The sequence below is a fragment of the Nocardioides sp. Leaf374 genome (assembly GCF_916862475.1).
GTDB classification, from domain to species: Bacteria; Actinomycetota; Actinomycetes; order Propionibacteriales; family Nocardioidaceae; genus Nocardioides; species Nocardioides kribbensis.
The window spans coordinates 1-55,514 of sequence record NZ_CAKASO010000016.1; the positions used below are offsets into that span (position 1 = coordinate 1).

General features: G+C 75.0%; 54 protein-coding genes, 2 tRNA genes and 3 riboswitches (1 of these 59 running past the window's edge). Of the genes, 24 read left to right on the forward strand and 32 right to left on the reverse strand.

The genetic code is table 11. The features are described 5' to 3' along the window. The coding region (locus LPA27_RS09400) for a CobD/CbiB family cobalamin biosynthesis protein (RefSeq protein WP_228942260.1) at positions 1–718 on the reverse strand (718 nt) is incomplete at its 3' end. Between the two features lie 14 nt (positions 719–732). Here LPA27_RS09400 and LPA27_RS09405 point away from each other — a divergent pair. Continuing rightward, complete coding sequence (locus LPA27_RS09405) at positions 733–1,257, forward strand: bifunctional adenosylcobinamide kinase/adenosylcobinamide-phosphate guanylyltransferase (RefSeq protein ID WP_228942261.1); 525 nt, start codon at positions 733–735, stop codon at positions 1,255–1,257. A gap of 5 nt (positions 1,258–1,262) precedes the next feature. On the opposite strand, the gene LPA27_RS09410 is transcribed toward LPA27_RS09405, so the two are convergent. The 4 genes from LPA27_RS09410 to LPA27_RS09425 form a co-directional block, all read right to left on the reverse strand. Further along, positions 1,263–2,018, reverse strand: a complete 756-nt coding sequence (locus tag LPA27_RS09410; protein WP_228942262.1) for an adenosylcobinamide-GDP ribazoletransferase — start codon at positions 2,016–2,018, stop codon at positions 1,263–1,265. Then, positions 2,011–3,084, reverse strand: a complete 1,074-nt coding sequence (gene cobT, locus LPA27_RS09415) for a nicotinate-nucleotide--dimethylbenzimidazole phosphoribosyltransferase (protein ID WP_228942263.1) — start codon at positions 3,082–3,084, stop codon at positions 2,011–2,013. The genes LPA27_RS09410 and cobT overlap by 8 nt, the downstream gene beginning before the upstream one ends. Then, the gene (locus LPA27_RS09420; protein ID WP_228942264.1) at positions 3,081–3,848 is read right to left on the reverse strand and encodes a CbtA family protein; all 768 of its coding nucleotides are present in this window, start codon (positions 3,846–3,848) and stop codon (positions 3,081–3,083) included. Before LPA27_RS09420 ends, cobT begins: the two co-directional genes overlap by 4 nt. Before the next feature lie 126 nt (positions 3,849–3,974). Continuing rightward, positions 3,975–4,211 carry a CbtB domain-containing protein gene (locus tag LPA27_RS09425; RefSeq protein WP_228942265.1) on the reverse strand — a complete coding sequence of 79 codons (237 nt, stop codon included), beginning with the start codon at positions 4,209–4,211 and terminating at the stop codon, positions 3,975–3,977. A gap of 58 nt (positions 4,212–4,269) precedes the next feature. Continuing rightward, a riboswitch (cobalamin riboswitch) is annotated at positions 4,270–4,358 on the reverse strand. A gap of 88 nt (positions 4,359–4,446) precedes the next feature. Here LPA27_RS09425 and LPA27_RS09430 point away from each other — a divergent pair. Next, a complete protein-coding gene (locus tag LPA27_RS09430) occupies positions 4,447–4,680 on the forward strand; it encodes a hypothetical protein (RefSeq protein WP_193661407.1) in 234 nt (77 codons plus the stop codon). A 13-nt stretch (positions 4,681–4,693) separates the two neighbouring features. Here LPA27_RS09430 and LPA27_RS09435 read toward each other — a convergent pair whose 3' ends face one another. The 5 genes from LPA27_RS09435 to LPA27_RS09455 are packed head-to-tail and all read right to left on the reverse strand — an operon-like array spanning position 4,694 to position 10,430. Further along, positions 4,694–5,377, reverse strand: a complete 684-nt coding sequence (locus tag LPA27_RS09435; RefSeq protein WP_228942266.1) for a hypothetical protein — start codon at positions 5,375–5,377, stop codon at positions 4,694–4,696. Further along, complete coding sequence (cobC, locus tag LPA27_RS09440) at positions 5,374–6,420, reverse strand: Rv2231c family pyridoxal phosphate-dependent protein CobC (RefSeq protein WP_228942267.1); 1,047 nt, start codon at positions 6,418–6,420, stop codon at positions 5,374–5,376. Before cobC ends, LPA27_RS09435 begins: the two co-directional genes overlap by 4 nt. Continuing rightward, positions 6,413–7,792: a cobyrinate a,c-diamide synthase gene (locus LPA27_RS09445; protein WP_228942268.1), complete on the reverse strand. Its 1,380-nt coding sequence runs from the start codon at positions 7,790–7,792 to the stop codon at positions 6,413–6,415. The genes cobC and LPA27_RS09445 overlap by 8 nt, the downstream gene beginning before the upstream one ends. Continuing rightward, positions 7,789–8,406 carry a cob(I)yrinic acid a,c-diamide adenosyltransferase gene (gene cobO, locus LPA27_RS09450; protein ID WP_228942269.1) on the reverse strand — a complete coding sequence of 206 codons (618 nt, stop codon included), beginning with the start codon at positions 8,404–8,406 and terminating at the stop codon, positions 7,789–7,791. The genes LPA27_RS09445 and cobO overlap by 4 nt, the downstream gene beginning before the upstream one ends. Continuing rightward, the gene (locus tag LPA27_RS09455; RefSeq protein WP_228942270.1) at positions 8,406–10,430 is read right to left on the reverse strand and encodes a magnesium chelatase subunit D family protein; all 2,025 of its coding nucleotides are present in this window, start codon (positions 10,428–10,430) and stop codon (positions 8,406–8,408) included. The genes cobO and LPA27_RS09455 overlap by 1 nt, the downstream gene beginning before the upstream one ends. Positions 10,431–10,452: 22 nt before the next feature. Then, positions 10,453–10,609, reverse strand: a riboswitch (cobalamin riboswitch). 17 nt (positions 10,610–10,626) lie between these two features. On the opposite strand from LPA27_RS09455, the gene cbiE reads away from it, so the two are divergent. Then, on the forward strand, positions 10,627–11,958 hold the full coding sequence (gene cbiE / locus LPA27_RS09460; RefSeq protein WP_228942271.1) for a precorrin-6y C5,15-methyltransferase (decarboxylating) subunit CbiE: 1,332 nt from the start codon (positions 10,627–10,629) through the stop codon (positions 11,956–11,958). Positions 11,959–11,996: 38 nt separating this feature from the next. Next, a complete protein-coding gene (cobM, locus tag LPA27_RS09465; protein WP_228942298.1) occupies positions 11,997–12,767 on the forward strand; it encodes a precorrin-4 C(11)-methyltransferase in 771 nt (256 codons plus the stop codon). A gap of 12 nt (positions 12,768–12,779) precedes the next feature. On the opposite strand, the gene LPA27_RS09470 is transcribed toward cobM, so the two are convergent. The 3 genes from LPA27_RS09470 to LPA27_RS09480 form a co-directional block, all read right to left on the reverse strand. Further along, on the reverse strand, positions 12,780–14,369 hold the full coding sequence (locus LPA27_RS09470; RefSeq protein ID WP_228942272.1) for a precorrin-2 C(20)-methyltransferase: 1,590 nt from the start codon (positions 14,367–14,369) through the stop codon (positions 12,780–12,782). A 68-nt stretch (positions 14,370–14,437) separates the two neighbouring features. After that, positions 14,438–15,106, reverse strand: coding sequence for a precorrin-8X methylmutase (locus tag LPA27_RS09475; protein ID WP_228942273.1), 669 nt, complete (start codon positions 15,104–15,106; stop codon positions 14,438–14,440). Then, positions 15,103–16,011, reverse strand: a complete 909-nt coding sequence (locus LPA27_RS09480) for a nitrite reductase (protein WP_228942274.1) — start codon at positions 16,009–16,011, stop codon at positions 15,103–15,105. The genes LPA27_RS09475 and LPA27_RS09480 overlap by 4 nt, the downstream gene beginning before the upstream one ends. 74 nt (positions 16,012–16,085) lie before the next feature. Then, positions 16,086–16,218: riboswitch (cobalamin riboswitch) on the reverse strand. A gap of 115 nt (positions 16,219–16,333) precedes the next feature. On the opposite strand from LPA27_RS09480, the gene LPA27_RS09485 reads away from it, so the two are divergent. Next, positions 16,334–16,951 carry a hypothetical protein gene (locus LPA27_RS09485; RefSeq protein WP_228942275.1) on the forward strand — a complete coding sequence of 206 codons (618 nt, stop codon included), beginning with the start codon at positions 16,334–16,336 and terminating at the stop codon, positions 16,949–16,951. 4 nt (positions 16,952–16,955) lie between these two features. Here the strand turns inward: LPA27_RS09485 and LPA27_RS09490 are convergent, their stop codons facing one another. From LPA27_RS09490 to orn, 4 genes are all read right to left on the reverse strand, one after another. Further along, on the reverse strand, positions 16,956–17,729 hold the full coding sequence (locus LPA27_RS09490) for a hypothetical protein (RefSeq protein WP_228942276.1): 774 nt from the start codon (positions 17,727–17,729) through the stop codon (positions 16,956–16,958). Positions 17,730–17,760: 31 nt separating this feature from the next. Continuing rightward, positions 17,761–18,432: a Type 1 glutamine amidotransferase-like domain-containing protein gene (locus tag LPA27_RS09495; protein WP_228942277.1), complete on the reverse strand. Its 672-nt coding sequence runs from the start codon at positions 18,430–18,432 to the stop codon at positions 17,761–17,763. Positions 18,433–18,556: 124 nt separating this feature from the next. Then, positions 18,557–18,629 (reverse strand) — tRNA-His (locus LPA27_RS09500). Between the two features lie 49 nt (positions 18,630–18,678). Beyond that, on the reverse strand, positions 18,679–19,305 hold the full coding sequence (gene orn / locus LPA27_RS09505) for an oligoribonuclease (RefSeq protein WP_056863712.1): 627 nt from the start codon (positions 19,303–19,305) through the stop codon (positions 18,679–18,681). A 108-nt stretch (positions 19,306–19,413) separates the two neighbouring features. Between orn and LPA27_RS09510 the strand changes: the two genes are divergently transcribed. After that, positions 19,414–20,139 carry a DsbA family protein gene (locus LPA27_RS09510; RefSeq protein ID WP_056903588.1) on the forward strand — a complete coding sequence of 242 codons (726 nt, stop codon included), beginning with the start codon at positions 19,414–19,416 and terminating at the stop codon, positions 20,137–20,139. After that, positions 20,136–21,209, forward strand: coding sequence for an adenosine deaminase (locus LPA27_RS09515; RefSeq protein ID WP_056903589.1), 1,074 nt, complete (start codon positions 20,136–20,138; stop codon positions 21,207–21,209). Before LPA27_RS09510 ends, LPA27_RS09515 begins: the two co-directional genes overlap by 4 nt. Here LPA27_RS09515 and LPA27_RS09520 read toward each other — a convergent pair. Next, positions 21,182–22,000 (reverse strand): PIG-L deacetylase family protein, encoded by an 819-nt coding sequence (locus tag LPA27_RS09520; RefSeq protein ID WP_228942299.1) that lies wholly within the window; start codon positions 21,998–22,000, stop codon positions 21,182–21,184. The genes LPA27_RS09515 and LPA27_RS09520 overlap by 28 nt on opposite strands. Positions 22,001–22,070: 70 nt before the next feature. Between LPA27_RS09520 and LPA27_RS09525 the strand changes: the two genes are divergently transcribed. The 3 genes from LPA27_RS09525 (at position 22,071) to LPA27_RS09535 (ending at position 25,260) form a co-directional block, all read left to right on the forward strand. Continuing rightward, entirely contained in the window at positions 22,071–22,718 is a 648-nt protein-coding gene (locus LPA27_RS09525; protein ID WP_228942278.1) for a response regulator transcription factor, read from the forward strand. Between the two features lie 71 nt (positions 22,719–22,789). Next, complete coding sequence (locus tag LPA27_RS09530) at positions 22,790–23,458, forward strand: helix-turn-helix transcriptional regulator (protein ID WP_056863717.1); 669 nt, start codon at positions 22,790–22,792, stop codon at positions 23,456–23,458. Positions 23,459–23,550: 92 nt separating this feature from the next. Then, positions 23,551–25,260, forward strand: coding sequence for a SpoIIE family protein phosphatase (locus tag LPA27_RS09535; protein WP_228942279.1), 1,710 nt, complete (start codon positions 23,551–23,553; stop codon positions 25,258–25,260). Here LPA27_RS09535 and LPA27_RS09540 read toward each other — a convergent pair. The 6 genes from LPA27_RS09540 to LPA27_RS09565 form a co-directional block, all read right to left on the reverse strand. Then, positions 25,191–25,820: a hypothetical protein gene (locus LPA27_RS09540; protein WP_228942280.1), complete on the reverse strand. Its 630-nt coding sequence runs from the start codon at positions 25,818–25,820 to the stop codon at positions 25,191–25,193. The genes LPA27_RS09535 and LPA27_RS09540 overlap by 70 nt on opposite strands. A 40-nt stretch (positions 25,821–25,860) precedes the next feature. Next, positions 25,861–25,934, reverse strand: a tRNA-Arg gene (locus LPA27_RS09545). Positions 25,935–26,001: 67 nt separating this feature from the next. Then, entirely contained in the window at positions 26,002–27,063 is a 1,062-nt protein-coding gene (locus LPA27_RS09550; RefSeq protein ID WP_228942281.1) for a zinc-binding dehydrogenase, read from the reverse strand. Between the two features lie 13 nt (positions 27,064–27,076). Beyond that, positions 27,077–28,114 carry a hemolysin family protein gene (locus LPA27_RS09555; protein WP_056863719.1) on the reverse strand — a complete coding sequence of 346 codons (1,038 nt, stop codon included), beginning with the start codon at positions 28,112–28,114 and terminating at the stop codon, positions 27,077–27,079. After that, a complete protein-coding gene (locus LPA27_RS09560) occupies positions 28,111–29,478 on the reverse strand; it encodes a hemolysin family protein (protein ID WP_082500316.1) in 1,368 nt (455 codons plus the stop codon). The genes LPA27_RS09555 and LPA27_RS09560 overlap by 4 nt, the downstream gene beginning before the upstream one ends. Positions 29,479–29,585: 107 nt before the next feature. Then, the gene (locus LPA27_RS09565) at positions 29,586–31,022 is read right to left on the reverse strand and encodes an aminopeptidase P family protein (protein WP_228942282.1); all 1,437 of its coding nucleotides are present in this window, start codon (positions 31,020–31,022) and stop codon (positions 29,586–29,588) included. Positions 31,023–31,078: 56 nt separating this feature from the next. On the opposite strand from LPA27_RS09565, the gene LPA27_RS09570 reads away from it, so the two are divergent. The 5 genes from LPA27_RS09570 to ettA all read left to right on the forward strand — a co-directional run bounded on the left by LPA27_RS09570 (position 31,079) and on the right by ettA (position 37,989). Further along, entirely contained in the window at positions 31,079–32,200 is a 1,122-nt protein-coding gene (locus tag LPA27_RS09570; RefSeq protein ID WP_056863721.1) for a PrsW family intramembrane metalloprotease, read from the forward strand. Then, complete coding sequence (locus LPA27_RS09575) at positions 32,197–33,963, forward strand: dynamin family protein (protein WP_228942283.1); 1,767 nt, start codon at positions 32,197–32,199, stop codon at positions 33,961–33,963. Before LPA27_RS09570 ends, LPA27_RS09575 begins: the two co-directional genes overlap by 4 nt. A gap of 79 nt (positions 33,964–34,042) precedes the next feature. Further along, positions 34,043–35,683 carry a GTPase gene (locus LPA27_RS09580; protein ID WP_267477200.1) on the forward strand — a complete coding sequence of 547 codons (1,641 nt, stop codon included), beginning with the start codon at positions 34,043–34,045 and terminating at the stop codon, positions 35,681–35,683. A 142-nt stretch (positions 35,684–35,825) separates the two neighbouring features. Continuing rightward, entirely contained in the window at positions 35,826–36,248 is a 423-nt protein-coding gene (locus tag LPA27_RS09585; RefSeq protein WP_228942284.1) for a single-stranded DNA-binding protein, read from the forward strand. Between the two features lie 58 nt (positions 36,249–36,306). Beyond that, complete coding sequence (gene ettA / locus LPA27_RS09590) at positions 36,307–37,989, forward strand: energy-dependent translational throttle protein EttA (protein WP_056863723.1); 1,683 nt, start codon at positions 36,307–36,309, stop codon at positions 37,987–37,989. 36 nt (positions 37,990–38,025) lie between these two features. Here ettA and LPA27_RS09595 read toward each other — a convergent pair whose 3' ends face one another. The 3 genes from LPA27_RS09595 to LPA27_RS09605 form a co-directional block, all read right to left on the reverse strand. Continuing rightward, positions 38,026–38,544, reverse strand: a complete 519-nt coding sequence (locus LPA27_RS09595; RefSeq protein WP_200919018.1) for a MarR family winged helix-turn-helix transcriptional regulator — start codon at positions 38,542–38,544, stop codon at positions 38,026–38,028. A 92-nt stretch (positions 38,545–38,636) separates the two neighbouring features. Then, positions 38,637–39,851, reverse strand: coding sequence for an acetyl-CoA C-acetyltransferase (locus LPA27_RS09600; RefSeq protein ID WP_056903595.1), 1,215 nt, complete (start codon positions 39,849–39,851; stop codon positions 38,637–38,639). A 73-nt stretch (positions 39,852–39,924) separates the two neighbouring features. Then, positions 39,925–40,515, reverse strand: coding sequence for a TetR/AcrR family transcriptional regulator (locus LPA27_RS09605; RefSeq protein ID WP_056863725.1), 591 nt, complete (start codon positions 40,513–40,515; stop codon positions 39,925–39,927). Between the two features lie 138 nt (positions 40,516–40,653). Between LPA27_RS09605 and LPA27_RS09610 the strand changes: the two genes are divergently transcribed. Both LPA27_RS09610 and LPA27_RS09615 read left to right on the forward strand, forming a co-directional pair. Beyond that, a complete protein-coding gene (locus tag LPA27_RS09610; RefSeq protein WP_056863726.1) occupies positions 40,654–40,833 on the forward strand; it encodes a hypothetical protein in 180 nt (59 codons plus the stop codon). A 25-nt stretch (positions 40,834–40,858) separates the two neighbouring features. Next, on the forward strand, positions 40,859–41,761 hold the full coding sequence (locus tag LPA27_RS09615) for an acyl-CoA thioesterase (RefSeq protein WP_056863727.1): 903 nt from the start codon (positions 40,859–40,861) through the stop codon (positions 41,759–41,761). 14 nt (positions 41,762–41,775) lie between these two features. Here the strand turns inward: LPA27_RS09615 and LPA27_RS09620 are convergent, their stop codons facing one another. From LPA27_RS09620 to LPA27_RS09635, 4 genes are all read right to left on the reverse strand, one after another. After that, on the reverse strand, positions 41,776–42,954 hold the full coding sequence (locus tag LPA27_RS09620; protein WP_193661385.1) for an NADH:flavin oxidoreductase/NADH oxidase: 1,179 nt from the start codon (positions 42,952–42,954) through the stop codon (positions 41,776–41,778). Positions 42,955–43,121: 167 nt separating this feature from the next. Then, entirely contained in the window at positions 43,122–43,676 is a 555-nt protein-coding gene (locus LPA27_RS09625; RefSeq protein WP_056903599.1) for an RNA polymerase sigma factor, read from the reverse strand. A 748-nt stretch (positions 43,677–44,424) separates the two neighbouring features. Next, on the reverse strand, positions 44,425–44,796 hold the full coding sequence (locus LPA27_RS09630; RefSeq protein WP_156697838.1) for a globin: 372 nt from the start codon (positions 44,794–44,796) through the stop codon (positions 44,425–44,427). A 34-nt stretch (positions 44,797–44,830) separates the two neighbouring features. Next, positions 44,831–45,856 (reverse strand): mechanosensitive ion channel family protein, encoded by a 1,026-nt coding sequence (locus LPA27_RS09635; protein WP_228942285.1) that lies wholly within the window; start codon positions 45,854–45,856, stop codon positions 44,831–44,833. 167 nt (positions 45,857–46,023) lie between these two features. Between LPA27_RS09635 and LPA27_RS09640 the strand changes: the two genes are divergently transcribed. Both LPA27_RS09640 and LPA27_RS09645 read left to right on the forward strand, forming a co-directional pair. Beyond that, complete coding sequence (locus tag LPA27_RS09640; RefSeq protein WP_056863732.1) at positions 46,024–46,389, forward strand: hypothetical protein; 366 nt, start codon at positions 46,024–46,026, stop codon at positions 46,387–46,389. After that, entirely contained in the window at positions 46,376–46,762 is a 387-nt protein-coding gene (locus LPA27_RS09645) for a DUF5130 family protein (RefSeq protein ID WP_056864551.1), read from the forward strand. The genes LPA27_RS09640 and LPA27_RS09645 overlap by 14 nt, the downstream gene beginning before the upstream one ends. Positions 46,763–46,852: 90 nt before the next feature. Here LPA27_RS09645 and pepN read toward each other — a convergent pair whose 3' ends face one another. Further along, positions 46,853–49,396, reverse strand: coding sequence for an aminopeptidase N (pepN, locus tag LPA27_RS09650; RefSeq protein WP_228942286.1), 2,544 nt, complete (start codon positions 49,394–49,396; stop codon positions 46,853–46,855). A gap of 170 nt (positions 49,397–49,566) precedes the next feature. Between pepN and LPA27_RS09655 the strand changes: the two genes are divergently transcribed. The 5 genes from LPA27_RS09655 to LPA27_RS09675 form a co-directional block, all read left to right on the forward strand. Continuing rightward, the gene (locus tag LPA27_RS09655; protein ID WP_228942287.1) at positions 49,567–51,180 is read left to right on the forward strand and encodes a CHAP domain-containing protein; all 1,614 of its coding nucleotides are present in this window, start codon (positions 49,567–49,569) and stop codon (positions 51,178–51,180) included. 57 nt (positions 51,181–51,237) lie between these two features. Further along, complete coding sequence (locus LPA27_RS09660) at positions 51,238–51,840, forward strand: DsbA family protein (RefSeq protein WP_228942288.1); 603 nt, start codon at positions 51,238–51,240, stop codon at positions 51,838–51,840. 67 nt (positions 51,841–51,907) lie between these two features. Further along, on the forward strand, positions 51,908–53,257 hold the full coding sequence (locus LPA27_RS09665; RefSeq protein ID WP_228942289.1) for an N-acetylmuramoyl-L-alanine amidase: 1,350 nt from the start codon (positions 51,908–51,910) through the stop codon (positions 53,255–53,257). A 37-nt stretch (positions 53,258–53,294) separates the two neighbouring features. Beyond that, positions 53,295–55,091, forward strand: a complete 1,797-nt coding sequence (gene metG / locus LPA27_RS09670) for a methionine--tRNA ligase (RefSeq protein WP_228942290.1) — start codon at positions 53,295–53,297, stop codon at positions 55,089–55,091. Between the two features lie 18 nt (positions 55,092–55,109). Next, positions 55,110–55,514, forward strand: the 5' portion of a protein-coding gene (locus tag LPA27_RS09675) for a hypothetical protein (protein WP_056863738.1). The gene runs 165 nt beyond the window's last position; 405 of the gene's 570 nt are visible here — the first part of the coding sequence; its start codon is at positions 55,110–55,112; its stop codon lies off the right edge, out of view.

The following is a 55,514-nucleotide window of genomic DNA, read 5'->3' on the forward strand; positions in this document are numbered from 1 at the left end:
GGCCGGCGTTGTGGCTGGGGTGGGCGCGCGCGTCGCGGCGCCACGTCCGCACCGCCGCGCGCGGGTCGTCGCCGAGCACCACGGCCAGCAGCGCGCACAGCCGCGCGCCGGGCAGGTTGAGCAGGTCGTCGAGGCGCGCCGCCGCCCAGCCGAAGCGCTCGTGGCGCGGGGTGCGGTGGCCGACCATCGCGTCGAGGGTGTTGGCGGCGCGGTAGCCCAGCAGCCCCGGCACCCCGGCCAGCGCGCCGAGCACGAGGGGGGCCACGACGGCGTCGGAGGTGTTCTCGGCCACCGACTCGACCGCCGCGCGGGCCACCCCGTCGGCGTCGAGCACGCGGGTGTCGCGGCCCACGAGGTGGGTCAGCCGCTGCCGGGCGTCGTCGAGGCGGCCCGCGCGCAGCAGGTCGTCGACCGCCCCGGCCTCGCGGCCCAGCGACGTGCCGCCCAGCACCACCCAGGTCGCCACCGCCGTGGCCAGCGCGTGGGCCACCGGCCGCTCCCGGGTCGCGCGCTCGACCGCGACGCCGGCGCCGGTCGTGGCGCCGACCAGCACCACGACGTACGCCGCGCCGCGGGGCCGCGCGTCGGCCCACGCCCGCCGCTCCAAGGCGCCCGCGAGGGAGCCGAAGCCGGCCACCGGGTGCCACCGGGCGGGGTCGCCCAGGGCCCGGTCGGCGGCGAAGCCGACGGCCAGGCCCACCGCGCGGCTGCACGTCATGGGAGGCTCCTGTGGTGAGGGTGCTGGTGACCGGGGGAGTGCGCTCGGGCAAGTCGCGCCACGCGGAGGGGCTGCTCGCGGGGCGCGAGGACGTCACCTACGTCGCGCCCGGCCCGGTGCTCGACGACGCCGACTGGGCCGCCCGCGTGGCCGCCCACCGGGCGCGACGGCCGGCGGCGTGGCGCACGCTGGAGACCGGCGACCTCGCCGGGGCGCTGGCCGGCGGCGGGCACGGTGCGGTGCTCGTGGACTGCCTCGGCACCTGGCTGACCCGGCTGCTCGACGACGCCGCGGCCTGGGAGGAGCCGAGCGAGGCGCTGCACGCGCTGGTCGGGGCGCGGCTCGACGAGGCGGCCGCGGCGCTGGCCGGGGCGGCGGGCGACGTGGTGCTGGTGACCAACGAGGTCGGTCTCGGCGTGGTGCCCGCGCACCGCTCGGGCCGGGTCTTCCGCGACCTGCTCGGCCTGGCCAACCAGCGCCTGGCCGCGGAGTGCGAGGCGGTGCACCTCGTGGTGGCCGGGCGCGTGCTCGTGCTCTGAGCGGCTCACGACAGCGCCACCAGCAGCGCGGCGAGCGCCAGCTCGACGGCGGCGCCGAAGACGTCGCCGGTGACCCCGCCGAGGCGCCGGGTGGTGCGCCGCACGAGCAGGACGACGACGGCCACGGCGGCGAGCGCCGCGACCGGGGCGCGCCACGCCTCGAGGCCGACCGCGGCGGCGACGGCGACGAGCGCGGCCGTGCCGAGGAGCCACGACACCGCCGCGGCGAGCGGCGCCACGGTGCCGGTGAAGCCCGACCCGAGCCCGTCGCCCCGCGCGCCGGGCACCCCGCGCAGGCAGGTCAGCACCAAGGCGCAGCGCGAGACCGCGACGGCGAGGCCGGCCAGCCACCAGCCGCCGTCGAGGCGCAGCAGCGAGGCGAGACCGGCGACCTGGGCGAGGAGCACGACGACGGTGGCCACGACGCCGGCGGGGCCCGAGGTGCCCGTGCGCATCACCGCGAGCGACCGCTCGCGGTCGTAGGAGGCGGTGAGGCCGTCGACGGTGTCGGACAGGCCGTCCCAGTGTAGGGCGCGGCTGCCCGCGGCGAGGAGTCCCACGGCGACCGCGGCCACCGCGAGCCGGTCGAGCCCGGCCCCGACGCCGGCCCAGCCGACCAGGGCCACCAGCAGCCCGAGCGGCGCCGCGGCCAGCGGCGCCAGCAGCATCGCGCGCGCGGCGGTGGCGCGGTCGACGTGCCCGGGCGGGGCGACGGGGACTGCGGTCAGCGTGCCGAGGGCCAGGCGCCAGGCGTCACGCACGGGGCATCAGGTCGGCCAGCAGTGCGACGTCGCGCAGCAGGGCCACCGCGCTGCGCAGCACCGGCACCGCCGCCACCGCGCCGCTGCCCTCGCCCAGGCGCAGCCCGAGGTCGAGCAGCGGCTCGAGACCCAGGTGGGCCAGCGCCAGCGACTGGGCCGGCTCGGGGGAGCGGTGACCGGCGACGAACCACGCGGCGGACCCCGGCGCGAGCCGCTCCGCGGTGAGCGCGCACGCCACCGACATCAGCCCGTCGAGCAGCACCGGCACGCCGCTGCGGGCGGCCTCGGTGAGCAGGCCGACGGCGGCGGCGAGGTCGGCGCTGCCGAGCGCGGTGAGGGTCTCGACGGGGTCGGCGACGCGGTCGCCGGCGCGGGCGAGCGCCTGGGCCACGACCTCGCGCTTGCGGGCCAGGCCGGCGTCGTCGACGCCGGTGCCACGGCCGGTGACCTCGTCGGCGCCCAGCCCGAGGCCGGCGGCGACCAGGCAGGCGGCGGGGGTGGTGTTGCCGATGCCCATGTCGCCGGTGAGCAGCAGGTCGGCCCCGGCCGCGACCTCCTCGCGGGCCACGGCGCGCCCGGCCTCGAGGGCGGCGCGGGTCTGCTCGGGGGTGAGCGCGTCCTCGAGGTGGAGCACCCCGCTGCCGCGGCGCACCTTGTGGGCGGTGAGCGCGGCGTGCTCCTCGGGCGCGAGGCCGTCGAGGTCGTCGTCGACACCGAGGTCGAGCACCCGCACGTGCACGCCGTGGGCGGCGGCCAGCGCCGAGACCCCCGCGCGCCCGGCGAGGAAGGTGCGGACCATGGCCCCGGTGATCGCGGGCGGGTACGCCGACACCCCGTGGCCGGCGACCCCGTGGTCGCCGGCCAGCACGACCAGCCGCACTCGCTCGAGCGGCCGCGGCGGCACGCTGTCCTGCGCCGCGGCCAGCCACACGCCGAGCTCGCCCAGGCGCCCGAGCGCACCCGCCGGCGTGGCCAGGCCGGCCAGCCGCTCGGCCGCGGCCGCGTGCGCGGCGGCCGAGGGCGCGGCGGGGCCGGTCGGGCCGGTCGGGTCGGTCGGGCCGGTCACAGGCTGGCCGCCAGCTCGCGGCGGGCCCGCAGGGCGCTCTCCTGGCGGCCCAGCCGGTCGACGGCACCGGCCAGGCCGAGGACGAGCACGCCCCACAGGGCGAGCAGCGTGAGCAGCGACCCGCGGCGGAAGCTCCACAGCAGGTCGGCCGGCACGTCGCCCGCGGAGGCCGGGCCCGGCAGCAGGACGGCCACGCCCACGACGACCAGCAGGTAGAGGGCGGTGCCGACGAGCACGGCGGCGTACCCGCCCTGGGTCGCGAGCAGGCGACGGGCCACGAGCACGGCGAGCACGGCGGCGGCCACCGAGACGGCGACGAAGGTGAAGTAGAGCGCGGTGCGCGAGCCGATGGTCTCCGCGCTGCCCACGCCCGGCGGGAGCGCGGGGTACTTCAGGAACGGCACGAGGGCCACCGACACGAAGCCGGCGCCGGCCACGAGAGCCGCGGTCGGCCCCGGTCGCAACGGGCCGAGGCGGCCCACCGCGGCGGCCGCGCCCAGGGCGAGCAGACCGCCGAGGGCCACGCCGACGGCGACCGAGCCGGTGAGCAGGCCCCAGGTGCGCTGGGTGCTGCGCGAGACGACCTCCTCCTCGGCCGGGTCGTGGGTGTGCTCCGGCGTGCCGGCGGCGTGGTCGTGGCCGCCCTCGCGGGCGATGGCGGCCTCCACCGCGGGCTCACCGGCCCAGGTGGCGACGAGGAAGGCGGCGCAGCCCGCGAGCAGGCCGACGAGCAGGCCGCTGACCAGGAAGGCGCGCGGGGTCATCCGGGTGGTGGCTGGGGTGGTTGCTGGGGACATGAGGGTTCCGTTCGGGTGCCGGCGCCGGGGCGCACCTCAGCGGGCCCCGGCACCGAGGAGGTGAGGGGTGGTGGCGAGCAGGCCCGGACGGGCTCAGTGGCAGGGGTAGCCCAGCAGGTGGCGGCCGTCGTGCACGAGCTCGTGCAGCGCGGTGCCGGAGAAGACCGAGACCGCGCCCTGGTCGGTGCTGACGAAGAACAGCACGAGGCTGCACAGCAGCCCGGAGAAGAGCGCCCAGGGGGCGAGCCGGCCGAGCGGGATCGCGGGGACCTCGACGGCCGGGGAGAGGCCCGGGGAGAGGGGAGCGGTGGGTGCAGACGACTGCGACATGTGTCCTCCTGAGGGATGGGTGCGTCCCTGACGAAGCGGATGGATGACGGACACTCGGGTCTGACTCCAGCTCGCCCGGACCGACCGTGGTCGACCGCGGAGGAGCTGTCACAGTAGCGCGACTGTGCCGGATTCCCACCGGCTTCCTCGTGCCCGCGGGCTCACCCTAGGCCATCGGGGCCCCGCGTGGGGGCCGTCCCGTCCCGGGCTCCGGGGCGGTCGCTAGCGTGGTGCCGTGGACCCCCGCGACCGCTCCCGCAGCACGCCCCGCAGCACTCCCGCCAGCACCGCCCGCCGCGACCCCACGGCCTGGCTGGTCGCGGGCATGGGCGTCGTGCTGCTGGTGCTCGCCGTGCTCCTGGCCGTGGTCGGCCCGATCGACGCCGTGCCGATCGGCACCGGCGTGATGGGGCTGCTCGGTGTCGGCGTCGGGTGGCGCCTGCACGTGCTCCAGTCGCGCCAGCGCTGAGCCCGCGGGCGGGTCAGGCCGGCTCGACCACGACGGCGCGGCCGGCGTAGTAGCGGGCGAGCACGTCGACGGCCAGCCGGGCGTGCTGGCTGTGGCCGGGCAGGCCCGAGGGGTTGGTGAGCCGCACCCCGTCGTCGTCGGCCGCCCACAGCGTCACGAGGTGGCCGCCGCGCGCGGGCGGCGGCTCGGGGGCGCGGCGGACGGCCGGGTGCACGGAGGCGATCGCGAGCGCGCCGGCGGCGACCTCGCGGGCCAGGTCGGCGGCCGGGAGGTCGACGGCCACCCGCGCCCCGATGCCCCACCGGGTGCGCAGCAGCTCGACGAGGGGTGCGTAGACCAGGCCGTGGACGCGCTCGGGGGTGAGGACGTAGCCGCCGACGTCGAGCAGGTCCTCGGCGGTCGGCACGAGCTCGAGCCGCTCGCCGCGGCGGTGCTCCACGAGCCCGGCCATGGCCGCGACGCCGCACATGCGGTGGGCCCAGAACGCGTAGCCGGCCGGGCAGCAGGCGCCCGTGGTGGCCCAGGCGGGGTCGTCCTCGGCCCGCGCGCTGCCGTCGACCAGCCGGGGGATGAGGGCGGGCGTGGCGTACTGGCTGACGTGGGGGTAGGGCTCCCCGTCCCGGCGTCGCAGCCGGGTGACGGGCTCGGGGGCCGCGGCGGGGTGGGGGCAGTCGCGGCGGCGGTGGAAGTCGATCACCGCGGCACCGCCGTGGGTGGCGTGGTGAGCGTGGCGAGCGCGGCGAGCAGCCGGTCGCTGACCGCGGGCGAGCGCACCGCGACCCGGACCCAGGCGTCGTCGAGGCCGGGGAAGGTGTCGGCCCGGCGTACGGCGATCCCGCGCTCGCGCAGCCGTCCGTGGGCGCCGTGGCCGGCGTGCACGAGCACGAAGGAGGCCGCGGAGGCGACGTGGTCGACGCCGAGGTCGGCCAGGCCGCGCTCGAGGTGCTCGCGGTGGGCGACGACCTCGCGGGCGCGCCGGGCGCCCTCGGCGACCGCGGCGGGGGTGGAGCAGGCGGTCATCGCGGCGGCGGCCGTGGTGGAGACCGACCACGGCACCTGGCCGCGGCGCAGGGCGGCCACCGAGCGGCGCGAGGCCAGCAGGTAGCCCGCGCGCACGCCGGGGACGCCCCAGTGCTTGGTGAGGCTGCGCACGACCACCAGGCCCGGGGCGCGCAGCCCGGCCACCGACGCGGTCTCGCCGGGCACGGCGTCCATGAAGGCCTCGTCGACCAGCACCACCCGCCCCGGGCGCAGCAGTTCCCGCACGGCCTCGGCCGGGTGGAGGACCCCGGTGGGGTTGGTCGGGTTGCCCAGCACCACGAGGTCGGCGTCGTCGGGCACCGCGGCCGGGTCGAGCACGAACGGCTCCGGCAGCAGCACCGGCGTGACGTCGTGACCGGCCTGCTCCAGCGCCGCGTGGGGCTCGGTGAACTGCGGGTGGACCACCACCGGGCGGCGCCACGCGCGCCAGCGTGCGACGAGGGAGAAGGCCTCGGCCGCGCCGGCGGTGGCCAGCACCTCCTCGGCCGGCCGGTTGTGGCGCCGGGCCAGCGCGGCCTCCGCCGCGGTGGGGCTGGGGTAGTCGCCCGAGGCGTCCACGGCGGCGTGGAGCGCGGAGTCGAGCCACGCCGGGCGGGGGCCGTCGTGGACGTTGACGGCCAGGTCGAGCAGCCCGCTGCCGCGCACCTCGGCGTCGCCGTGGTGGCGCAGCGGGTCGACGGGCGGGCCGGCTTCAGTCACGGGCCAGGTCACGGGCCAGGTCACGGGCCCGGGCGTGCACCGCGTCGGCGAAGCGCTGGGCGAGGTGGGGGTGACCGGCCCAGTGGGTGTGCAGGTAGGAGGCGTGCAGGCTGGCGGTGCCGAAGCCGACCGCCTCGCCGTCGACCTCCCAGGTGGCGGTCTCGCCCCTCACCGGCTCGACGTGGGTGCGGTGGAACTCGTGTCCGGTGACCTGCTCCCCGCGCCGGGTGAGCAGGCTGTCGCCGACCGCGGTCGCCACGGGGTAGCGCATGGTGAGCCGCGGCGTCATCTCCGCGGTGGCCGGCAGCGCCCCCACCATCGGCGCCCCGTCGAGGGTGTCGCAGAGGTAGAGCAGCCCCGCGCACTCCGCCACCGTCGGCACGCCGTCGAGCACGGCCGCGCGCAGGGCGGCGCGCAGCGCCTCGTTGCCGCCCAGCTCCCCGACGTGGACCTCGGGGAATCCGCCGCCGAGGTAGACCCCCGCCGTGCCGGCGGGCAGCGCGGTGTCGTGCATCGGGTCGAAGCCCACCACCTCGCAGCCGGCCGCGCGCAGCAGCTCCTCGGTCTCGGCGTAGCGGAACGTGAAGGCCCGCCCGCCCGCGACGGCGACGACCGGGCGGCCGGCCCCCTCGGGGCGGCGTACGACGGCCTCCGGCGCCCACGGGTCCTCGGCGAGGTCGGGCGCGGTGGCGGCGAGGGCGAGGACGGCCTCGAGGTCGACGTGGGCGGCGACGTGGTCCGCGAGGTGGTCCAGCGACTCCGCCGAGAGGGCGCGCTCGTCGGCAGGCACGAGGCCGAGGTGGCGCGAGGGCGCGGAGACGCCGGCGTCGCGGGGGATGGTGCCGAGCACGGGCAGGTCGATGCTGGAGCGCACCTCGGCGGCGTGGCGCGGGGAGCCGGCCTGGTTGAGCACGACACCGGCCACGGTGACGGTGGGGTCCCAGGTGGCCATGCCGTGCACGACGGCGCCGATGGAGCGCGAGGAGCGCGAGATGTCGACGACGAGCACGACCGGGGTGCGGGTGAGGGCGGCGACGTGGGCGGTGGAGGAGAAGCCGCGGGTGCCGACCCGGCCGTCGTAGAGGCCCATGACGCCCTCGACGACGGCGACGTCGGCCGGCTCCGGCGTGCGGGCGCCGTGCAGCAGCAGCGGCACGACGAGGTCCTCGCCGACCAGGTGCGGGTCGAGGTTGCGGCCCGGTCGGCCGCAGGCGAGGGCGTGGTAGCCGGGGTCGATGTAGTCGGGGCCGACCTTGTGGCCGCTGACGACGTGACCGGCGCGGCGCAGTGCGGCCATCAGCCCGGTGGAGACCGTGGTCTTGCCCTGGCCGGTGGAGGGGGCGGCGACCACGACGCGCGGGAGCCGGGTCACCACTCGATCCCCTTCTGGCCCTTCTGGCCGCGGTCCATCTGGTGCTTGACCTTGGTCATCTCGGTGACCAGGTCGGCGGCCTCGACCAGCGCCGGGTGGGCGCGGCGGCCGGTGAGCACGACGTACTGCCGACCGGGCCGCTCGCGCAGGGTGGTGACGACGTCGTCGACGTCGACCCAGCCCCACTCCATGGGGTAGGTGAACTCGTCGAGCACGTAGAGGTCGTGGCGCTCCTCGGCCAGGCGCCGCTTGACCTCGGCCCAGCCCTCGGCGGCCTCGGTGGCGTGGTCGGCCTCCGAGCCCTCCTTGCGCGACCACGACCAGCCGGCGCCCATCTTGTGCCACTCCACCGGACCGCCCTCGCCGGTCTGGTCGTGCAGCTCGCCGAGGCGCTCGAGCACGGTCTGCTCCCCGATGCGCCACTTGGCCGACTTCACGAACTGGAAGACCCCGACGTCCCAGCCCTGGTTCCAGGCCCGGATCGCGAGCCCGAAGGCCGCGGTCGACTTCCCCTTGCCGTCGCCGGTGTGCACCATCAGCAGCGGCTGGGTGCGCCGCTGGGCCGTGGTCAGGCCGTCGTCGGGCACGGCCAGCGGCTGCCCCTTCGGCGCCATCAGGCGACCCGCTCGCGCACGGTGGCGGTGAGGGCGCCGGCGCTGACCTCGGCCAGCGGCACGTGCTCGGCGCCCAGGTGGGCGGCCAGGACGCCCCCGAGGCCCAGGCGCATCGGCCCGCTCTCGCAGTCGACGACCAGGGCGGCCTGGCCGGCGGCGGCGAGCGCGGCGGCGGCGTGGCGGGAGCGGGCGACGGCGTCGGCCCCGGCGGTGGCGCGGCCGTCGGTCACCACGACGAGCAGGGAGCGGCGGCGCGGGTCGCGCAGCCGCTCGGTGGCCAGGGTCCGGGCGGCCTCCTCGAGGCCCTCGGCGAGCGGGGTGCGTCCGCCGCCGGGCAGCACCTCGAGCCGGGCGGCGGCCACGTCGACCGAGCGGGTCGGCGGCAGGGTCAGCTCGGCGCCGGCCCCGCGGAAGGTGACCAGCCCGACCTTGTCGCGGCGCCGGTAGGCGTCGAGCAGCAGGCTGAGGATCGCGGCCTTCACCTGCTCCATGCGGCGCCGCGCGGCCATGGAGCCGGAGGCGTCGACGCAGAAGAGCACGAGGTTGGACTCCTGGCCCTCCCGCACCGCCACGCGCAGGTCGTCGGCGTCGAGCAGCAGCCGTCCGCCGGCGCCCGGCGCGCGCCCGCGCAGCGCCTGGTGGGGCACGGCCGCGCGCACGGTCTCGGCGAGGTGGATCGCACCGGTGCGGCCCGGCCGCGCGCCGACGCGGCGTCCGGTGTCGGTCTCGGCCCGGCTGCGGCGTCCGCTCTCCCCGCGGCCGGTGCCGCGCACCGTGAACAGCCGCGCCCGGTACGTCGCGCCCGCCGCCACCGTCGTGCCCGCCCCCGCGGGGGACGGGGTCGGCTGCGGGGTCGGCTGCGGGGTCGGCTCCTCGGTCGCCTCCGCGGTCGGGTCGGGGCGGCCGGGGGCGTCGTCGTCCCCGGGCGCCGACTCGGGCTGCCCAGGCTGCTCGGGCTGCCCGGGCTGCTCGCCCGGTCCTCGGTCCGGCCCGTCCTCGGGTCCCTCACCCGGCCCGTCGGGGTCGTCCTCAGGCCCCTCGTCGGGCTCGGGGCCGAGCACGTCGTCGAGGAGGTCCTCGTCGAGGCCGGGGGCGTCGAAGGGGTTGCGGCGACGGCGGTGGGGGAGGGCGAGCCGGGCGGCGGCGCGCACGTCCTCGACGGTGACGCGGGTCCGGCCGTGCCAGGCGGCGTGGGCCACCGCGGTGCGGGCGGTGACGAGGTCGGCGCGCAGGCCGTCGACCTCGAAGGCCGCGCAGAGCTCGGCGACCTTGAGCAGCACGTCGTCGTCGAGCACGACGTCGGGCAGCAGGGCCTGGGCGGCCGCGACGCGGCGGGTGAGGTCGGACTCGGCGGCGGCCCACCGCCGCGCGAAGGCCTCGGGGTCGGCGTCGTGGGCCATCCGGCGTCGCACGACCTCGACGCGCAGCGCCGGGTCGCGGGGGGCGGCCACCTCCACGGTGAGCCCGAAGCGGTCGAGCAGCTGCGGGCGCAGCTCGCCCTCCTCGGGGTTCATGGTGCCCACGAGCACGAAGCGGGCGGCGTGGGTCACCGAGACCCCGTCGCGCTCCACGGTGGCGCGGCCCGTGGCGGCGGCGTCGAGCAGCACGTCGACGAGGTGGTCGTGGAGCAGGTTGACCTCGTCGACGTAGAGGATGCCGCGGTGGGCGCGGGCGAGCAGGCCCGGCTCGTACTCCGCGGCGCCGTGCGCGAGGGCCTTCTCCAGGTGCAGCGAGCCGAGCACGCGGTCCTCGGTGGCGCCGACCGGCAGCTCGACGAGCCTGACCGGCCGCTGCTCGGTCGGGGCGTCGGGCCGCTCGGCGGGGTCGGTGGAGAAGGCGTCGCCCGCGACCACCTCGATCGGCGGCAGCACGCCGACGAGACCGCGCACGATCGTGGACTTGGCCGTGCCCTTCTCGCCGCGCACGAGGACGCCGCCGATCTCGGGCGAGATCGCGCTCAGCACGAGCGCGAGCGACATGTCGGCGGAGCCGACGACGGCAGAGAAGGGGTAGTGCTGTGGCATGAGAGGCTCCCGCTCGTCCGCCATCGGAAAGGAACCCCGAGGCCGGTCTTCGGACTTCCCGGGTCGACGCTCGCGCATCGCCCGGGTCACCGCAGCGGGCCTGTGCCGGACTCTCACCGGCTTCCCAGATTCTCCCGTCGGTCTCGCGACCTCGGGGCACCTCGGAGCTGTGGCGGTCACGATAGCGTCACGCAGCGTGCCCCCCGACCTGTCCCCCCTCGACGGCCCCCCGCACGCCTCCGAGCGGGGAGCGGCACCGCGGCGCGTCGACATCGTCGGCATCGGCGCCGACGGCTGGTCCTCGCTCGCCGAGGCCTCCCGCGCGCTGGTGGGCGAGGCGTCCGTGGTGCTCGGCAGCGCCCGGCAGCTGGCCCTCCTGCCCGTCGTCGAGGGCCAGCGCCGCCGGCCGTGGGGCCGGCCCTTCGGCGACTCCCTGCTCCGCACCCTGGCCGCCCACGCCGACGACGAGGTCGTGGTGCTCGCCTCCGGCGACCCCACCGTCTCCGGCATCGCCTCCACCCTGCGCGCCCTGGTGCCGCGCGAGCGGCTCGTCGTGCACCCGGCGGTGTCCTCGCTGGCGCTGGCCCGGGCCCGGATGCACTGGTCCGCCGAGGAGTGCGAGGCGCTCACCCTGGTCGGGCGCGACACCGACCGGCTGCGCCGCCACCTCGCGCCCGGTGTGCGCCTGCTCCTGCTGACCTCCGACGCCGGCACCCCCGCGACCGTGGCGGCCCTGCTCGTCGAGGAGGGGTACGCCGCGAGCGCCCTCACCGTGCTCGGCGACCTCGGCGCGGCCCACGAGTCGCGCCTGGAGGCCGCCGCCGGCGGCTGGGCCGACGTCGCCGCCGCCGACGTGCCCGCCCTGCACGTGCTCGCCCTCGAGGTGCGCCCCACCGGCGGCGACGTGACGCCGACGGGCTCGTGGACCACCGGACTGCCCGACGACGCCTTCGAGCACGACGGCCAGCTGACCAAGCGCGACCTGCGCGCGAGCGCCCTGTCCCGCCTGGCCCCCCGGCCCCACGAGGTGCTCTGGGACGTCGGCGCCGGCGCCGGCTCGATCGGCATCGAGTGGCTGCGCGCCCACCCCTCGCTCCAGGCCTGGGCCTTCGAGGCCGACCCCGGTCGCGCCGAGCGGGTGCGGCGCAACGCCCGCCGTCTCGGCGTGCCCCACCTGCAGGTGCGCGAGGGCCGGGCGCCCGCGGTGCTGGAGCGGCAGCCCAGCCCGCACGCCGTCTTCGTCGGCGGCGGCGCCACCGCGCCGGGCCTGCTCGAGCACTGCCGCGCCGCGCTGCGACCCGGTGGCCGGCTCGTGGTGCACGGCGTCACGCTCGAGACCGAGCAGCTGCTCGCCGCCGCCTACGCCGAGCACGGGGGCGAGCTGACCCGTCACGGCGTCGAGACCGCCGCCCCGATCGGCACCTTCACCGGCTGGACCCCCGCCCGCGCCGTCACCCAGTGGGCCTGGACCGCCCCGCCCGACCACCCGACCCGCTGGCCGGGCGACCCCGACTGGAGCACCCCGTGAGCCCCGAGACCCCGCCGACGCCCCGGACCACCACCCCGATGACCACCCCGATCACCACCCCGACCGTCCGCTTCGTCGGGGCCGGCCCCGGCGCCGCCGACCTGCTGACCCTGCGTGCGGCGCGCATGCTGGCCGAGGCCGACGTGGTGCTCTACCCCGGCACCTACCTCGACGCCGAGGTGCTCGGCCACTGCCGCCCGCAGGCGCGCCTGGTCGACACCCAGGGCCTCGACCTCGACGCGATGGTCGAGGTGATGCGCGCGGCCCACGAGGCGGGGACGCAGGTCGTGCGGCTCACCAGCGGCGACCCGTCGCTCTACTCCGCCCTCGCCGAGCAGACCCGCCGGCTCGACGCCGCCGGCGTCACCTGGGACGTCACCCCCGGCGTGCCCTCCTACGCCGCCGCGGCGGCCCTGGTCGGCCGCGAGCTCACCGTGCCGCTCGTGGCGCAGTCGGTGGTGCTCACCCGCGTGCAGGCCCGCTCCACCGCGATGCCGGAGGGGGAGTCGCTGGCCGCCTACGCCGCCACCGGCGCCACCATGGCGCTGCACCTGGCCGTCACCCGCACCCGCGAGACCATGGCCGAGCTCGCCGGCCACTACGGCGCCGACTGCCCCGTGGCCGTCGTCTTCCGGGCCAGCCAGCCCGGCGAGCTGGTCCTGCGCGGCACCGTCGCCGACATCGCCGAGCAGGTCGAGGCGGCCGGGCTGCGCCAGGCCGCGGTCATCCTCGTCGGCCGCGCCCTGGCCCGCGACACCGACGCCTCGGGGGAGTCGTGGCTCTACTCCGCCACCCGCCCCCGCTCCTGACCCGGCCCCGACTCAGCCCTCGCCGCGGTCCGGCACCGAGCGGGAGGTCCACACCCGACCCGACGAGGTGACCCGGGTCTGGGCGCAGCCCACGATCAGCAGGCACTTCATGTCGATCGAGGCGGCGTCGAGCTCGGCCAGGGTCGTGACGTGCAGCGACTCCTCGGCGCGCCCCACGTCGCGCCCCACGACGACCACAGTGTCGGCGGGCAGCACCTCCAGCAGCGTCTTCTGGGCCCGCACCACCTGCTCGGTGCGCGAGCGCGACGCGGGGTTGTAGACCGCGAGCACCAGGTCGGCCTCGGCCACGGCCCGCAGCCGCCGCTCCACCACGGCCCACGGCTTGAGCCGGTCCGAGAGGCTCATCACCGCGAAGTCGCCGCCGATCGGCGCTCCGGCCCGCGCGGCCACGGCCTGCACGGCGCTGACGCCGGGCAGCACCCGCACCGGCACACCGGCCAGGTCCTCGCGCCCCTCGGCGCCCGCGGCCTCCGCGGCCTCGTGCACCGCGGTGGCCATGCCGAAGACCCCGGCGTCGCCGCCGGAGACCACCGCGACCCGCTCGCCGCGCGCGGCCAGCTCGAGGGCCAGGCGGGCCCGGTCGATCTCGACGCTGTTGCCCGAGGCGTGGCGGGTCAGCCCGGCGCGCTGCGGCACGCGGTCGACGTAGGGCGCGTAGCCCACCACGTGGTCGACCTCGGCCAGCGCCGCGCTCACCTCGGCGGTCAGCCACCGGTCGGGCCCGGGCCCCAGCCCCACCACCAGCAGCTCCGCGGCCTCGGTGGCCGCCGGGACCCGCGCTGCGGCCGACACAACCGGCAGCTCGGTGTCGCGGGTGCGGCGTCCGTGGCGGCTGTCGCCGGCCACGACGACCAGCGAGAAGTACGGCACCGTCGCGGCATCGACGTCGGCCACCGGCAGCCAGCGCTGCGCGGGCATCGAGGCGCGCTCGACGTAGACCGCGTGCTCCAGGCGCCCGGCCGCCGCCAGCGCGCGGCGCACGGCGGGGAAGGTGCGGCCCAGCTTCATGATGATCGCGCCGTCGGTGTCGGCCAGGCGACGCGCGAGCTCGGGCTCGGGCAGCGTGCCGGGCAGCACCGTGAGCACGTCGGTCTGGCGCACCAGCGGCGAGGCCACCGCCGCGGCGGCCGCGGCGAAGGCGGGCACCCCCGGCACGACCTCGGTCTCGAAGCGCTCGGCCAGCCGGTCGTGCATGTACATGTAGGACCCGTAGAACAGCGGGTCGCCCTCCGAGAGCAGCACGACGTCGCGACCGGCCTCGAGGTGCGCGGCCAGGCGCTGCGCCGACTCCTCGTAGAACACCGCGAGCGCGCCGGTGTAGCCGCCCGGGTGCTCGGTGGCGCCGGTGGTCACGGGGTAGACCAGCACCTCCTCGACGACGCCGGGCCGCAGCAGGCCCGCCGCCGTACGCCGTGCGTTCGACTCCTTGCCGGGCCCGGCGTGGTAGGCCACGACGTCGGCGTCGCCGATGAGGCGCGCGGCCTTCAGCGTGAGCAGCTCGGGGTCGCCGGGCCCGACGCCGACACCGTGGAAGCGGCCGGTCGCCGGGCTGGTCGCTGGGCTGGTCGCTGGGCTGGTCACTGGGCTGGTCACTGGGCTGGTCACTGGGCTGGTCACTGGGCTGGTCACTGGGCTGGTCACTGGGCTGGTCACTCCGCCTCCTGGGCCAGGGCGTTGACGGCGGCCGAGGCCATCGCCGAGCCGCCGCGGCGACCCCGCACGGTCGCGAAGGGCACGTCGATCCCGTGGTCGGCGGCCAGCGAGGCCAGCGCCTGCTTCGACTCCGCGGCGCCGATGAAGCCCACCGGGCAGCCCACGACCGCAGCCGGTCGCGGGGCGCCCTCGATGAGCATCTCCATCAGGTGGAAGAGCGCGGTGGGGGCGTTGCCGATCGCGACGACCGCGCCCTCGAGGTGGGGCTCCCACAGCGACACCGCGGCCGCGCTGCGGGTGGTGCCCCAGTCGTGGGCCAGGGCGGGCACCCGCTCGTCGGTGAGGAAGCAGCGGACCTCGTTGCCGGCCGGCAGCCGCCCCGCGGTGATGCCCATGGCCACCATGCGGGCGTCGGTGAGGATCGGGGCGCCGGCGGCCAGCGCCTCGCGCCCGGCCCGGCCGAGGTCGGGGTGGAGCACGAGGTCGGCGGCCAGGTCGACCTGGCCGCTGGCGTGGATCATCCGCACCGCGACCTTCTCGGCCTCCTCGGGCACGCCCGACAGGTCGGCCTCGCGGCGGATGGTGGCGAAGGAGTCGAGGTAGATCTCCGGGCCGAGGGCGACGTAGGGGTAGTGGCGGCCGGGCCGGCGCAGCAGCGTGGTCATCGCGCGGTCTCCTGGGTCGGGGCGGGGGCGAGGTCGGGCACGAGCACGCCACGCCACGGGGTGACCACGAGGTCGGTGCTCGTGCGGCACAGCGCGCGGGCCAGGGCGGGGTCGAGGCGGCCCTCGGGGGCGAGCACGTGGGTGCCGCCCGGCACGCGGCCGGCCGGCAGGGGGTCGGCGGTGACCAGCGCGGCCGGGTCGGGGTCGGTCGGGCGCGCGAGGGGGTGGGCGAGCGGCACGCCGAGACCGGCCAGCTCGTCGACGTGCCAGGGGGCGTCGGGTCCCCCGCCGCGCAGGCGCAGGAAGTCGCGGGCGAGGTCGAGCACGGCCTGCGGCGCCCGGGGCAGGTCGACCACCGCGCCCCAGCCCCGGGCGCCGACGCGCAGCTGGGCCCGGGTGGCGTCGAGGGCGACCAGGCCGAGGTCGGTGGGGGCCTCGTGCAGGTCGCCGCGACCGTCGTCGAGGGTCAGCAGGAAGCGGCCCGGGAGCGCGGTGAGCCCGTCGTCGGCGCGCAGCAGGGAGTCGAGCAGGGCGGCGACGGGCCGCAGGTCGGCGCGCCCGCCGGCCAGGCCCGACTGCGGCGAGACCATGACGTTGCGCACCAGGTCGTGGCTCGGGGCCGGCACCAGCCCGGTCGCGGCGAGGGCCTCGGCGACGGGGGGCGTGAGGCGCTCGCCGTCGTGGGGCAGCGCCCGCAGCTGCAGGTTGGCGCGGGCGGTGAGGTGCACGTCGCCGTCGCCCCAGCGCTGGGCGACCTCGCTGAGCCGCAGCAGGGCGGGCGCCGGCAGCGCACCGCCCACCAGGCGCAGGCGCACCAGGGCGCCGTCGTCGGCCAGCCACGGGCGGGTCACCCCCGGGCAGCGGTCGCGCCGCCGGCGCGCGGTGGGGAGGGTCAGGTCGGGCATGGAGGTCACTCCGGAGGCCGGGGCTCGTGCGCGAAGCCCGTCACGACCTCACGGCGGCTGCCGCAAGGGCCAGCAGGTCTTCGGACTCGGGATCACCCGGCGCGGGACACCTTCCCGGACTCTCGTCCAGTGGCCTGTCGTGAGACAGAGGTCCCGCCCGTCACCCATACCGCTGCGCGTCAGTCCCGGACTCTCACCGGGTTCCCTGACCTCCGGGCCCGCCTCGCGGCGCACCCGGGGGTCGACTGGCGTCCCGCACGTTACCAACGACCGCTCCCGCGCGCGCCCCACGTCCGCGTCGGACGGGTGGCAGGATGCGTCCGTGACCGAGTGCGAGTCCGAGCCCGCCGCCACCGACGTCGCCCGGCCCGCCGCGCGCGACCCGCGCGACCCGGGCCGGCGCGACCCGCGAGGCCTCGCACTCGCGGCCACCGCGGTCCTGCTGCTCCTCGTGGCCGTGGTGGCGTCGGCGGTGCTCGCGCTGAGCCACGCGGACGGCTACCGCTGGTCGCAGGGCGCCCTCGTGCCCGCCGACGGCCACCCCCACGTCGTGGAGCTGGCCGACGACGGCCCGGCGCTGGTGTGGACCTACGACGCCGAGGTGGTCCCGGCCTGCACGGTCCGCGACACCGGGGTCGGCACCGACGTCGGCACCGCGCTCGAGCCCGGCCCCGTCGACGGCGCCTACCGCCGTGAGGGCGGCAGCGCGGGCGACTGGGTCGCCACCTCGAGCATCCGGCCGGCGTCGCCGTCGGTCGAGGTCACCTGCGAGCGCGCCGCCTCGCCCGTCGCGGTCGAGTCGGCCCCCGCGCTGCCGCCGCCGCTCGCCGGCCTCGGTGCGTGGGTCGCCCTCCCGCTAGGCCTGGGTCTTGCCGGCCTGGCCCTCGCGGGCGGCGCGGCGCTGCTCGGCGTACGCCGCGGGCGCGGGGGCGCGCGCTGAGTCCTCAGCGCACGACCACCCGCCCGACGTCGTCGGTCGCGGTGCGCGCGAGGAAGCGGCGGGCGGCGGCCTCCTGGCCGTCGGCGACGTCGACGTCGAGGGTGGGCCCCCGGCCCGAGACGTCGGCGCCGAGCAGGTCGAAGCGCTCGGCGGCGGCCAGCACCGCGGCCTCGCGGGCGGCGACCCGCTGGGCCGACCCGTCGACGGCCTCGCGCCGGAGCACGAGGTCGCCGGAGGAGACGGTGACCGACTCGAGGTCGTCGAGGAGCAGGTAGCGGTCGGCGACCGAGACGACCTCGGCGAAGGACACCGGCGCCAGCCCGACCTGCACGAGCGGGAGGTCGGGGTAGTCCTGCAGCAGGTAGGACGTCACCACCGGGTCGGCCTGGGCGCGCACCAGGTCCTCCACCTCGCGCAGCGACACCTCCACCCCCTCGCCCGAGGCCAGCGAGGCGCCCGTGGCCCCCTCCAGGGTGACCGACACCGACACGACGTCGCCGGTGTCGACCTGGTCGTCGTAGGCGTCGAAGAGGGCCATGACCTCCTCGGCCGTGGCGTCGGCGCGCATCACCGCGCGCACGTGGTGGCTGGCTGTGGCGAGGGGCCCGGCAACGTCGTCGGCGGCGTCGGGCTCGACCACGACGTCGACCACGCTCGGGGAGCGCTCGCCGCGCGCGGCGAGGTCGTCGGCCGACGCCGCGCACCCGGTGAGCGCACCCGTCAGCAGGCCGACCAGCCCGACGACGGCGGTCGCGGTGGGTGCGGCGGAGAGCCTCATGCCCCCAGCATCCCCGGGCGCACCAGCCCGGTCAGGCCCCGAGCCGCTCCCAGCGCCCCTCGGAGACGACCCTGACCTGGCCGTCGTCGACCACGAGGGCCGAGTCGTCGTCGAGGGCGTAGGAGGGGTGGTCGAGGCCCGCGGCCCAGCTGCGGGCCGCGGCCAGGGTGTTCTCCGGCATCTGCGGGTGGTCGAGGTGGGGGAAGATCGACACGTCGACCCAGCCGAGGGTGCGGTCGTCCTCGGCGCCGGCCCACTCCACGAAGTCGGCCCCGATCCGCGGCGTCGCCACCATGCTCCCGGCGCTCGTGCCCACCCAGACCAGCGCGGGCATCGTGGCGAGCACGTCGAGCAGGCCCGAGGCCCGCAGCCAGTGCGCCAGGTACGTCGCGTCGCCGCCGTCGACCAGCAGCACGTCGGTGTCGCGCACCCACGGCTCCCAGCGCTCGGGGCCGATGCTGGGCAGCGCGGTGAGCTCGAGCAGCCCGACCGAGGCCCAGGGCAGGGACACGCCCGACTGGTCGTGCGGCGCCGCGCCCACCACGGCTCCGCGCACCGAGCCGGGCCCGCACATCGGGTGGCCCCACTGGGCGGTCGGCACCAGGAGGGCGCGGCACTCCTCGACCGGCCGGGGCAGCAGGTCGACGAGGGCGGCCCCGATCGCGGCGTTGGTGACGCCGCCGGAGGTGAGCAGGAGCTTCACGAGGTGCCTCCAGGGCGGGTGGGGGAGCCGGGCACAGGAGCAGACCGACGGTGCGACCCGGACTCATCGGTGCCGGACGTGACGAGCCCCCGACCTGGGGACCAGGTCGGGGGCTCGGTGTCGGGGTGAGTAACGGGACTTGAACCCGCGACATCTGCCACCACAAGGCAGCGCTCTACCAGCTGAGCTATACCCACCATGCGCGCGCCGGACGGAGCCGGAACCGCGCGATGAAGTGTAGGGGACTCAGCTCCCGGAGGTGGAATCGAGGCCCGTGATCGACCCGCCGTGGGTGGCGGCGATGGCGCGGGCGGCAGCGCTGTCGGGCCCGGGCTGGGGCACGAAGACCGCCTCGCGGTAGTAGCGCAGCTCCTCGATGCTCTCCTGGATGTCGGCCAGGGCGCGGTGGTTGCCGCGCTTCTCGGGGGCGGCGTAGTAGGCCCGGGGGTACCAGCGCCGGGCCAGCTCCTTGATCGAGGAGACGTCGATGATCCGGTAGTGCAGGAAGGCCTCGAGCTCGGGCATGTCGCGGGCCAGGAAGGCGCGGTCGGTGCCCACGGTGTTGCCGGCCAGCGGCGGTCGGCTGCCGTCGCCGCAGTGCTCGCGCACGTAGGCCAGGACGGCGGCCTCGGCGTCGGCCATGGTCAGCCCGGCGTCGAGCTCGGTGAGCAGCCCCGACTTCTCGTGCATGTCGCGCACGAAGTCGCCCATCTGCTCCAGCGCGGCGGCCGGCGGGCGCACGACGAGGTCGACGCCCTCGCCGAGCACGTTGAGGTCGAAGTCGGTCACGAGGGCCGCCACCTCGATCAGGGCGTCGGCGCCGAGGTCGAGCCCGGTCATCTCGCAGTCGATCCAGACCAGTCGATCATTCATGGCGCGCACCCTACGCGCCGAGGCGCTCGGCCCGACTCAGCGACGGCTCAGGTCGGGCCCCTAGAGTTCTGGACGCCAGCCGTCGACCCGCACCGCCGAGGAAACCCCATGGCCAAGAAGCCCAGTCAGCAGGAGCGCTCGCAGCGCGCCGCCGCCGCCCTCGAGGACCAGAAGCGCGCGGAGCGCCGCCGCACGATCCGCAGCATCACGCTGGTCGTGTTCGCGCTCGTCGTCGTGGTCGGGATCGCCTTCGGGGTCCAGAGCCTGCGGGGCGGGGGAGAGGTCACCGCCTCCCCGGCCGGCCAGAGCGAGTACGGCGTCACCATCGGCGAGCAGGACGCCCCTCACCAGGTCGTCATCTACGAGGACTTCCTCTGCCCCTTCTGCGGCCAGCTCGAGGCCGGCACCGGCGAGGAGCTCCAGCAGCTCGCCGACGACGGGTCGGTGCTGGTGGAGTACCGCCCCTTCAACCTGCTGAGCCGGATCGGCGACTACTCCGAGCGCGCCACCAGCGCCTTCGCCGTCGTGCTCGAGGAGAGCGGCCCGGAGACCGCCAAGGAGTTCCACGACCTGCTCTACGCCAACCAGCCCTCCGAGGAGGGCCCCTTCCCCGACAACCAGGCGCTGCTCGACCTGGCCGTCGAGGCGGGCGCCGAGGAGTCGGCGGTCAGCGACGGCATCCTCGGCGAGTCGATGGTCGACTGGGTCGAGGCCGCCACCACCGCCGCCCAGGACGCCGGCGTGCAGGGCACCCCGACGGTGCTCCTCGACGGTGAGCAGATCTCCGGCGACCCCGAGCAGATCCTCGACCAGATCAACGAGACCGTGGGGTGAGCGACTCCTCCACGACGGGGCTCGGCCCCCGTCCCGACCTGCGCGCCTTCGTCGCCGGGCTGCCCAAGGCCGAGCTGCACGTGCACCACGTCGGCTCGGCCAGCCCCGCCATCGTCAGCGAGCTGGCCGAGCGCCACCCCGGCACCGTGCCGAGCGACCCCGACGCGCTGCGCGACTTCTTCGCCTTCCGCGACTTCGCCCACTTCATCGAGGTCTACCTCGCGGTGGTCGACCTCGTGCGCACCCCCGAGGACATCCGCTTCCTCACCTACGAGATCGCGCGCGAGATGGCCACCACGCAGTCCCTGCGCTACGCCGAGCTGACCTGCACCCCCTACACCTCGGTGCAGGCGCTGCGGGGCGAGCCCCACGTCGCGATCGGGGCCTTCAACGAGGCCATCGAGGACGCCCGCGTCGCCGCCGAGCGCGACTTCGGGATCGTGCTCCGCTGGATCTACGACATCCCCGGCGAGGCCGGCCTGCCCGCGGCCGACCTGACCCTGGACCTCGCGCTGCGCCACCCCACCGACGGGCTGGTCGGCTTCGGGCTCGGCGGCCCGGAGATCGGCGTGCCGCGCCCGCAGTTCGAGCCCCACTTCGCCGCCGCGCGCGCCGCGGGCCTCCACAGCGTGCCCCACGCCGGCGAGACCACCGGGCCGCAGACGGTCTGGGACGCGCTGCGCCTGCTGGGGGCCGAGCGCATCGGCCACGGCACCTCCGCGGCGCAGGACCCCGCCCTGCTGGCCCACCTGGCCGAGACCGGGGTGCCGCTGGAGGTCTGCCCGTCGTCGAACGTCGCCACCCGCGCCGTCGCCACCCTGGCCGACCACCCGCTGCGCGCCTTCCGCGACGCCGGGGTGGTGGTGACGATCAACTCCGACGACCCGCCGATGTTCGGCACGACGCTCAACCGCGAGTACGAGATCGCCGCCGACCTGCTCGACCTCGACGAGGCCGGGGTCAAGGACCTCGCCCGCGCCGGCGTGCGCGCGTCGTTCGCCGACGACGCCACCCGGGCGCGCGTGCTCGCCGAGATCGACGCCTACGCCGGACCAGCGTCCTCGGCCTGACCCTCGACCGGCACCTCGACCGGCGTCTCGACGTAGTGCTCGACCGGCCCGCGGAAGTGGGCCAGGACCCGCTCGGGCAGGGTCGAGAGCTGGCTGACGTGGCTCTGCAGCGCCCGGGCCTTCGTCGCGACGAGGTCGGGGTCGAGGTCGAGGCGCACCATCTGCTCCCAGGGCGCGTCCTCGGGGCCGCGGGTCGGCCACAGCGACACGGGGTACTCCAGCAGCCGCGCACCGCTGCGCTGCGCCGCCACCGCCGCGGCACGCCCGGCGGCCTCGTGGTCGGGGTGCCCGTCGTGGCGCCACGGCGCGGCCAGCAGGGTGCTGGACCCGTCGCCCACCAGGCCGGCGAGGCTCGCAGCGACGGCCTGCTCCTGGGCGGCGACCTCGCCGTCGGCGGCGCCGAGGAACACCAGGGGGGCCTCGGGCGCGAGACGGGCCAGGGCGTTCTCCATCTCGGCCAGCCGGGTGGTCGCCAGCGCGTGGCGCGTCATCAGCTGGGAGGGGCGGTGGCTGGCCTCGCCGGCGGTGAGCAGCACGACGTAGACGGGGACGCCCTGGCGGTGGGCCGTGGCCATGAGGCCCGCGGCACCGAGGCTCTCGTCGTCGGGATGGGCGCTGACGACGACCAGCCGGGTGCAGGCCCGCTCGCCGTGGCTCAGCCGCAGCAGCGGCACGGCGCCGTAGCGGGGGTGGGCCTCCCAGTCGGCGACCGACGACGTGGCCGGGGCGTCGCCGGCACGGTGGCCGGCGCTCGACGGGTGCGCGCGCTCCCCGTCCCGATCCGACGTCATCGTCACCGGCAGAACCTAGATTCCGGCGGCCCGTGGGCACTTCCTCCCGCCGGGTGAATACTGTCGTGCCATGAGCAACCCGGCCGGCCCCGTGCGCGTCGCGGTCGTCAACGACTACGAGATCGTGGTCGCCGGCGTCGCCGCGCTGCTCGCGCCGTACCGCTCGCGCGTCGACGTGGTGGAGCTCGACATCGGCGTCGGCGTGGTCGGCGACGTCGACGTGGTGCTCTACGACACCTTCGGCCAGGTGCAGGGCGACGGGATCGAGCTGGAGGACCTCGTCGCCGACGGCTCGCCCAAGGTCATGGTCTTCAGCTGGAACGTGCAGGCCGACCTCGTCGAGCGCACGATCGCCCGCGGGGCGTCGGGCTACCTGTCCAAGCAGTCCGACGCGCGCGACATCGTCGAGGCCATCACCCGGGTCTGCGCCGGGGAGACGGTGCGGCCCGGTGAGGTCGAGGACCTCGACGAGCACGACCGCGGCGCGTGGCCGGGTCGCGACCACGGCCTGTCGGCGCGCGAGGCCGAGGTGATCGCGCTGATCACCCAGGGCCTGTCCAACCAGGAGATCGCCGACCGGTCCTACCTCAGCATCAACTCGGTGAAGACCTACATCCGCACCGGCTACCGCAAGATCGGGGTCTCCCGCCGGGCCCAGGCGGTGGCGTGGGGCATGCAGCACGGCTTCTCGCCCGAGCACGCTCGGGTGCTCCGCTGACCTCACCCGATCGGGTGAGGACCGCAGGGGCGTCGTGCTTTATGCCACGGCGTCTGTATACATTCGACGGCGTGAGTCCCTCCGCACCCGTCGTCGCGACGCTCGTCGACGACTTCCACGTCGTCCTCCCGGGCGTGCGTGCGCTGCTCGAGCCCTACCGCTCGCGGGTGGTGCTGGTGGAGCTCGGTGACGCGCTGGTGGAGCCGCGGTCGGTCGACGTCATCCTCTACGAGCCGGTGCGGCTCTCGCAGAGCAGCCACTCGATGCTCCGCTCGCTCGCCGCCTCCTCGGGCGCGCGCCCGGTCGTCTACACCTGGCGCGAGCACAGCGCCCAGGGCGCGCCCGCCGGGCCCGTCGTCGGTCGGCTCTCGAAGTCGCTCACCGGCGCCCAGCTCGTGGCCGGCATCGAGGCGGTCCACCGCCACGTCGGCCCCCCGCCGGGCCCCCGCCCCACCGTCGACCGGGCGGCCCACGCCGCCGTCGTCGCCCGCGGTGGTGCCGCCGACAACGGCCTCACCCCGCGCGAGGCGCAGATCCTGGCCCTCATCACCCAGGGCTACACCAACGTCGAGATCGGCAAGAGGCTCTACCTGTCGATCAACTCGGTGAAGACCTACGTGCGCGGGGCCTACCGCAAGATCGACGTCGAGCGCCGCACCCAGGCCGTCGCCTGGGGCCTGCAGCACGGCCTCGGCGACGCCGAGATGGTCCGCCAGCCCACGGGCACGCGCGCCTCCTGACCTGCCGCCCCGGCGCTCGGCGGTGAGGCCGGTCCAGACCACCTCGCCCGGACGATGGCCGGGACGCCCGCGCGTCTGCCTAGCCTGAGCCGATGGACCCCTTCGCCCACGCCGGTGCGCTGGCCGACGCCTACCGCGCGGTCGACTGGTCGCGCTCGCCCGTCGGGGACCCGTCCACGTGGAGCCCGACGCTGCTCCAGGCCCTCGAGACGGCGTGGAGCAGCCGCTTCCCGATCACGCTGATCTGGGGCCCGGAGCTGGTGCTGCTCTACAACGAGGCCTACGTCGCCCTCATCGGCGACAAGCACCCCGCCGCCCTGGGCGAGCGGACCCGCACGGTGTTCCCGGAGGCGTGGGACGGCATCGCGCCGCTGCTCGAGCAGGCGACGCGGGGCGAGGCCACGTGGAGCGCCGACGCCCTCATCCCGCTCGTGCGCCACGGCCACCTCGAGGACTGCTACTTCACCTTCTCCTACTCGCCGGTCCGCTCCGCGGCCGGTGTCATCGAGGGGATCGTCGACATCTCGGTGGAGACGACCCGCCAGGTCGTCGACGCGCGGCGCCTGGCCCTGCTCTCCGAGCTCGGCATCGCCCTGAGCGGCTCCGCCTCGGCGACCCAGGTCGCGCAGCGCGCCGCCGAGGTGCTCGCCGGCGACCCCGCCGACCTGCCTGCGCTCGCGCTGCGGCTGCCGCGCTCGACCCCCGCCGCGGAGGCCGTGGACGAGGCCGGCGCGGGCGCGCCCGCGCTCCCGGCCGCCCCCTCCGCGCCGTGGGACGGCGACCGTCCGCTGCTGGAGCCGGTCGACGGGGGAGTGCTGGCCTGGCTGCCGGTGCGGGTCACCGGCGCGCGCAGCGAGCGGGGCGGCCACCTCGTCGTACGCCTCCCCCCGGCGCTGGCCGCCGACCCCGACCACCTCGCCTTCCTGGCCCTCGTGGCGCGCGCGGTCGAGCGCGCCCTCGACGCCGTCGCCGTCCTCGAGGCCGAGCGTCGGGCGGTGGCCGACGAGCGCCGTCTCTCCGAGGTGCTCCAGCACAGCCTGCTGACCCCGCCCGCCCAGCCCGCGGGCGTGGAGGTGGCCGTGCGCTACGAGCCCGCGGGCGAGCAGGCCAGCATCGGCGGGGACTGGTACGACGCGTTCGTGCTGCCCGACGGCGACCTGGTGGTCGCGATCGGCGACGTCGCCGGCCACGACCGCGACGCCGCAGCCCTCATGGGGCAGGCGCGCAACCTGCTGCGCGGGATCGCCTACGCCACCCAGGCCGCGGCGTCGCGGGTGCTGTCGCTGCTCGACGAGGCGCTCGAGGGGCTCGGCCTCGACACCACCGCGACCGCCGTCGTCGCGCGGCTCGGGCCTCCCGTCGACCTCGACGGCGTGCAGGGCCGCTCGCTGCGCTGGTCCAACGCCGGACACCCGCCGCCGCTGCTGCTCGGCGCCGACGGCCGGGTGCGGCTGCTGGACCACCGCAGCGACCTGCTGCTCGGCCTCGACCCGGCCGCCGCGCGTGCCGACCACGAGGTGCTGCTCGCGCCGGGCGACACGCTGGTCATGTGCACCGACGGCCTCGTCGAGCACCGACGCCAGCCGCTCGACGTCGGTCTGGGACGCCTCGCCGACCTCCTGCACGGCCAGCAGGACCTCGACGTGGAGACCCTCTGCGACCGGTTGGTGGCCGGGTCGGAGCGCCACACCGAGGACGACGTGGTCGTGCTGGTGGTGCGGGTGCAGGCCGGTCAGGGCAGCGAGAGCGCCGCGGTGCGCCGGGTGACGTCGGGGCCGACCGGGTCCTCGGCGTCGGCGTAGGCCCTCACCCCGCGGCTCCACACCCGCAGCCGCACCTGGTCGACGTCGGCCCCGTCGGCCGCGCGCGCGAGGCACCGCACGGGGAGCCGGAAGCCGATCGTGTCGGCGGCCAGGTCGACGGTGACGGTGTCGCCCTTGCAGTCGGCGGCGGCGTTGCCGGCCACGAGCGTGGCGCTGGGGCCCGCGGCGGAGGGGGTGCGGGTGATGACGTAGGCGATGTCGGAGGGGGCGACCCCGGAGACCAGCACGCTGAGGTACTGCCTGTAGCGGCGCCCGCCGGGGTGCACCAGCGTGCGCAGGTCCTCGAAGCGCACGCGCCCGACGAGGGCCCGCGGCTGCTCGGCGGCCCGGAAGCCCGCGCGGCGCACGTCGACGCTGGGGCGCAGCACGGTGTCGTCGGCGGCGGTCTGGGCGAGGTCGCCGACCGGGTCCTGCCGCGACACGGCGGTGGGCTGCGGCGCCAGCGCGCCGACCGGGGGCGCCGCGAGGCCGGCGAGCACCGCGGTGAGGAGCACGGTTACGAGCACGGGGACGAGCACGGCGGGGGGAGTGCGCAGCACCGTGGCCTCCGAGAGGGGTGGGTCGGTTCCGTGGACGGGGCGCCCCCGGCAGGACTCGAACCTGCGACCGGCGGATTAGAAGGCCGCTGCTCTATCCAGCTGAGCTACGGAGGCGTGGACCGGCCCGGGCCGGTCGGGCGTCAGTATGCCGCACCGGCGCGGCCGCCCGGTCGCGACCGGGTCAGGGCACGACGACGATCTTGCCGACGTGGCCGCGCTCGGCCAGCCGGGCCTGCGCGAGGGCCAGGTCCTCGAGGGCGAAGGTCTCGGCGACGACGGGTCGCACCAGGCCGCGCCGGGCGATGTCGACCAGGGCCGCGAAGACCCGCCGCGTGTGCATGGTCGAGCCGACCAGGGACAGGTCGGCCAGGTAGAGCCGGCGTACGTCGAGCCCGACGGCCCAGCCGTCGAGGGAGCCCGCCACGACCCACCGGCCGCCGCGGCGCAGCAGGTCGAGGCCCTCGGCGAGGAAGGGCCCGGCGACCACGTCGACCGCGGCGTCGTAGCCCTCGGGGGCGGCGGCCGCGGCGTCGGCGAGCACCTCCCCGCGCCCCCGGTCGACGACCACGTCGGCTCCGGCGGCGCGGACGGCCCGGGCCTTGCTGCCGCTGCACACCGCGACGACGCGCGCGCCGCGGGCGCGGGCCAGCTGCACCGCCGCGAGCCCGACCCCGCCGGAGGCGCCGGTGACCAGCACGGTGTGACCCTCGCCGACCCCGCCCCGCTCAAGCATGCCCAGGGCCGTGCCGTAGGCGATCGGCAGCGCGGCGAGCTCCACGTCGGACAGGGGCGAGTCGTCCACCCGGTGCGCGCACGCGGCGGGCACCACGACGTGCTCGGCGAAGCCCCCGTCGCGCTCGCTGCCCAGCACGTCGACCACGGCGGCGTCGGGGCCCGGGTCGGCGTAGAGGGCGGGGTCGAGCAGGACCCGTGCGCCCACGAGGTCGGGGGCGGTGCCGCTGCCGACCGCGACGACCGTGCCGGTCACGTCGGCGCCCTGCACGCGCGGGAAGTCGAGCGGGCCCAGCCAGCCGCCGCGGGCGTCGGGGTCCTCGGCCGAGGCGGCGTAGGAGCCCTCGCGGGTCCAGAGGTCGGTGTTGTTGCACCCGGCCGCCGCGACCCGGACCAGCACGTCGTCGGGGCCGGGTCGCGGCAGGTCGACCTCGCGCAGCTCGATCGCGTCGAGGCCGCCGTGGTGGGTGATCACGGCGGCCCGCATCGAGGGGGCGTCCGGCGAGGTCACGGGGCGGCCCGCCTCAGGCCGCGGTCATGTCGTTGATCTCGCCCACGAGCACCTCGATGGCGTCCTCGAGGAAGAGCAGGCCGTGGGTGCGGCCGTCGGCGTCCACCGACTTGGCGACGTGCGAGCCGTGCTGGCGCATGCGCGACAGGGCGTCCTCGAGCTCCACCTCGCGGGGGATGGCCACGAGACGGCGCAGGCGCTTGGCCGGCACCGGCACCTCGAAGTCGTCCAGCGGCAGCTCCATGACGTCCTTCATGTGCACGTAGCCCACGGGCTCGCCCGACTCGTCGGTGACGACGTAGCGGCTGAAGCCGTGCTGGACGACTGCACGCTGCACGTCGAGCGGGGTCGCCGACGGCGGCAGGAGCACGAGGTCGGCCAACGGCACCTCGATGTCGGCGGCCAGCTTGTCGGTGAACTCGAAGGCGCCGGTGAGCGGGCCGGGGGCGTCGTCGAGGGTGCCCTCGCGGCGCGACTGCTCGACGATGCCGGCGACCTCCTCGAGGGTGAAGGTGCTGGTGGCCTCGTCCTTGGGCTCCACCCGGAAGAGGCGCAGCACGCCGTTGGCGATGGCGTTGAGCGTCCAGATCAGCGGCCGCACCACGCGGGAGACGAAGACCAGCGCCGGGGCGAGGATCAGCGCGGCGCGGTCGGGCACGGAGAAGGCGAGGTTCTTGGGCACCATCTCGCCGAGCACGACGTGGAGGTAGGTCACCAGCAGCAGCGCGATGACGAAGGCCACGACGCTGATGACGTCGGCGGTGAGCGGCGTGAGGCCGAGGGGGTACTCCAGCAGGTGGTGGATCGCCGGCTCGGAGACGTTGAGGATGAGCAGCGAGCACACGGTGATGCCCAGCTGGCTGGTGGCCAGCATGAGGGTGGCGTGCTCCATCGCCCACAGGGTGGTCTTGGCGGCACGGCTGCCGGCCGCGGCGCGCGGCTCGATCTGCGAGCGGCGCGCGGAGATCACGGCGAACTCCGCGCCCACGAAGAACGCGTTGCCCGCCAGCAGGACGACCAGCCAGACCAGGCCGGGGAGGTACTCGCTCATGCGTGCTCCTGGGCGATCGGGTCGGCGCCCTCGCGGGCGGCTGCGGTGCCGGCTGCGGCGTCGGCGGGGACCGGGTCGTCGGGCACGTAGCGCACCCGGGTCACCCTGTTCTCCTCCGCGCGCTCGACGCGCAGCAGGCCGCCGTCGACGACGACCTCGTCGCCGGCCTCGGGGATGCGGCCCAGCTCGGCGGACAGGAAGCCCGCGACGGTGTCCCAGTCCTCGCCCTCGGGCACGGCCACGCCGGCGCGGCTGAGCAGCTCGTCGGGACGCCAGGTGGCGTCGAAGGTGATCGAGCGGCCGCGCCGCGTCAGGGCGGAGTGGTAGCGGTCGTGCTCGTCCTCGAGCTCGCCGATGAGCTCCTCGACGAGGTCCTCCATGGTGACGATGCCGGCGGTGCCGCCGTACTCGTCGGTGACGACGGCGATCTGGAGCCCGCCGCCGCGCAGCTGGTCGAGCAGTGCGGTGGCGCCCAGGGTCTCGGGCACGCGCAGCGGCTCGATCATCAGGTCGGCGGCCGTGGTGGAGCCGCGGGCCTCGAGGTCGACGGCGAAGGCCGCCTTGACGTGCAGGAAGCCGACGATGTCGTCGGGGCCCTCCTCGATGACCGGCAGCCGCGAGTGACCGGTGGCCGCGGCCACCGCGATCACCTCCGCGGCGCTCGCCCCGGCCTCGACCGACGACATCCGGATGCGCGGGGTCATGACGTCGGAGGCGTCGCGCTCGGTGAAGCGCAGGCTGCGGTCGAGCAGCGTCGCGTCGTCCTCCTCGAGCAGACCGGCCGAGGCGGAGTGACGGATCAGGTAGGTCAGCTCGTCGGCGCTGCGCGCACCGCTCAGCTCCTCCTGCGGCTCCACGCCCATGGAGCGGATCAGGCCGTTGGCGGTGTTGTTGAGCAGCATGACCACCGGCTTGAACACGGTGGTGAACGCCGTCTGGAAGGGCACGACGGCCTTCGCGGTGGCCAGGGGCACCGCGAGGGCGAAGTTCTTGGGCACGAGCTCGCCGATCACCATCGAGAAGAGGGTGGCGAGCAGGATGCCGATGACCGCCCCGACGCCGACGACGGCGGCGTCGGGCACCCCGAGGCCGCCGAGGGGCTCCTCGAGCAGCGAGCTGACAGCCGGCTCGAAGGTGTAGCCGGTCAGCAGCGTCGTCAGCGTGATGCCCAGCTGCGCGCTCGACAGGTGGGTCGAGGTGATCCGCAGGGCCTTGATGGTGGTGCCCAGGCGCTGCTCACCGCCGGCCTGGCGCTTCTCGAGGTCGTGCCGGTCGAGGTTGACCAGGGCGAACTCCGAGGCGACGAAAAGCCCGGTCCCCACGGTCAGGACCAGGCCGATGCCCAGCATGAACCACTCGTTCACGCGCTCCACCTCCTGACATCCCCAGGGCTCGGGACATGGTCGTCAGGAGGGTTCGGACTTCGTGGTGTGTCATCCATGGTGGGCCCAGCCTAACGGGCCGCGGCGGCTCAGCCGATGAGGCCGCCCATCCAGTCCTCGACGTCGCCCGAGGAGCGCGGCAGCGCGGCGGAGAGGTTGCGCGAGCCGTCGGCGGTGATGAGGATGTCGTCCTCGATGCGGATGCCGATGCCGCGCAGCTCCTCGGGCACGAGGAGGTCGTCCTCCTGGAAGTACAGGCCGGGCTCCACGGTCAGCACCATGCCCTCGGCCAGGTCGCCGCGGGGGTAGACGTCGATCGAGGAGCGGCCGCAGTCGTGGACGTCCATGCCGAGCATGTGGCTGGTGCCGTGGAGGGTCCAGCGCGAGTAGACCTTGCTCTGCGGGTCGAGCGCCTCCTCGGCGCTCACCGGCAGCAGGCCCATGTCCTCCAGGCCGTGGGCCAGCACGTCCATCGCGGCCTCGTGGGCCACCAGGAAGCGCGCTCCCGGGCGCAGCGCGTCGATGCCGGCCTGCTGGGCGGTGAAGACGAGGTCGTAGAGCTCGCGCTGCACGGTGGTGAAGCGGCCGTCGACGGGCAGGGTGCGGGTGACGTCGGCGGTGTAGAGGTTGCCCCCCTCCACACCCATGTCGAGGAGCACCAGCTCGCCGGGGGTGATCGGCCCGGAGTTCTCGATCCAGTGCAGCGTCGTGGCGTGGCGGCCGCCGCCGACGATGGAGTCGTAGCCGATGTCGTTGCCCATGGCGCGGGCACGGCGGAAGAAGGTGCCCTCGATCCAGCGCTCGCCGTACTCCCTCACCCGGGGCCACTCGCGCACCGAGTCCTCGAACCCGAGCGTGGTGATGTCGCACGCCTCCTGCAGCTGGGCGACCTCCCAGTCGTCCTTGACCAGCCGCAGCTCGGAGGCCACCCGGGCCAGGTCGTCCTCGAGTGCGGCCTCGGCGGCCAGCATCCGGTCGACGGCGGGGGAGACCCCGCGGTGCACCCGGGTCTTGGTGGTGCCCTGGGTCAGGTCGCCCTGGAGACGGTCGATGTGGCGCACCTCGAGGCCCAGCGACGACGACATCTCGTGCAGCGAGGGACGACGACCGGCCCACAGCTCGCCGTACTGCCGGTCGCGGAAGAACTCGTCGGTGTCGCGCGAGGAGCGGGGGCGGGCGTAGAGCACGTGCTCGTCGTCGTGGACCACCAGGACCGCGTCGCTGGTCTGGTTGCCCGAGAAGTAGGTGTGGGCGGTGTCGGGCCGGAAGCGGTAGTCGGTGTCGTTGGAGCGCACCTTGAAGCCGCCGGTCGGGAGCACCAGCCGCTCGCCCGGGAAGGCCTCGGCCAGCCGCGTGCGGCGCTGGGCGGCCAGGGCGGCCACGGGGTGCAGCGGCAGGTCGAGCTCGCGGTCGCCCCAGCCGGTGCGCATGAAGGCGGCGTAGGCCTCGGGCACGGCCGGGTCGTGCGACTCCGTGGCGGGCGTCGCGCTCGCGGTCTGCTCGGGGCTGGTGGTCTCCTCGCTCATGGGCTCACCCTACGCGCCGAGGGAGGGCGGAGCGGCTGCCCGATAGGCTGCGGGCCATGCCCGGAGCCCGTCGCGACAGTGTCGCCTTCACGGTGCTCGTCACCGTGCTGGTGGTGCTCGGCGCGCTCCCCGTGCTGCTGGTGATCGCCCTGTCGGGGGCGCCCTCGTCGCTCGTGCTGGCCACCGCGCTGGCGGCCCTGCCCGTGGTGCCCCTGGTGGCCTGCTACCTCTGGCTCGACCGCTACGAGCCCGAGCCGCGGGCCCTGCTGCTCCTGGGCCTGCTGTGGGGCGGCTTCGTGGCCACCGCGGCGGCGCTGCTGGTGCAGGGCGTCGGCGGGCTGGTCGTCGGGTTCACCGACGCCGCCAGCCTGGCGGTGGTGGCTCCGCTGACCGAGGAGGCGACCAAGGGCGCCTTCCTCGTGCTGCTGCTGTGGTGGCGCCGCGCGGAGCTCGACGGCGTCCTCGACGGGATCGTCTACGCCGGCATGGTCGGCGTCGGCTTCGCCTTCGTCGAAAACATCCTCTACCTCGCGGCGGCCTACAACGGCACCGACGGCACCGGCCCCGGCGGCACCGAGGCGCTGACGACGACCTTCGTGCTGCGCTGCCTCTTCGGCCCCTTCGCCCACCCGCTCTTCACCGCCTTCACCGGCATCGGGGTCGGGCTCGCGGTCGGCTCGCGCCACGGCGCCGTGCGTGTGGTCGCCCCGGTGGTCGGCTTCTCGCTGGCGGTCGTGGCGCACGGGCTGTGGAACGGCTCGACGCTCTACGGCTTCGGCGGGTTCGTCGTGGTCTACGTCGTGCTCATGCTCCCGGCGCTCGTCGGCCTGCTGGTCCTCGCCGTGTGGGCGCGCAGCCGGGAGTCGCGCATGCTCGCCGCCGCCCTCGGCGACGCCGCGAGCCGCGGGCTGGTGCCGGCCACCGACATCGGGTGGGTCGTCGACCTGCGGGCCCGGCGCGAGGCCCGTGCCTTCGCCCGCCGGCGCGGGGGAGCGCAGGCCGAGCGGGCCATGCGCGACTACCAGCAGGCGGCGATCGAGCTCGGTTTCCTCCATCACCGCTTCCTGCGCGGCACCCCACCGCCAGACTTCGCAGCACGAGGACAGCACTACGTCGCCCGCATCGGCGCCGTCAGGCCGTTCATCGCCTTTCCAGGACAGGTGGTTCCGACCCGATGACAGCCCCGACCGACGCCGGCGCGACGCCCGGCGGCCCCCGCCGCGGCGGATCCGACGACGCCCAGATGCTCACCGCGCTCGTGCGCCTGCGGGGTGCCCTCCAGGCCGCCGAGCTGCCCCTGGAGGTGCCCGGCGTGGAGGCGCAGCGGGCGGCCCGACGCGAGATGGTCGACCAGCTGGAGGACTACGTCATCCCGCGGGTGATGACGATCGACGCGCCGATGCTGACCGTCGTCGGCGGCTCGACCGGCGCCGGCAAGTCGACGCTGGTCAACTCGCTGGTCGGCACCCGCGTCACCCAGCCGGGGCTGCTGCGCCCGACCACGCGCTCGCCGGTGCTGGTGCACCACCCCGACGACGCCGAGTGGTTCGGCCAGGACCGCCTCCTGCCCGACCTCGCCCGGGTCGCCCACAGCACCGACGACCCCGACGCGCTGCAGCTGGTGCCCTCCGAGCTCATCCCCTCGGGCCTGGCGATCCTCGACGCGCCCGACGTCGACTCGGTCGAGGAGCGCAACCGGACCCTGGCCGCCCAGCTGCTCGCCGCGGCCGACATGTGGCTCTTCGTGACCTCCGCGGCCCGCTACGCCGACCAGGTGCCGTGGGACTCGCTGCGCGGCGCGGCCGACCGCGCCACCGCGGTGGCGATCGTGCTCGACCGCACCCCGCCCGAGGCGGTGCAGACGGTCGCGGCCCACCTGGCCCGGATGCTGGCCTCGCGGGGTCTGAAGGACTCGCCGATGTTCATCGTGCACGAGGGCCCGGTCGACGAGGCCGGCCTGCTCCCGCCGGCGCACGTGGCCGACATCCGCGGCTGGCTCGACTCGCTGGCCCACGACTCCGAGGCCCGGGCCGCGGTGGTCAAGCAGACCCTCGACGGGGCGATCCGGGCGCTCACGCACCGCGTGCACCCGGTGGCCGACGCCGCCGCCGAGCAGCTCGCCGCCGCCCGCACCCTGCGCGAGGACGTCGACCGCGCCTACGACGCCGCGGTGCTCGCGGCCACCACCGCCACCGCCGACGGCACCCTCCTGCGCGGCGAGATCCTCGCGCGCTGGCAGGAGTTCGTCGGCACCGGGGAGCTGCTGCGCTCGCTGGAGAACCGCGTCGGGTGGATCCGCGACCGCGTCGTCAACGCCGTCAAGGGCAAGCCCCAGCAGGCCGAGCGGGTCACGGTGGCGGTGGAGTCCGGCCTGGAGATGCTCGTGCTCGAGCACGCCGAGGCCGCCGCCGAGCGCGCCGAGACCGCCTGGAAGCAGCTCAACGCCGGTCAGGGCCTGCTCGACCGGCCCGACGTCGACCTGGGCCGTGCCTCGCGCGACCTGCGGCGTCGCGCGGAGGTGTCGGTGCGCGAGTGGCAGGACGAGGTGCTCGCGATGGTGCGGGCCGAGGGCGCCGACAAGCGCTCGACGGCACGCTTCCTGGCCTTCGGTGTCAACGGGCTGTCGGTGGCCCTCATGGTCGTGGTCTTCTCCAGCACCGGCGGCGTGACGGGGGCCGAGGCCGGCATCGCCTCGGGCTCGGCGGTGCTCGGGCAGAAGCTGCTCGAGGCCGTCTTCGGGGAGCAGGCCGTGCGTGGCCTCGCCGAGCGGGCGCGCCGCCGTCTCGAGGAGCGCGTGCGCACGCTGCTCGAGGGCGAGCGGGCGCGCTGGGTCGCGGTGCTCGACGGGCTCGAGCTCGTGCCGGGCGCCGGCGAGGGCCTGCGGGTCGCCGCCCGCCGGGTCGACGACGTGCGCTACTCCTCGGCGCAGCCCCGGTCCTGACCTACTCCGCACGCGGGCGGGTGCGACCCCCTAGGGTGGTGGCGGAGTTCGACGAGACCGTGCGGGTGAGTGGGAGAAGATGACGTCCTTGCTGGAGGGGGCCAAGAAGCTGGCCACCCGGGGCACCGACATCGGGGCTCGGATCGCGGGTCTCGCCGAGGCGGCCGAGGCCGCGCGCGGCAGGCTCGACGACGCCCTGGTGCGGGAGACCGAGGAGGTCGTCGAGCGCGCCGCGGGCCGGCTGCGCCTCTCGGCCACCCACACCGTGGTCGGCATCGCCGGAGCCACCGGGTCGGGCAAGTCCTCCACCTTCAACGCCCTGACCGGGCTGGAGCTCTCCGCCGTCGGGGTCCGCCGGCCCACCACCTCCTGGGCCACCGCCTGCGTGTGGGGCAGCGACGGGGCCGAGGAGCTGCTGTCGTGGCTCGGCATCCCGCCGCGCCACCAGACGACGCGCGACTCCATGCTCGACACGCGGCGCGAGTCCAACGCCCTCGACGGCGTGGTGCTGCTCGACCTGCCCGACCACGACTCCACCGAGGTCGCGCACCACCTCGAGGTCGACCGCCTGGTCAAGCTGGCCGACATGCTGGTGTGGGTCCTCGACCCGCAGAAGTACGCCGACGCCGCCATCCACGACCGCTACCTCGCCCCCCTCGCGACCCACGAGGGCGTGATGGTCGTCGTGCTCAACCACATCGACAGCGTGCCGGTCGAGCGCCGCCAGTCGATGCTCGACGACGTGCGGCGCCTCCTCGACGCCGACGGCCTGCCCGGCGTGCCCGTGATCGGCATCAGTGCCCGCGAGGGCCTGGGGGTCGACGAGCTGAAGGCCGAGATCGGTCGGCGGGTCTCCGAGAAGGCCGCCACCCGCACCCGGCTCGAGGCCGACGTGCGCGCCGCGGCGGCCCGGCTGGAGGCCGCCGGCGGGAGCGGTCGCACGCGCGCCCTGCCCGCGGCGCGCGTGGAGTCGATGGAGTCGGCCCTCGCCGAGGCCGCCGGCGTCACCACCGTGGTCGACGCCGTCGAGCGCTCGACCCGCCTGCGCGCCGCGGCCGCGGCGGGCTGGCCGGTCGTCTCCTGGACCCACCGCTTCCGCAAGGACCCCCTCGCCCGGCTCGGGCTCGAGCTGGGTGCCGACGCCGCGGCGCTGCGCGGCAGCCGCCGGGCCGTGCCCGAGGCGAACGCCGTGCAGCGGGCCCGGGTCGACAACGAGGTGCGCGCCCTGGTCGACGACGTGTCGACCGGGCTCCCGCAGCCCTGGACGGAGTCGATCCGCCGCGCCTCGGTGGCCCGGCTGCCGGAGATCGGCGACCGTCTCGACGCCGCGGTCGGCTCCGTCGACCTCGACGCCGCCCGGATGCCCGCATGGGCCGGGGCGGTGCGGGCCCTCCAGTGGCTCCTGCTCCTCGCCGCGGGCGTCGGACTCGTGTGGAGCGTGGCCGCCGGGCTGTCGGGCTCGCTGCCCGACACCGTGGCCGTCGCCGGCATCGCGCTGCCCCTCGTGCTCCTCATCGGTGGCGTGGCCCTGGGCGTGCTGCTCGCCCTGGGCTGCCGCGGCCTGGTCGCCGGCACGGCCCGCAGTCGCGCGGAGGCCGCCGACCGGCGGCTGCGCGAGGCGGTCTCGGGGGTCTCCACCGAGCTGGTGGTGCGCCCGGTCGAGGCCGAGCTCGCGGCCTACACCCGGCTGCGCCACGGGCTCGACGCGGCCCAGCGCTGACCACGAGTCGTCCACACGGGCGCGTGAGGGTCCGTCCGTCCCCAGGCCCGGCCCGAGGCGCTGCGGAGGTCGGCGCCGCGGCGTTCGCTTGTCCCCACGGGCCGCCCCGAGGCGGCGGCCACCGAGGGACGAGGAGACTCCCGTGCTGAACGAGACCATGCTGACCCTGCAGGGCTGGGTCGGGGGCGAGGTGACCCTGCGCCACGCCGGTGAGGCGCCGGTGGCCGGCTTCCGGCTCGCCGTGACCCCGCGCCGCTTCAACCGCCGGTCGGGGGAGTGGGGCGACGGGCCGACGGTGTGGTACTCGGTCAACGCCTGGTGGGGCCTGGCCGACAACGTCGCGACCTCGGTGCGCCGCGGCGACCCGGTCGTGGTGCACGGGCGTCTCACCACGTCGTCGTGGGTCAACTCCGCGGGCGCCGAGGTCACCTCGATGGAGGTCGACGCCGTGCTCGTCGGCCACGACCTGACCCGTGGCACGAGCAGCTTCGCCCGCACGCCCCGTCCGGCCTCGAGCGCCGCCGGGGCCGAGGAGGCCGCGGCCGGCGACGGCGTGGCGGCCTGAGCCGCCGGCGGGGCCCGGGGTGCCCGGACGCCCGGGCAACCCCGTAGGCTCGGGGACCATGGCGGAATATGTCTTCACCCTGCGCAACGTGCGCAAGGCCCACGGCGACAAGGTCGTCCTCGAGAACGTCACCCTCTCCTTCCTCCACGGCGCCAAGATCGGCGTCGTGGGGCCCAACGGCACGGGAAAGTCGTCGCTGCTCAAGATCATGGCCGGTCTCGACCAGCCCAACAACGGCGACGCGATCCTCGACCCGCAGGCCACGGTCGGCATGCTCCAGCAGGAGCCGCCGCTGAGCGAGGGCAAGACGGTGCTGGAGAACGTCGAGGAGGCGGTGGCCGAGACCAAGGCCAAGATGGCCCGGCTCGACGAGCTCTACATGATGATGGGCGACCCCGACGCCGACCAGGACAAGGTCGCCACCGAGGCGGGCGACCTGCAGACCGAGCTCGACGCGGCCAACGTGTGGGACCTCGACAGCCGGCTCGAGCAGGCCATGGACGCCCTGCGGTGCCCGCCGCCGGACGCCATCGTCGACAACCTCTCCGGCGGCGAGCGCCGCCGGGTGGCGCTGTGCAAGCTGCTGCTCCAGCAGCCCTCGCTGCTGCTGCTCGACGAGCCCACCAACCACCTCGACGCCGAGTCGGTGCAGTGGCTGGAGGGACACCTCAAGGACTACCCCGGCGCCGTCCTGGCCATCACCCACGACCGGTACTTCCTCGACAACGTCGCCGAGTGGATCCTCGAGCTCGACCGCGGCCAGGCCCACGGCTACGAGGGCAACTACTCCAAGTACCTCGAGACCAAGAAGGAACGTCTCAAGATCGAGGGGCAGAAGGACGCCAAGCGCGCCAAGATGCTGGAGAAGGAGCTGGAGTGGGTCCGCTCCAACGCTAAGGCCCGCCAGACCAAGAGCCGCTCCCGTCTCGCGCGCTACGAGGAGATGGCGGCCGAGGCCGACCGGATGCGCAAGATCGACACCTCCGAGATCAACATCCCCGCCGGTCCGCGGCTGGGTGACATCGTCCTGGAGGCCGACCACCTCACCAAGGGCTTCGAGGGGCGCACCCTCATGCACGACCTCTCCTTCTCGCTGCCGCGCGCGGGCATCGTCGGCGTCATCGGCCCCAACGGCGTGGGCAAGACGACGCTGTTCCGCATGATCACCGGCGGCGAGGAGCCCGACGAGGGCGCCCTCAAGGTCGGCACCACGGTCAAGCTGTCCTACGTCGACCAGAGCCGCGGCGGCATCGACCCGAACAAGAACGTCTGGGAGGTCGTCTCCGACGGCCTCGACTTCGTCAAGGTCGCCAATTTCGAGATGAACTCGCGCGCCTACGTCGCGTCGTTCGGCTTCAAGGGCCCCGACCAGCAGAAGAAGGCCGGCGTGCTCTCCGGCGGGGAGCGCAACCGGCTCAACCTCGCGCTGACGCTGAAGATGGGCGGCAACCTGCTGCTGCTCGACGAGCCCACCAACGACCTCGACGTGGAGACCCTGTCCTCGCTCGAGGACGCCCTGCTCGACTTCCCCGGCTGCGCCGTGGTCACCTCGCACGACCGGTGGTTCCTCGACCGCATCGCCACCCACATCCTCGCCTGGGAGGGCGACGACGAGGACAGCGCGAAGTGGTTCTGGTTCGAGGGCAACTTCGCGGCCTACGAGGAGAACAAGATCGAGCGTCTCGGAGCCGAGGCGGCCCGGCCCCACCGGGTCACCCACCGCCGCCTCACGCGCGACTGACGCGCCACCGACGAGCGACCCACCGGGTCGCCGGGCTCAGCGGATGTCCATCTCCGGGTGCCCGGCGACCAGGTGGTCGGCGACGACGTTCATGACCCGCCCGACGGCGGCGAGGTCGTCGGCGTCGGCGAGGTCGACCAGGTGCTCGCGCACGCCCGCGACGTGCATCGGGGCCGCCTGGCGCAGGACGTCGAGGCCCCGCTCGGTGAGCGAGGCGAGGATGCCGCGGCCGTCCTCGGGCGAGGACACCCGCTCGACGAGCCCGGCGCGCTCCATCCGGGCGACGGTGTGGGTGACCCGGCTGCGGCTGTGGGCCATGGCGTCGGCGAGCTGGGCCATGCGCAGGCGTCCGTCGCGCTCGGAGAGCCGCACCAGGATCTCGTACTCGGTCAGCGACAGGTCGAAGCCGCGTCGCAGGTCGTCGTCGAGCCGCGCCATGAGCAGCGTGTGGCCGACGAGGAGGGCGCGCCACGAGCGCTGCTGCGACTGGTCGAGCCAGCGCGGCTCGGCCGTCACGGGATCGCTGTCGGGCGCGGTGCGGTGCTCGGTCGTCATTCGACGGAGTCTAGGAGAGCCGCACCGCGGCCGCGGCACCCGAGACCGACTCGTGACGCACGAGCCGGCCGGGTGCCGCGGACCGGGGCGGGTCAGACGCGCTCGAGGATCAGGGCCATGCCCTGGCCGCCGCCGACGCACATCGTGATGAGGCCGGTGGTCTTGTCGTGCCAGTCGAGGCTGTTGATCATCGTGTTCTGCAGCCGGGCCCCGGTCATGCCGAAGGGGTGGCCGACGGCGATGGCGCCGCCGTTGACGTTGAGGCGGTCGATGTCGATGCCCAGGTCCTGGTAGGACGGCACGACCTGGGCGGCGAAGGCCTCGTTGATCTCGACGAGGTCGATGTCGCCGATGCTCATGCCGGCGTACTTCAGGGCGTTGCGGGTGGCCTCGACGGGGCCGAGGCCCATGATCTCGGGCGACAGGCCGCTCACGCCGGTGGAGACGATGCGTGCGAGCGGGGTGAGGCCGAGCTCGGCGGCCTTGGTGTCGGACATGATGACGACCGCGGCGGCGCCGTCGTTGAGCGCGCAGCAGTTGCCGGCGGTGACCACGCCGTCGGGGCGGAAGACCGGCTTGAGGTCCTTGATCGCGTCGTAGGTGACGCCGGCGCGGGGGCCGTCGTCGGTGCTGACCACGGTGCCGTCGGGGGTCGTGACGGGAGTGATCTCGCGGGCCCAGAAGCCGTTGTCGATCGCCTTCTCGGCGAGGTTCTGCGAGCGCACGCCGAACTCGTCGAGCTCCTGGCGCGACAGGCCGCGCAGGCGGGCGACGTTCTCGGCGGTCTGGCCCATCGCGATGTAGGCGTCGGGGAGCAGGCCGTCCTCGCGCGGGTCGTGCCAGTCCACGCCGCCCTCGGCGGTCTTCGCGGTGCGCGACTGCGCGTCGTCGAAGCGCGGGTTGACGGTGTGGGGGATGTGGTCGGAGGTGCCCTTGGCGAAGCGGGAGACGGTCTCCACGCCGGCGGAGACGAAGATGTCGCCCTCGCCGGCCTTGATGGCGTGGAAGGCCATCCGGGTGGTCTGCACCGAGGAGGCGCAGTAGCGGGTGACGGTGGCGCCGGGCACGGCGTCCATGCCGTTGAGCACGTTGACGACGCGGCCCATGTTGTTGCCCGACTCGCCGCCGGGCAGGCCGCAGCCGAGGTAGAGGTCGTCGACGGTGTTGGGGTCGAGCCCCTCGATCTTGTCCAGCGCGGTCTTGACGATCAGGGCGCTGAGGTCGTCAGGACGGAAGTCCTTGAGCGAGCCCTTGTTGGCGCGCCCGATGGGGCTGCGGGCGACGGAAACGATGACGGCCTCGGGCATGCGGGACTCCGGTCTGGTGTGGGTTACTGGCGGGTAATGCTGCCGGATCCACCCTAGTCCCCTCGTCCAGCGCTCAGGCGCAGGTGAGCGCGTCGGTGACCAGCGTGAGGGTGCGGGCCAGCCAGGCGCGACGCTCGTCGTCGGGGCGCAGGAGGGCGGCGGCGAGGATCCCGTCGTAGGCCGCGACCAGCGCGTCGGCCCGCTCGGTGCTGTGGGGGCGGCCCGCCGCGGCCAGGATGGCGTCGACCACGTCGACGAGGCGGGCGCGCCAGGGCGCGAGCTGCTCGGCGATCGCGGGGTCGCGGGTGGCGGCGGTGGACAGCTCGAGGCTGACGACCACGAGGTCGCGCCGGTCGACCCAGCGCTGCATCAGGGCCATCGCCAGGTCGAGCGCCGGTCCGGGTGGTGCGCCCTCGGTGCGCGGGGGCAGCGCGGCCACCTGCGCCGCGAGGTCCTCGACGTCGGCGGCCATGCTGCCGGCGACGTGCTCGGTGAGGGCGTCCCGCAGGGCCCTGCTGGTGCGCAGGTAGGCCGAGCAGCTGCCCTCGGCGATCCCGGCCTCCCGGTCCACCGCCCGGTGGGTCAGGCCGCGCAGGCCCTCGCGGGCGACCACGGCGGTCGCGGCCTCCGCCAGCTGCCGACGCCGCGGGGTCGGGTCGGGCATGGCGGCTCCTGCGGCGGGTGGTTGCGGCGGGTGGGTGTGGCGGGTGAGCGGCGACACTACCCGGCGCCGTTGCGGGCCACGGGGCTGCGGCGTACCTTCTACATCAGTAGAAGTTCTACACCTGTAGAAGGAGTCCTCATGGAACTGCTCAGCCCCGCCGCCGTCGCCGTCCTGTGGGCCGTGGTCGCCGTCGGCGTCCTCGGCGGCCTGCTCGCCGTGGGCGTCCTCGGCCACACCGTCCTGCGCCACCGCCACGTGCGGGTCGCCCGCCACCTGGGCCTGCGCGAGTACTACGGCGGGCTCGTGCTCAGCCACTGAGCGCCGCGTCTGGCAGAGTCGCCTCGTGCGTCACCTCTACGAGTGCCAGCTGCGCTGGGCCGACCTGGACCTGCTGGGCCACGTCAACAACGTGGTCTACGTCGACTACCTCCAGGAGGCCCGGGTCGACATGCTCCGGACCCACCGCCCCGCGCGGGAGGACGGCGCCGACGCGACCGCGGGCCTCGTGGAGGGACTCGTGGTGGTGCGCCACCGGGTCACCTACGTCGAGCCGCTCACCTTCCGCTTCACCCCCGTGCGCATCGAGTGCTGGGTCACCGAGGTCCGCGCGGCCACCTTCACGATGGCCTACGAGGTCTTCGACGAGACGCCCGAGGGGCGCCGCGTCTACGTGCGCGCCACGACCGTGCTGACGCCGTTCGTCTTCTCCGAGGAGCGACCCCGCCGTCTCACCGCCGCCGAGCGCGAGGTGCTGGCCGGCTTCCGGGAGGAGGGCGACGCCGTCGAGCGGCCGGCCCGCACCCCGGCGCGCGAGGAGGACCTGGGGCACTTCCCGCTCCAGGTGCGCTTCAGCGACGTCGACGTCTACGGCCACGTCAACAACGTGAAGTACTTCGAGTACCTCCAGGAGTCGCGCATCGCCATGCTGGCCCGGTTGTGGGGCGCCGCGCCGGGGGAGGACTCGCGCGCCAGCCTGGTCGTCGCGCAGATCGACGTCGACTACCGCGTGCCGATCCTCTTCCGCCCCGAGCCCTACGACGTGTGGAGCTGGTTCTCCCACGTGGGACGCAGCTCGTCGGTGGTGGAGAGCGAGATCCGCGACGGCGACACCGTGCTGGCCCGGGCCCGCGTCGTGCTGGTCTTCTTCGACACCGCCACGGGTCGCTCCGTGCAGCCGAGCGAGGAGGTGCGAGCGCCGTTGCTCGCCGCCCTCGACGGCTCCTGGACCGCGCGACAGAACGGCTGAGTCCGCCCGGGCCCTCAGCCGGCCGCCCGGAGGTCGGGCGCCGGTGCCGAGGGGGCGGGGAGGCCGATGCTCGCGTCGTGGCCGCGGAAGTTGCGCAGCCACCACGCCCAGTCCGCCGGCACCAGGCCGAAGGGGTCCTCGTGGCCCAGCTCCCGCGCGGCCCAGACCGGCCAGTGCGGGTTCGACAGGGCGGGCCGGCCCAGGAAGGCCAGGTCGATGGCCCCGCTGGCGATGGCGGCCGCGGCGTTCTGCGGCACGCCGAGGTTCCAGCTCGTGGCGACGGGGATGTCCACCTCGCGCTTGATGCGGGCGGCCCGCTCGAGCATGAAGCCCCTGTCGCCGAGCGGGGGCTCGACCATGTCGTCGGTGTTGAAGCCGATGCTCACGTCGGCCAGGTCGAGCCCGTGCTCCTTCATCCAGCCGATCGCCTCGATGGAGTCCTCGAGCCGGATGCCGTCGGGGTGCAGGTCGTCGACCCCCAGCCGCATGGTGAGCGGGTACTCCTCGGGCCAGACCTCGCGGACGGCGTCGAGGGCCTCGAGCAGGAAGCGCGCCCGGTTGCGCACGCTGCCGCCGTACTCGTCGGTGCGCTGGTTGGCCAGCGGGGAGAAGAAGCTCGCGGCCAGGTAGCCGTGGGCGAAGTGCATCTCCAGCCACTGGTAGCCGGCGTCGAGGGCGCGCCGCGCGGCGTCGGCGTAGCTGCGGTGCAGGTCGGCGATCTCGGCGACGGTGAGCGGGTGGACGGGGTAGGAGTGGTCGCCGCCGTAGGGGATCGCGTCGGGGGCCACGCAGGTCCAGCCGTCGGGGTGGTCGGGCGGCAGCGCCTTCCACGAGCCCTGCTCGTTGACGCCCTTGTGGGGCGGCAGCTCGCTGCCCTTGCGTCCGGTGTGGCCCAGCTGGATCCCGGGCACCGCCCCCATCCGGCGGATCATCGCGGTGACCCGTGCGTGCCCCTCGACCTGCTCGTCGCTCCACAGGCCCGCGCACGACGTCGTGGTGCGGCCGTCGGGGGTGATGGCGACCTGCTCGGGGAAGACCAGCCCGAAGCCCCCGGCGGCCCGGGCGCCGAGGTACATCGTGTGGTAGTCGTCCATGCGGCCGTCGACGGAGTTGTACATCGTCATCGGCGACATCACGATGCGGTTGCGCAGCGTCACGCCCTTCAGTGCGTACGGCGAGAACAGGTCGGCCATGGGTGCCCCTCGGTCCGGCGGTCGGTGGACCTGCAGTCGACCACCCGTGCCGCCGCCCGGGTGTTTCGCCCGTGGCCGGCCCCCGTCACGTTTCCCTCACGGCCTCACGGCCTCACGGCCTCACCGACACAGCCCCGGCCGGGGTCGCGCCCGGGGCGACGGGTGGGTCAGGGGCGCGGGCGGACGCCCGCGAGGTCGGGCTGGTCGCGCAGCCGGCGCAGCCCGCGGTGGCGGGCCACCCGCACCGCGACGGCGCTGATGCCGAGGGCCTGGGCCGTGGTGGCGACGTCGAGCCCGACGACCTCGGTGCAGGCCACGACGTCGCGCTCGCGCGGCGGCAGCCGCTGGAGCACCTGCCGCGCCCAGTCGATCGCCACGCGCGACTCCTCGGGACCCTCGTGGTGGCTCGTCTCGGGCGGGGCCTCGGTGGGGGTGGTGCCGCGGCGGGCGCTGCGCCGGTGCAGGTTCAGCCCGACCCGGCGTGCGATGCCGAAGAGCCATCCCGCGAACTCCTCGTCGTCACCGTCGAACTCCGCGATCCGGCGCGCGGCCACCAGCCAGGCCTCCGCCGCGACGTCGTCGGCGCTGACGGCGGCGTCGCCGGTGGGGCGGGTGCCGAGCCACACCACGAGACGCCCGGCGTGGGCGCGGTAGAGGGCACGCCAGGCCTCGGCGTCGCCCGTGCGGGCACGCCGGACGAGGTCGTCGGTGGGGGTCGTCACCCGAGCGGCCCCGCGTCGCCGACGGAGGTCCGCAGGGGGCCTCGGACGGAGGCGCTGACCGAGGCGCTGGCGGAGGCGCCGACCGACGGCTTCCCGGTCGTCTTCCCGCCCGGCGGGCGGCTCCCGGCTCCGGGAGCGATGTCGGAGGGCGTGGGGAGGTCGCTGGGCGTCGGCACCGACGAGCCGGGCGGTGACGTGCCGGGGGACCCGCCCGGCGACGTCGACCCCGACGGCCGCGGCGACCCGGCGCCGTCGTCCTGAGACTGCGACGGCGGCGCCGGGCTGCTCCCGCTCCCAGGTCCAGGGGGACCACCTGGGCGCGTCGCCCCGCCGGTGGTCGGCGACGGGGACGGTGTGGTGCCGGGCGTGCCCGGGGCGCTCGGCGACGGGGACGGGCCGGGCTCCGGCTCGCCGAGGGGTGAGCCACCCGGGAGCGCGCCGGCGAGCCAGGCGGTCGCGGTGAGCACCGCGGCCGCCAGGGCGGTCACGACCGCGACCCGCCAGCCGCTGCGCGGCAGGTCGCTCGTGCCCGTCGCCCCGCTCTCCCGGGCGAGGAGGGCCAGCTGCTCCACGAACCAGTCCTCGGGCTCGAGGTCGGGCGCCGGGACCCGCAGGTCGCGTCGGTCCATCTCGCCTCCTCGGCTCGGGCTGGGTGCTGTGCCGGCACCCCCTACCTGTCACGGCGGCGGGGCGGCGTTACACGGTGCGGTCCCCGAACCTAGATCGTCGTGCGCTCCCGCGGGGGACTTCACTCCAAGGTGTTGACCATGAACTGGGCGGCGTGGGTGACGTACTCCCAGAACTGCGCGTCCTGCTCCGGGGTGAGGTCGACCGCGTCGAGACCGGCGCGGAAGTGGGTCAGCCAGTGGTCGCGGGCCTCGGGGGTCACGGCGAAGGGCGCGTGGCGCATGCGCAGGCGCGGGTGACCTCGGGTGTCGGAGTAGGTGGTCGGTCCGCCCCAGTACTGCACGAGGAAGAGCAGGAAGCGCTCCTCCGCCGGCCCGAGGTCCTCCTCGGGGTAGAGCGGGCGCAGCACCTCGTCCTCGGCGACGCCCTCGTAGAACGTCGCCACGATGCGCCGCATCGTCTCGAGGCCGCCGATCTCGTCGTAGAACGTCACGGGACCATCCTCGCGCCTCGGGCCGGCGGGCGGCTCACTCGGGGGCCTGCTGGCCCGCCGCGGTCGCCTTCTGCTCCTCGCGGTGCCACACCACGCGCTGGGGGAAGGGGATCTCGATGCCCTCGTGGTCGAAGCGCGCCTTGATCCGCTGGCGCATCTCGCGGGCGATGGCCCACTGCTCGCCGGGGGCCGTCTTGAGCGCGACCCGCACCGAGATCCCGTCGATCCCGAGGTCCTGGACGCCCCAGACCGACGGCTCCTCGATCACGCGCCCCGTGAAGTCCTCGTCCTCCCACACGTCGTGGGCCACGTCCTCGAGCACGCGGCGGACCTTGACCAGGTCCTCCTGGTAGCCGACCTGGATGTCGAGCACCGTGCGCGCCCAGTTCTGGCTCATGTTGCCCACGCGCAGGATCTCGCCGTTGCGGACGTACCAGACGGTGCCGTTGATGTCGCGCAGTCGCGTGACCCGCAGGCTGACCGCCTCGACCACGCCCACGGCCTCGCCGAGGTCGACCTCGTCGCCCACGCCGTACTGGTCCTCGAAGATCATGAAGATGCCGGACAGGAAGTCCTTGACCAGCGACTGGGCGCCGAAGCCGATGGCGACGCCGAGGATCCCGGCGCTGGCGATGATGGGGGCGATGTTGACGCCGATCTCGCTCAGCATCATGGTGCCGACGACGGCGAGCACCAGCCCGGTGATGATCGACTTGAGCAGGCTGCCCATGGTCTTGGCCCGCTGCACCCGGCGCGTGCTCGCGGCGACGTCGGTGCGGGTGGGCGCGCCACCCGCCTTGCCGCCCCGGCCGTGGATGCGCGAGAGGCGCCCGACCCGGTCGGGCAGCACGCCGTCGGCGGCGCGCAGCACGATCCGGTCGACCGCGCGGTGGGCCAGCCAGCGGATCACCAGGCCGAGGACGAAGAGGCCGACCAGGGCCGAGGGCTTGCCGATGACGAGGTCGGAGATCCGGGCCAGGGTGTCGTTGTCGGTCTGGTCGAGCACGAAGTCGCAGACCTGTTGGCCTTCGTCGCAGGGGGGCGTGGCAAGAGCGAACATGGCGCCCAGTAAACACACGTCACCGGGAGTCCTCGACCCGGCGGAGGGGGCTCGTCACCACCCCACCCACCCGTACGCCGTGCCTGCGGCCCGCGCCGCCGGCGGATGTGACCCAGTCGACCCGGTCCGCGTCCGGGTGGGCGTCGGCGAGCCGATATCCTCGTGGTGTGACGCATCACCTCGCCGCCCTGCTCCGTCGGTCCGCCGTGGTCGGCACGACCGCCCTCGTCGGTGTGCTCGGGGGCGTGGCCCTGGCCGGCCCGGCCTCCGCCGACGTGCCGGTCGGCTGGTCCGACCCCGACGCGGTCGACCCGCTGCACGCGATCCTCGTGCTCGGCGGCATCCCACTCCTCATGCTGATCGCCCTCGTGGCGATGATCTACGTGCCGCCGCTGGTGCGGGGCGAGCGGATCGCCCCGGGGGCCCCGCCGGTGCAGAACCAGTGGATCGGCGGTCCCCGCAAGACCACCGCCGAGCTGGCCGCCCCCGACACCGACGAGTCGCAGGCCGGTGGCGCACGTGCCCGCTGGTGACCCGTTCTCCCACGCCGAGCGCGCCGCGCTCGACGAGGCCGTGCGTCGTGCCGAGGAGCTGAGCCGGGTCGAGTTCTCGGTCTTCGTCGGCAACGTCGAGGGCGAGTCGCGGGCCTTCGCCACGCGGCTGCACAACTCCCTGGTCGCTCCCTCGCGCAGCGTGCTGATCATGGTCGACCCGACGCTGCGCGTGCTGGAGATCGTCACCGGCGGCTACGTGCGCCGCACGCTGTCGGACAAGCAGGTCGAGCTGGTCGCGCTGCACATGCAGGCCGACTTCGCCACCGGCGACCTCGTGGGCGGCCTGCGCGCCGGCATCCGGATGCTCGCCGACTACGCCCGCCCGCAGAACACGCTGCACGCCGGCGCCTGATCGCAGCTGGAGCACCGCTCGAGCACCGCCTGAGCACGCAGAAGGCCCCCACCGCGACGCGGTGGGGGCCTTCTGCACGCTGGCCGGGGGTCAGCCCCGGGCGTCGCGCTCCTGGGCGGCGAGGGCGCGGGCGACGTCGGCGCGGCCCTCCGCGACGTAGCGCTTGGCGGCCGGGGGAGCCGGGGTGCGCTCGAGCCAGGCGTCGGCCCGGTCGAGCAGCTCCTGGCTGGCCAGCTGGCGGGGGAACATCGCCTCGAGCGCGGTCGACGCGCGCTTGTTGCCCAGGCGGTCCCACACGTCGTCGGCGGCGGCGAGGTAGCGCTCGACGTAGGGCGCGAGCACGTCGTCCTGGCCCGAGCGCTGGAACGACATCGCCACCGAGCGCTGCGTCTCGTTGGGGGTCTCGGTGGAGACCATCGCGACCTCCCAGGCCTCGGCCTTGGCCTCCGCGGTGGGCCGGGCGGCCCGGGCGGCGGCGGCGTGCTCCTGGCCCGAGATCGTGCGGTCCCGCTCGAGCTCGGCCTCGATGCGGTCCCCGGCGTTGCCGGAGGCGGCCAGCGAGGTGACCAGCGACCAGCGCAGGTCCTGGTCGACGGCGAGACCGTCGATCTCCAGGCCCCCGTCGAGCAGGGCCTCGACGTCACCGACGGCCTGCTCGGAGCGGGCCGCGGCGGCGTAGGAGCGGGCGAAGGTGAGCTGGGCGTCGCTGCCGGGCTCGGCGGCCAGCACCAGCTCGCGCAGGCCCGATTCCCAGCGCGAGCGCAGCTCGTCGCGGTGCTCGGGGGCGGAGAAGGTCGACACGGCCTGGGCGGCGTAGGTGGGGATCCGGCTGACGCCCCAGGCGTCGGTCTCGGCGCCGATGTTGGCCAGGACCAGGGTCACGAAGTCGCGCGCGGCCATCTCGGCGTCGCGGGTCATGTCCCAGGTCGCGCCCCACACCAGCGCGCGGGCCAGGGAGTCGTCGAGCTTGGAGAGCCCGTCGACCACGGTGGCCAGGGAGCGCTCGTCGAGGCGGATCTTGGCGTAGGTGAGGTCGCCGTCGTTGAGCAGCAGCAGGTCGGGCTGGGTCTCGCCGACGAGCTCGGGGATCTCGGTGAGCTCGCCCTCGACGTCGACCTCGACGGTGCGGCGCAGCACCAGGCGACCGTCGCGGTCGTCGTAGAGGCCGATGCCGAGGCGGTGGCGGCGCAGGGTGGGCCAGTCGGGGTGGGCGCTCTGGCGCACGGCCAGGCGGGTGTAGGCGCCCTCGCCGTCGAGCGTGAACTCGGGGGTCAGCGTGTTGACGCCCGCGGTCTGCAGCCACTCCTTGGCCCAGCCCGCCAGCTCGCGGCCCGAGGCCTTCTCGAGCGCGGCGAGCAGGTCCTTGAACTCGGAGTTGCCGTAGGCGTGGTCCTTGAAGTACTGCCGCAGACCGGCCATGAAGTCGTCGAGCCCGACCCAGGCCACCAGCTGCTTGAGCACCGAGGCGCCCTTGGCGTAGGTGATCATGTCGAAGTTGACCTCGACGGCCTGAAGGTCGACGTTGTCGGCCGCGATCGGGTGGGTCGAGGGCATCTGGTCCTGGCGGTAGCCGGTCTGCTTGCGCGCGTTGGCGAAGCCGGTCCAGGAGTCGGTGTACTCGGTGGCCTCGACCTCGGCGTGGTAGCAGGCCCACTCCGCGAAGGACTCGTTGAGCCAGAGGTCGTCCCACCACTTCATGGTCACGAGGTCGCCGAACCACATGTGGGCCATCTCGTGCAGGATCACCGAGCAGCGGAACTCGTAGAACGAGCGCGGCTGGCGGCTGCGCGGGAGGTACTCGTCGCGCAGCGTCACGCAGCCGGCGTTCTCCATCGCGCCCATGTTGTACTCCGGCACGTAGAGCTGGTCGTACTTGCCGAAGGGGTAGGGGAAGTCGAAGGCCTCCTCGAAGAACTCGAAGCCCTGCCTGGTCAGCTTCACCAGCTCCTCGCGGTCGAGGTGCTCGACCAGCGACTGGCGGCAGTAGTGGCCCAGCGGGATGTCGCCGTGCTTGCCCTGGTAGACGTCCTGGACCTCGTGGTACTCACCGGCCACGAGCGCGGTGATGTAGGTCGACATGCGCTTGGTGGGCTCGAACTCCCAGCGCGCCGTGCCGTCGCCGAGGGCGGTGGGGGCGGGCGTGGGGGAGTTGGAGACGACCTTCCACTGCTCGGGGGCGCGCACGACGAAGGTGAAGACCGACTTCAGGTCGGGCTGCTCGAAGGTCGTGAACACCCGGCGGGCGTCGGGCACCTCGAACTGCGAGTAGAGGTAGACCCGGTCGTCGACGGGGTCGACGAAGCGGTGCAGGCCCTCGCCGGTGCGCGAGTAGGTGCAGTCGGCCACCACCACGAGGGTGTTGGTCGCCGCCAGCCCGCCGAGCGCGATGCGGCTGTCGGCGTAGGCCGTCGCGGGGTCGAGCGACTCGCCGTTGAGCGTGATGCTGTGCACCGTCGCGTCGACGAGGTCGGCGAAGGTCTCGGCACCGGGCTCGGAGCAGGTGAACTCGATCGTGGTGGTGGAGGCGAAGGTGGTCTCGCTCGTCGTGAGGTCCAGGTCGACGGAGTACGACGAGACGTCCAGGAGGGCGGCGCGGGTGGCGGCCTCGTCCCGGGTCAGGTTGGTTCCAGGCATGCGCCGCATCCTGCCACCGGCGCGCGGGGTGACGTGCATCGCACCGTGCCGCGGGGTGCTCCACGGTGACGCCGGAGGGGCCTGAGAGGCCGCCGGGACGCGTGGGACGAATGTGAAAATTTGTGACGCACCGGCGTGTCGGTGCTTGACGTGGTGTTACATAGCGCCCCGTGACTCGGCTGCTGCACCACCTCCGACCCGTCCTCGTGGGGTTCGTCGCGCTCGCGGCGGCCCTGGTCGTGCTCCCCGCGGTCTCGGTGCCACCGGCCGCGGCGGCCTCGACGTACCTGTGCACCGGCTACGCCTCGTGCAAGGACGCCGGCTACTCCCACCACGGCTACCGCACCGAGGGCAAGAAGATGTGGTGGCAGATGTACTCCGGCCACAACTGCACCAACTACGTCGCCTACCGGATGGTGCAGGCGGGGATGTCGACCACGCGGCCCTGGGTCGGCGGCGGCAACGCGGAGTACTGGGGCGAGCACCTCGAGGGCCGCACCGACCAGACCCCGATGGTCGGCGCCGTGGCGTGGTGGAAGGCCGACGTGCCGGGCGCCGGGTCGTCGGGCCACGTGGCCTACGTCGAGCGCGTCATCTCCGCCACCGAGATCGTGATCTCCGAGGACAGCTGGGGCGGCGACTTCCACTGGCGTCGCATGACCAAGGGCACCGGGTGGCCCTCGGGCTTCATCCACCTGGCCGACAAGGCCGTGGAGACCACCACCCCGGTCGACACCGAGGGTGCCGCACGGGTGGGGGAGCGGCTCACCGCCCGGACCGGCACGTGGAAGCCCGCGGCGTCGGTGGCCGTGCAGTGGCTGCGCGACGGCAAGGCGATCGCCGGGGCCACCTCGCGCACCTTCACCCCGACCCCGGCGGTGCTGGGCCACCGGCTCAGCGTGCGCGTGACCGCGAAGAAGCGCGGCTACAAGACCGGTGTCGTGCGGTCGGGGTCGACGATGAAGGTGCGCCGCGGGATCCTCGCCAACCCCTCCGCGCCCGACCTGTCGGGCACGCCGCGGGTCGGGGAGACCCTGGCCGCGGTGCGCGGCTCCTTCTCCCCGCGCCCCGACGCCACGACCGTGCAGTGGTACGCCGACGGCAAGCCGCTCGCCGACGCCACCACCGGGCGCCTCGAGCTGCGCCCCGGCCTGGTCGGCCGCACGGTCACCGCCAAGGTGCGGGCCGTGCGCGAGGGCTACCGCCCGCTGGTGGTGGCCGCCGACCCGACCACGGTGCAGCGCGGCCGGATCGGGACCGACGGGACCTTCGCGGTCACCGGCACCACGCGGGTCGGCGAGCGGCTGCGCGTGGAGCGCGGCGCCACCACCCCGCGCGACGCCGACGTCACCTACACCTGGGTGCGCGACGGCCGCCCGATCGACGGCGGCAAGGGCGCGTCGTACGCCGTGCGTGCGGCCGACGCCGGGGCCACCCTGGCGGTCCGTGCCCGGGTCACCCGCCCCGGCTACGAGCCGCGCACCCTCACCCTGCCGGCGCCCGCGCGCATCACCACCCGACCCGGGGTCGACGTCGACCCGGTCGGCGGCCCGCGCCGCGCGGTCGTCGCGGTGCGGGTGGCGGCGCCGGGCGTGCCCGAGCCCGGCGGGCGGGTGACGGTGAGGATCGGCACCCACGAGGAGTCGGCGCGGCTGGTCGCCGGGCGGGCCAGGCTGGTGCTGACGGGGCTCGGCGCGGGGCGCAAGCGGGTCCGTGTCCTCTACTCCGGCACACCCGTGGTCGAGGCGCGCCGCGTGGTCGACGCCGTGCGGGTCACGCGCTGAGCCCGCTGCGGCCGCAGCGGGGCGGAATGTTTCGGCCGCCCGGAGCCTTGGTCCGTCATGACCACCAAGGCTGACTTCTGGTTCGACCCGCTGTGCCCCTTCGCCTGGATCACCTCGCGCTGGATCCTGGAGGTGGAGCAGGTGCGCGACATCGAGGTGACCTGGCGCGTGATGAGCCTGGGCTACCTCAACCAGGACAAGGACATCCCCGAGGAGTACCGCGAGGCCCTCAAGGACGCCTGGGGCCCGGTCCGCGTCGTGACGGCGGTGGAGCAGGCGCACGGGCGCGAGCAGCTGCTGCCCCTCTACACCGCGATGGGCACCCGGATCCACAACGAGGGGCGCGGCGTCAGCAAGGAGGTCGTCTCCGAGGCCCTGGCCGAGGTCGGGCTGCCGGCCGAGCTGGTCGAGGCCTTCGACGACGCCGACTACGACGAGGCGGTCAAGGCCTCGCACCACCTGGGCATGGACCAGGTCGGCGACGAGGTCGGCACGCCGACCATCGCGATCGAGGGCGCTGCCTTCTTCGGGCCCGTCCTGTCGTCGATCCCGCGCGGCGAGGAGGCCGGGAAGATCTGGGACGGCGCCGTCGCGATGGCGTCCTACCCCTACTTCTTCGAGCTGAAGCGCTCGCGGACGGCGGAGCTCGACTTCAGCTGATCGTCCGGCGGGTCGTTGGGCCTGTCGGCTCGACCTGTGGTGCGCGTGTGACGCATGATGTTTCGTGATGTCTCACGCTGATGCAGGTCGCCGCAAGCTGCTCATCGCCGCCGGAGCGGGGGTGGTGGCCGTGCCGGCCATCGCCGCCCTCGCCCGCTGGGGCCCCGGCCAGGAGCCGACGACCCCGGACGGACGGCTCATGCTCTCGGCCGACGACGGCTCCGACGTCGGCGAGCTCGAGGTCGCCCTCGACGACCGACGGCTGCGCCCGGTCGACGCCTCGGGGCGCGTCGTGCAGGACGACGGCGGCGCCGGTGCCCCCTCGGGTCGCCGCGTCGCCGGCGCCGAGACCTGGAGCACCGGCCCGCTGGAGACCACGTCGTTCGCGATGCTGGGCCTCACCTGGCGCGGCAGCGACCCGGTGCTGCGGGTGCGGACCCGCAGCGGTGGTGCCTGGGCCCCCTGGCGCTCGACCCCCGCGCTGGCCGACGGCCCCGACGCCGGCGTCGAGGGCGACAGCTCGCTGCGCGCCACCGACGTGACCTGGGTCGGCCGCTGCGACGGGGTCGAGGTGGCCGTCGACGGCCCCCGCCCCGAGGACCTGCGCCTGGTGCTGCTCGACCCCGCCGGTCGTCCGACCGACGCCAGCGTCGTGCCCGACGAGCCGCCCACGACCGCCGCCGGCGGGTCCTCCGGCGCCTCCGCCGTCTCCGCGACCGTCTCGTCGACCGTGTCCGCGCGCGCCGACGACGGCGCCGACGACCCGGGCGTGGTGCCCGCGGCGAGCACGGCCACGCTGTGGCCCAAGCTCTACTCGCGCAAGACCTGGGGCGCCGACGAGTCCTGGCGCAGCGGCACGCCGACGCGCAACGCCACGCTCCAGCAGGTGCACGTGCACCACACCGTCAACGCCAACGACTACTCCAGGGCCGAGACCCCGGCCCTGCTGCGCGGCATGTACCGCTACCACACCAAGTCGCTGGGCTGGTCCGACATCGGCTACAACTTCCTGGTCGACCGCTTCGGACGGATCTGGGTCGGGCGCGCCGGCGGCCCGGGCCGCAACGTGCGCGGGGCGCACACCCTGGGCTTCAACGACACCTCCACCGGCGTCTCGGTCATCGGCAACTTCGAGACCGCGCGGCCCTCCAAGGCGGTCATCTTCGCCGTCACGCGGGTCGCGGCCTGGAAGCTGGAGATGCACGGACGCAAGCCCGCGGGCACCGCCACGGTGCGCTCCACCGGCAGCGACCGCTACTCCGCGGGCGCCACGGTGAAGCTCCCGGTGATCGACGGCCACCGCGACACCAACGACACCGCCTGCCCCGGCTCGCTCCTCTACGCCCAGCTGCCGCTCATCCGCAAGCGCACCCGCAGGCGGATCGCGCGCTTCAAGGACGGCACCCTCGGGGCCTGACCCCGGCCCCGGGCCGGGTGCTCCCTAGGATCACCCCATGAGCACCGTGCTGTCCGCAGTCGCCTGGCCCTACGCCAACGGCCCCCGCCACATCGGCCACGTCGCCGGGTTCGGCGTGCCCTCCGACGTCTTCTCCCGCTACATGCGGATGGCCGGCCACGAGGTGCTCATGGTCTCCGGCACCGACGAGCACGGCACCCCCATCCTCATCGCCGCCGACGAGGCCGGGGTGAGCCCCCAGGAGCTCGCCGACCGCAACCACCGCGTCATCGCCGAGGACCTCTGCGCGCTCGGCGTCAGCTACGACCTCTACACCCGCACCAGCACCCGCAACCACCACGCGGTGGTGCAGAAGCTCTTCCTCGGCGTGCACGCCAACGGCTACTTCGTCGAGCAGACCACCTACGGCGCCATCTCGCCGTCGACCGGCCGCACGCTGCCCGACCGCTACATCGAGGGCACCTGCCCCATCTGCGGCGCCGGCGGCGCCCGTGGCGACCAGTGCGACACCTGCGGCAACCAGCTCGACCCCCACGACCTCATCGACCCGCGCTCGAAGATCAACGGCGAGACCCCGGAGTTCGTGGAGACCCAGCACTTCTTCCTCGACCTGCCGGCCCTGGCCGAGGCCCTGGGGGAGTGGCTCGACGGCCGCGAGGCCACGGGCCTGTGGCGGCCCAACGTCATCCGCTTCAGCCAGAACATCCTCAAGGAGATCCGTCCGCGCGCCATGACGCGCGACATCGACTGGGGCATCGCGGTGCCCCTCGAGGGCTGGCGCGACAACCCCACGAAGAAGCTCTACGTGTGGTTCGACGCCGTCATCGGCTACCTCTCGGCCTCCATCGAGTGGGCGCGCCGCACCGGCGACCCGGAGGCCTGGCGCCGCTGGTGGAACGACCCGGAGGCGCTGTCGTACTACTTCATGGGCAAGGACAACATCACCTTCCACAGCCAGATCTGGCCCGCCGAGCTGCTGGCCTACTCCGGCAAGGGGAGCAAGGGCGGCGAGCCGCGCGAGTACGGCGAGCTCAACCTCCCCACCGAGGTGGTGAGCTCGGAGTTCCTCACCATGGAGGGCCGCAAGTTCTCCTCCTCCCAGCGCGTGGTCATCTACGTGCGCGACCTGCTCAGCCGCTACCAGCCCGACGCCTTCCGCTACTTCGTCGCCGCCGCGGGGCCGGAGAACCAGGACTCCGACTTCACCTGGTCGGAGTTCGTGCGCCGCACCAACGACGAGCTCGTCGCCGGGTGGGGCAACCTGGTCAACCGCACCGCCACCCTCATCGCGAAGAACTTCGGCGAGCTGCCCGCGGCCGGGCCCCTGGAGCCGGCCGACCAGCGCCTGCTCGACTCGGTGGAGGCCGCCTTCGGCGTCGTGGGCGACCTCATCGGCCGGCACCGCCAGAAGCAGGCCATCGGCGAGGCGATGCGCACCGTGGCCGAGGTCAACAAGTACGTCTCCGACACCGAGCCGTGGAAGCTGAAGGGCGAGGAGCAGCGCGAGCGCCTCGCCACCGTGCTCCACGTCGTGGCGCAGTGCGTGGCCGACCTCAACCTCGTCCTCGCCCCCTTCCTGCCGTTCTCGGCCAACGAGGTCGACAAGGCCCTCGGCGGCGCCGGCACCGTGGCCCCGATGCCGCGCCTGGAGGAGGCCGAGGACCTCGACGGAGGCGCGGGCTACCCCGTGCTCACCGGCGACTACACCGGTGTGCCGACCTGGCGGCGCCACCCGATCGCGGTCGGCACCCCGGTGGCCAAGCCCTCGCCGATCTTCACCAAGCTCGACCCGTCGGTGGTCGACGAGGAGCTCGGGCGCCTCGCGCAGGCGTGAGCCGCTAGGTTTCCGGGCATGACCGCGGGCATGTACCTCCCCACCTTCTTCGTGAAGCAGAAGTTCGCCATGACGACGAACCGCTACGAGCTCTACGCCGCCGGCCCCGACGGCTCCTTCGGGCAGCTGATGGGGCTGGCGGAGCAGAAGCGGATGGCCTTCAAGGAGGAGGTCACCTTCTACGAGGACGCCTCGAAGTCGCGGGCGGTCTTCAGCTTCAAGGCCCGCAAGCGCATCGACCTCGGCTCGGGCTACGACATCGTCGACGAGGCCCGCCAGCCGCTCGGCTTCTTCAAGAAGGACTTCGGCGCCAGCCTGATGCGCTCGACCTTCCAGATCGAGGGCCCGGGCTACGCCGGCACGGGCCAGGAGCGCAGCCAGGCCATCGCGCTCATCCGCCGCTTCACCGACATCCCCTTCCTG

Bases quoted from the DNA above. Each gene is read 5' to 3' on its own strand.
- ettA (WP_056863723.1), top strand. From the start codon at position 36,307: ATGGCGGAATATGTCTTCACCCTGCGCAACGTGCGCAAGGCCCACGGC.
- LPA27_RS09605 (WP_056863725.1), bottom strand. From the start codon at position 40,515: ATGCCCGACCCGACCCCGCGGCGTCGGCAGCTGGCGGAGGCCGCGACC.
- LPA27_RS09620 (WP_193661385.1), bottom strand. From the start codon at position 42,954: ATGGCCGACCTGTTCTCGCCGTACGCACTGAAGGGCGTGACGCTGCGC.
- LPA27_RS09425 (WP_228942265.1), bottom strand. From the start codon at position 4,211: ATGTCGCAGTCGTCTGCACCCACCGCTCCCCTCTCCCCGGGCCTCTCC.
- LPA27_RS09610 (WP_056863726.1), top strand. From the start codon at position 40,654: ATGGAACTGCTCAGCCCCGCCGCCGTCGCCGTCCTGTGGGCCGTGGTC.
- LPA27_RS09665 (WP_228942289.1), top strand. From the start codon at position 51,908: ATGTCTCACGCTGATGCAGGTCGCCGCAAGCTGCTCATCGCCGCCGGA.
- orn (WP_056863712.1), bottom strand. From the start codon at position 19,305: ATGAATGATCGACTGGTCTGGATCGACTGCGAGATGACCGGGCTCGAC.
- LPA27_RS09600 (WP_056903595.1), bottom strand. From the start codon at position 39,851: ATGCCCGAGGCCGTCATCGTTTCCGTCGCCCGCAGCCCCATCGGGCGC.
- LPA27_RS09455 (WP_228942270.1), bottom strand. From the start codon at position 10,430: ATGCCACAGCACTACCCCTTCTCTGCCGTCGTCGGCTCCGCCGACATG.
- pepN (WP_228942286.1), bottom strand. From the start codon at position 49,396: ATGCCTGGAACCAACCTGACCCGGGACGAGGCCGCCACCCGCGCCGCC.
- LPA27_RS09580 (WP_267477200.1), top strand. From the start codon at position 34,043: ATGACGTCCTTGCTGGAGGGGGCCAAGAAGCTGGCCACCCGGGGCACC.
- LPA27_RS09420 (WP_228942264.1), bottom strand. From the start codon at position 3,848: ATGACCCCGCGCGCCTTCCTGGTCAGCGGCCTGCTCGTCGGCCTGCTC.
- LPA27_RS09575 (WP_228942283.1), top strand. From the start codon at position 32,197: ATGACAGCCCCGACCGACGCCGGCGCGACGCCCGGCGGCCCCCGCCGC.
- LPA27_RS09660 (WP_228942288.1), top strand. From the start codon at position 51,238: ATGACCACCAAGGCTGACTTCTGGTTCGACCCGCTGTGCCCCTTCGCC.
- LPA27_RS09520 (WP_228942299.1), bottom strand. From the start codon at position 22,000: ATGACGTCGGATCGGGACGGGGAGCGCGCGCACCCGTCGAGCGCCGGC.
- metG (WP_228942290.1), top strand. From the start codon at position 53,295: ATGAGCACCGTGCTGTCCGCAGTCGCCTGGCCCTACGCCAACGGCCCC.
- LPA27_RS09475 (WP_228942273.1), bottom strand. From the start codon at position 15,106: ATGACCACGCTGCTGCGCCGGCCCGGCCGCCACTACCCCTACGTCGCC.
- LPA27_RS09570 (WP_056863721.1), top strand. From the start codon at position 31,079: ATGCCCGGAGCCCGTCGCGACAGTGTCGCCTTCACGGTGCTCGTCACC.
- LPA27_RS09555 (WP_056863719.1), bottom strand. From the start codon at position 28,114: ATGAGCGAGTACCTCCCCGGCCTGGTCTGGCTGGTCGTCCTGCTGGCG.
- LPA27_RS09525 (WP_228942278.1), top strand. From the start codon at position 22,071: ATGAGCAACCCGGCCGGCCCCGTGCGCGTCGCGGTCGTCAACGACTAC.
- LPA27_RS09480 (WP_228942274.1), bottom strand. From the start codon at position 16,011: ATGCCCGACCTGACCCTCCCCACCGCGCGCCGGCGGCGCGACCGCTGC.
- LPA27_RS09595 (WP_200919018.1), bottom strand. From the start codon at position 38,544: ATGACGACCGAGCACCGCACCGCGCCCGACAGCGATCCCGTGACGGCC.
- LPA27_RS09565 (WP_228942282.1), bottom strand. From the start codon at position 31,022: ATGAGCGAGGAGACCACCAGCCCCGAGCAGACCGCGAGCGCGACGCCC.
- cobM (WP_228942298.1), top strand. From the start codon at position 11,997: ATGACCACCCCGATCACCACCCCGACCGTCCGCTTCGTCGGGGCCGGC.
- LPA27_RS09490 (WP_228942276.1), bottom strand. From the start codon at position 17,729: ATGAGGCTCTCCGCCGCACCCACCGCGACCGCCGTCGTCGGGCTGGTC.
- LPA27_RS09510 (WP_056903588.1), top strand. From the start codon at position 19,414: ATGGCCAAGAAGCCCAGTCAGCAGGAGCGCTCGCAGCGCGCCGCCGCC.
- cobO (WP_228942269.1), bottom strand. From the start codon at position 8,406: ATGGCGCCGAAGGGGCAGCCGCTGGCCGTGCCCGACGACGGCCTGACC.
- LPA27_RS09635 (WP_228942285.1), bottom strand. From the start codon at position 45,856: ATGTTCGCTCTTGCCACGCCCCCCTGCGACGAAGGCCAACAGGTCTGC.
- LPA27_RS09535 (WP_228942279.1), top strand. From the start codon at position 23,551: ATGGACCCCTTCGCCCACGCCGGTGCGCTGGCCGACGCCTACCGCGCG.